The 57,671-nt window shown below is 60.9% G+C and carries 55 protein-coding genes (2 of these 55 running past the window's edge); 28 read left to right on the top strand and 27 right to left on the bottom strand.

Features of this window, described 5'->3' with window-relative positions:
- Both aroE and hemF read right to left on the bottom strand, forming a co-directional pair.
- Nucleotides 1-674 carry the 5' portion of a shikimate dehydrogenase gene (aroE, locus tag PFEN_RS24435; RefSeq protein WP_191489196.1) on the bottom strand. Its footprint begins 148 nt before the window's first position, so 674 of the gene's 822 nt are visible here — the first part of the coding sequence; its start codon is at nt 672-674; its stop codon lies beyond the left edge, outside the window.
- On the bottom strand, nt 674-1,594 hold the full coding sequence (hemF, locus tag PFEN_RS24430; RefSeq protein WP_191489195.1) for an oxygen-dependent coproporphyrinogen oxidase: 921 nt from the start codon (nt 1,592-1,594) through the stop codon (nt 674-676). Before hemF ends, aroE begins: the two co-directional genes overlap by 1 nt.
- Nucleotides 1,595-1,773: 179 nt before the next feature.
- Here hemF and PFEN_RS24425 point away from each other — a divergent pair, with 179 nt between their 5' ends.
- Nucleotides 1,774-2,751: an NADPH:quinone reductase gene (locus tag PFEN_RS24425; RefSeq protein WP_191489194.1), complete on the top strand. Its 978-nt coding sequence runs from the start codon at nt 1,774-1,776 to the stop codon at nt 2,749-2,751.
- 206 nt (nt 2,752-2,957) lie between these two features.
- Here the strand turns inward: PFEN_RS24425 and PFEN_RS24420 are convergent, their stop codons facing one another.
- From PFEN_RS24420 to PFEN_RS24410, 3 genes are all read right to left on the bottom strand, one after another.
- Entirely contained in the window at nt 2,958-3,515 is a 558-nt protein-coding gene (locus PFEN_RS24420) for an L-threonylcarbamoyladenylate synthase (RefSeq protein WP_191489193.1), read from the bottom strand.
- A gap of 47 nt (nt 3,516-3,562) precedes the next feature.
- On the bottom strand, nt 3,563-4,663 hold the full coding sequence (dprA, locus tag PFEN_RS24415; protein WP_191489192.1) for a DNA-processing protein DprA: 1,101 nt from the start codon (nt 4,661-4,663) through the stop codon (nt 3,563-3,565).
- Between the two features lie 99 nt (nt 4,664-4,762).
- Nucleotides 4,763-5,785: a LysM peptidoglycan-binding domain-containing protein gene (locus tag PFEN_RS24410; protein WP_191489191.1), complete on the bottom strand. Its 1,023-nt coding sequence runs from the start codon at nt 5,783-5,785 to the stop codon at nt 4,763-4,765.
- A gap of 152 nt (nt 5,786-5,937) precedes the next feature.
- Here PFEN_RS24410 and def point away from each other — a divergent pair, with 152 nt between their 5' ends.
- The 5 genes from def (at nt 5,938) to PFEN_RS24385 (ending at nt 10,652) form a co-directional block, all read left to right on the top strand.
- Entirely contained in the window at nt 5,938-6,444 is a 507-nt protein-coding gene (def, locus tag PFEN_RS24405) for a peptide deformylase (RefSeq protein WP_191489190.1), read from the top strand.
- Nucleotides 6,445-6,524: 80 nt separating this feature from the next.
- The gene (fmt, locus tag PFEN_RS24400; protein ID WP_191489189.1) at nt 6,525-7,469 is read left to right on the top strand and encodes a methionyl-tRNA formyltransferase; all 945 of its coding nucleotides are present in this window, start codon (nt 6,525-6,527) and stop codon (nt 7,467-7,469) included.
- Entirely contained in the window at nt 7,466-8,776 is a 1,311-nt protein-coding gene (rsmB, locus tag PFEN_RS24395) for a 16S rRNA (cytosine(967)-C(5))-methyltransferase RsmB (protein ID WP_191489188.1), read from the top strand. Before fmt ends, rsmB begins: the two co-directional genes overlap by 4 nt.
- Before the next feature lie 21 nt (nt 8,777-8,797).
- Nucleotides 8,798-10,171, top strand: a complete 1,374-nt coding sequence (trkA, locus tag PFEN_RS24390) for a Trk system potassium transporter TrkA (RefSeq protein ID WP_191489187.1) — start codon at nt 8,798-8,800, stop codon at nt 10,169-10,171.
- A gap of 157 nt (nt 10,172-10,328) precedes the next feature.
- Nucleotides 10,329-10,652, top strand: a complete 324-nt coding sequence (locus PFEN_RS24385; protein ID WP_191489186.1) for a tetratricopeptide repeat protein — start codon at nt 10,329-10,331, stop codon at nt 10,650-10,652.
- Here PFEN_RS24385 and PFEN_RS24380 read toward each other — a convergent pair.
- The 3 genes from PFEN_RS24380 to PFEN_RS24370 all read right to left on the bottom strand — a co-directional run bounded on the left by PFEN_RS24380 (nt 10,639) and on the right by PFEN_RS24370 (nt 12,462).
- Complete coding sequence (locus PFEN_RS24380) at nt 10,639-10,884, bottom strand: PilZ domain-containing protein (RefSeq protein WP_191489185.1); 246 nt, start codon at nt 10,882-10,884, stop codon at nt 10,639-10,641. The genes PFEN_RS24385 and PFEN_RS24380 overlap by 14 nt on opposite strands.
- An 88-nt stretch (nt 10,885-10,972) precedes the next feature.
- The gene (locus PFEN_RS24375; RefSeq protein WP_191489184.1) at nt 10,973-11,860 is read right to left on the bottom strand and encodes a lysophospholipid acyltransferase; all 888 of its coding nucleotides are present in this window, start codon (nt 11,858-11,860) and stop codon (nt 10,973-10,975) included.
- Between the two features lie 38 nt (nt 11,861-11,898).
- Nucleotides 11,899-12,462: a DNA-3-methyladenine glycosylase I gene (locus PFEN_RS24370; protein ID WP_191489183.1), complete on the bottom strand. Its 564-nt coding sequence runs from the start codon at nt 12,460-12,462 to the stop codon at nt 11,899-11,901.
- A gap of 81 nt (nt 12,463-12,543) precedes the next feature.
- Between PFEN_RS24370 and glyQ the strand changes: the two genes are divergently transcribed.
- From glyQ to PFEN_RS24350, 4 genes are read left to right on the top strand one after another with little or no spacing between them, the layout of a single operon-like run.
- Nucleotides 12,544-13,497, top strand: coding sequence for a glycine--tRNA ligase subunit alpha (glyQ, locus tag PFEN_RS24365; protein ID WP_040062988.1), 954 nt, complete (start codon nt 12,544-12,546; stop codon nt 13,495-13,497).
- A complete protein-coding gene (gene glyS / locus PFEN_RS24360; protein WP_191489182.1) occupies nt 13,494-15,548 on the top strand; it encodes a glycine--tRNA ligase subunit beta in 2,055 nt (684 codons plus the stop codon). Before glyQ ends, glyS begins: the two co-directional genes overlap by 4 nt.
- Nucleotides 15,549-15,557: 9 nt before the next feature.
- Complete coding sequence (gmhB, locus tag PFEN_RS24355) at nt 15,558-16,091, top strand: D-glycero-beta-D-manno-heptose 1,7-bisphosphate 7-phosphatase (protein WP_191489181.1); 534 nt, start codon at nt 15,558-15,560, stop codon at nt 16,089-16,091.
- 57 nt (nt 16,092-16,148) lie between these two features.
- Entirely contained in the window at nt 16,149-16,943 is a 795-nt protein-coding gene (locus tag PFEN_RS24350) for a lysophospholipid acyltransferase family protein (protein ID WP_191489180.1), read from the top strand.
- Nucleotides 16,944-17,243: 300 nt separating this feature from the next.
- Here the strand turns inward: PFEN_RS24350 and PFEN_RS24345 are convergent, their stop codons facing one another.
- Nucleotides 17,244-18,866, bottom strand: coding sequence for an MFS transporter (locus PFEN_RS24345; protein WP_191489179.1), 1,623 nt, complete (start codon nt 18,864-18,866; stop codon nt 17,244-17,246).
- 203 nt (nt 18,867-19,069) lie between these two features.
- The gene (locus tag PFEN_RS24340) at nt 19,070-20,719 is read right to left on the bottom strand and encodes a GMC family oxidoreductase (RefSeq protein WP_191489178.1); all 1,650 of its coding nucleotides are present in this window, start codon (nt 20,717-20,719) and stop codon (nt 19,070-19,072) included.
- A gap of 137 nt (nt 20,720-20,856) precedes the next feature.
- Here PFEN_RS24340 and PFEN_RS24335 point away from each other — a divergent pair, with 137 nt between their 5' ends.
- Complete coding sequence (locus PFEN_RS24335) at nt 20,857-21,744, top strand: LysR family transcriptional regulator (RefSeq protein ID WP_191489177.1); 888 nt, start codon at nt 20,857-20,859, stop codon at nt 21,742-21,744.
- A gap of 13 nt (nt 21,745-21,757) precedes the next feature.
- Here PFEN_RS24335 and PFEN_RS24330 read toward each other — a convergent pair whose 3' ends face one another.
- From PFEN_RS24330 to dnaA, 17 genes are all read right to left on the bottom strand, one after another.
- On the bottom strand, nt 21,758-23,029 hold the full coding sequence (locus PFEN_RS24330; protein ID WP_191489176.1) for a TerC family protein: 1,272 nt from the start codon (nt 23,027-23,029) through the stop codon (nt 21,758-21,760).
- A 25-nt stretch (nt 23,030-23,054) separates the two neighbouring features.
- Nucleotides 23,055-24,293: an NRAMP family divalent metal transporter gene (locus PFEN_RS24325; RefSeq protein WP_224771067.1), complete on the bottom strand. Its 1,239-nt coding sequence runs from the start codon at nt 24,291-24,293 to the stop codon at nt 23,055-23,057.
- Nucleotides 24,294-24,359: 66 nt separating this feature from the next.
- The gene (hflC, locus tag PFEN_RS24320; RefSeq protein ID WP_191489175.1) at nt 24,360-25,241 is read right to left on the bottom strand and encodes a protease modulator HflC; all 882 of its coding nucleotides are present in this window, start codon (nt 25,239-25,241) and stop codon (nt 24,360-24,362) included.
- The gene (hflK, locus tag PFEN_RS24315; RefSeq protein WP_191489174.1) at nt 25,238-26,293 is read right to left on the bottom strand and encodes an FtsH protease activity modulator HflK; all 1,056 of its coding nucleotides are present in this window, start codon (nt 26,291-26,293) and stop codon (nt 25,238-25,240) included. Before hflK ends, hflC begins: the two co-directional genes overlap by 4 nt.
- Nucleotides 26,294-26,474: 181 nt before the next feature.
- The gene (locus tag PFEN_RS24310) at nt 26,475-27,542 is read right to left on the bottom strand and encodes a protein-glutamate methylesterase/protein-glutamine glutaminase (protein WP_191489173.1); all 1,068 of its coding nucleotides are present in this window, start codon (nt 27,540-27,542) and stop codon (nt 26,475-26,477) included.
- Nucleotides 27,511-28,047, bottom strand: a complete 537-nt coding sequence (locus PFEN_RS24305; protein WP_191489172.1) for a chemotaxis protein CheD — start codon at nt 28,045-28,047, stop codon at nt 27,511-27,513. The genes PFEN_RS24310 and PFEN_RS24305 overlap by 32 nt, the downstream gene beginning before the upstream one ends.
- On the bottom strand, nt 28,044-28,850 hold the full coding sequence (locus PFEN_RS24300; protein ID WP_191489171.1) for a CheR family methyltransferase: 807 nt from the start codon (nt 28,848-28,850) through the stop codon (nt 28,044-28,046). The genes PFEN_RS24305 and PFEN_RS24300 overlap by 4 nt, the downstream gene beginning before the upstream one ends.
- A 22-nt stretch (nt 28,851-28,872) precedes the next feature.
- Nucleotides 28,873-29,406 (bottom strand): chemotaxis protein CheW, encoded by a 534-nt coding sequence (locus PFEN_RS24295; protein ID WP_191489170.1) that lies wholly within the window; start codon nt 29,404-29,406, stop codon nt 28,873-28,875.
- 41 nt (nt 29,407-29,447) lie between these two features.
- Nucleotides 29,448-31,109 carry a methyl-accepting chemotaxis protein gene (locus PFEN_RS24290; RefSeq protein ID WP_191489169.1) on the bottom strand — a complete coding sequence of 554 codons (1,662 nt, stop codon included), beginning with the start codon at nt 31,107-31,109 and terminating at the stop codon, nt 29,448-29,450.
- Complete coding sequence (locus PFEN_RS24285; protein ID WP_191489168.1) at nt 31,106-33,358, bottom strand: chemotaxis protein CheA; 2,253 nt, start codon at nt 33,356-33,358, stop codon at nt 31,106-31,108. Before PFEN_RS24285 ends, PFEN_RS24290 begins: the two co-directional genes overlap by 4 nt.
- A gap of 59 nt (nt 33,359-33,417) precedes the next feature.
- Nucleotides 33,418-33,717: a lipid asymmetry maintenance protein MlaB gene (locus PFEN_RS24280; RefSeq protein ID WP_191489167.1), complete on the bottom strand. Its 300-nt coding sequence runs from the start codon at nt 33,715-33,717 to the stop codon at nt 33,418-33,420.
- Nucleotides 33,718-33,759: 42 nt separating this feature from the next.
- Nucleotides 33,760-34,128, bottom strand: coding sequence for a response regulator (locus PFEN_RS24275; protein ID WP_191489166.1), 369 nt, complete (start codon nt 34,126-34,128; stop codon nt 33,760-33,762).
- A 9-nt stretch (nt 34,129-34,137) separates the two neighbouring features.
- Nucleotides 34,138-34,809 carry a methyl-accepting chemotaxis protein gene (locus PFEN_RS31655; RefSeq protein ID WP_412071489.1) on the bottom strand — a complete coding sequence of 224 codons (672 nt, stop codon included), beginning with the start codon at nt 34,807-34,809 and terminating at the stop codon, nt 34,138-34,140.
- A 930-nt stretch (nt 34,810-35,739) separates the two neighbouring features.
- The gene (gene gyrB, locus PFEN_RS24265; RefSeq protein WP_191489165.1) at nt 35,740-38,157 is read right to left on the bottom strand and encodes a DNA topoisomerase (ATP-hydrolyzing) subunit B; all 2,418 of its coding nucleotides are present in this window, start codon (nt 38,155-38,157) and stop codon (nt 35,740-35,742) included.
- A 4-nt stretch (nt 38,158-38,161) separates the two neighbouring features.
- Entirely contained in the window at nt 38,162-39,265 is a 1,104-nt protein-coding gene (gene recF, locus PFEN_RS24260; protein ID WP_191489164.1) for a DNA replication/repair protein RecF, read from the bottom strand.
- Nucleotides 39,266-39,300: 35 nt separating this feature from the next.
- The gene (dnaN, locus tag PFEN_RS24255; RefSeq protein WP_191489163.1) at nt 39,301-40,404 is read right to left on the bottom strand and encodes a DNA polymerase III subunit beta; all 1,104 of its coding nucleotides are present in this window, start codon (nt 40,402-40,404) and stop codon (nt 39,301-39,303) included.
- Nucleotides 40,405-40,442: 38 nt separating this feature from the next.
- The gene (gene dnaA, locus PFEN_RS24250; RefSeq protein ID WP_191489162.1) at nt 40,443-41,957 is read right to left on the bottom strand and encodes a chromosomal replication initiator protein DnaA; all 1,515 of its coding nucleotides are present in this window, start codon (nt 41,955-41,957) and stop codon (nt 40,443-40,445) included.
- 566 nt (nt 41,958-42,523) lie between these two features.
- Between dnaA and rpmH the strand changes: the two genes are divergently transcribed.
- The 17 genes from rpmH to atpD all read left to right on the top strand — a co-directional run.
- On the top strand, nt 42,524-42,658 hold the full coding sequence (gene rpmH, locus PFEN_RS24245; protein WP_003213577.1) for a 50S ribosomal protein L34: 135 nt from the start codon (nt 42,524-42,526) through the stop codon (nt 42,656-42,658).
- A gap of 13 nt (nt 42,659-42,671) precedes the next feature.
- Nucleotides 42,672-43,079, top strand: a complete 408-nt coding sequence (gene rnpA / locus PFEN_RS24240; protein WP_191490244.1) for a ribonuclease P protein component — start codon at nt 42,672-42,674, stop codon at nt 43,077-43,079.
- Complete coding sequence (gene yidD, locus PFEN_RS24235) at nt 43,072-43,317, top strand: membrane protein insertion efficiency factor YidD (RefSeq protein ID WP_191489161.1); 246 nt, start codon at nt 43,072-43,074, stop codon at nt 43,315-43,317. Before rnpA ends, yidD begins: the two co-directional genes overlap by 8 nt.
- 2 nt (nt 43,318-43,319) lie before the next feature.
- Nucleotides 43,320-45,002: a membrane protein insertase YidC gene (gene yidC, locus PFEN_RS24230; protein WP_191489160.1), complete on the top strand. Its 1,683-nt coding sequence runs from the start codon at nt 43,320-43,322 to the stop codon at nt 45,000-45,002.
- 81 nt (nt 45,003-45,083) lie between these two features.
- Nucleotides 45,084-46,454 carry a tRNA uridine-5-carboxymethylaminomethyl(34) synthesis GTPase MnmE gene (gene mnmE / locus PFEN_RS24225; protein ID WP_191489159.1) on the top strand — a complete coding sequence of 457 codons (1,371 nt, stop codon included), beginning with the start codon at nt 45,084-45,086 and terminating at the stop codon, nt 46,452-46,454.
- Nucleotides 46,455-47,144: 690 nt separating this feature from the next.
- On the top strand, nt 47,145-49,037 hold the full coding sequence (gene mnmG, locus PFEN_RS24220; protein WP_191489158.1) for a tRNA uridine-5-carboxymethylaminomethyl(34) synthesis enzyme MnmG: 1,893 nt from the start codon (nt 47,145-47,147) through the stop codon (nt 49,035-49,037).
- Nucleotides 49,034-49,678 carry a 16S rRNA (guanine(527)-N(7))-methyltransferase RsmG gene (gene rsmG, locus PFEN_RS24215; protein ID WP_191489157.1) on the top strand — a complete coding sequence of 215 codons (645 nt, stop codon included), beginning with the start codon at nt 49,034-49,036 and terminating at the stop codon, nt 49,676-49,678. The genes mnmG and rsmG overlap by 4 nt, the downstream gene beginning before the upstream one ends.
- Before the next feature lie 18 nt (nt 49,679-49,696).
- Nucleotides 49,697-50,491, top strand: a complete 795-nt coding sequence (locus PFEN_RS24210) for a ParA family protein (protein ID WP_191489156.1) — start codon at nt 49,697-49,699, stop codon at nt 50,489-50,491.
- Nucleotides 50,492-50,500: 9 nt separating this feature from the next.
- Nucleotides 50,501-51,373 carry a ParB/RepB/Spo0J family partition protein gene (locus PFEN_RS24205; protein WP_191489155.1) on the top strand — a complete coding sequence of 291 codons (873 nt, stop codon included), beginning with the start codon at nt 50,501-50,503 and terminating at the stop codon, nt 51,371-51,373.
- A 157-nt stretch (nt 51,374-51,530) separates the two neighbouring features.
- Nucleotides 51,531-51,938, top strand: a complete 408-nt coding sequence (locus PFEN_RS24200) for a F0F1 ATP synthase subunit I (protein ID WP_191489154.1) — start codon at nt 51,531-51,533, stop codon at nt 51,936-51,938.
- A gap of 16 nt (nt 51,939-51,954) precedes the next feature.
- Entirely contained in the window at nt 51,955-52,827 is an 873-nt protein-coding gene (gene atpB / locus PFEN_RS24195; RefSeq protein ID WP_191489153.1) for a F0F1 ATP synthase subunit A, read from the top strand.
- 133 nt (nt 52,828-52,960) lie between these two features.
- On the top strand, nt 52,961-53,218 hold the full coding sequence (gene atpE, locus PFEN_RS24190) for a F0F1 ATP synthase subunit C (RefSeq protein ID WP_019694395.1): 258 nt from the start codon (nt 52,961-52,963) through the stop codon (nt 53,216-53,218).
- Nucleotides 53,219-53,276: 58 nt separating this feature from the next.
- Complete coding sequence (locus tag PFEN_RS24185) at nt 53,277-53,747, top strand: F0F1 ATP synthase subunit B (RefSeq protein WP_191489152.1); 471 nt, start codon at nt 53,277-53,279, stop codon at nt 53,745-53,747.
- A 12-nt stretch (nt 53,748-53,759) separates the two neighbouring features.
- Nucleotides 53,760-54,296, top strand: coding sequence for a F0F1 ATP synthase subunit delta (locus PFEN_RS24180; RefSeq protein ID WP_100939910.1), 537 nt, complete (start codon nt 53,760-53,762; stop codon nt 54,294-54,296).
- Nucleotides 54,297-54,317: 21 nt separating this feature from the next.
- A complete protein-coding gene (gene atpA / locus PFEN_RS24175) occupies nt 54,318-55,862 on the top strand; it encodes a F0F1 ATP synthase subunit alpha (protein WP_191489151.1) in 1,545 nt (514 codons plus the stop codon).
- Nucleotides 55,863-55,912: 50 nt separating this feature from the next.
- A complete protein-coding gene (atpG, locus tag PFEN_RS24170; protein WP_191489150.1) occupies nt 55,913-56,773 on the top strand; it encodes a F0F1 ATP synthase subunit gamma in 861 nt (286 codons plus the stop codon).
- A gap of 27 nt (nt 56,774-56,800) precedes the next feature.
- Nucleotides 56,801-57,671: the 5' portion of a F0F1 ATP synthase subunit beta gene (gene atpD / locus PFEN_RS24165; RefSeq protein ID WP_191489149.1), read on the top strand. It continues 506 nt past the right edge of the window; 871 of the gene's 1,377 nt are visible here — the first part of the coding sequence; the start codon lies at nt 56,801-56,803; its stop codon lies beyond the right edge, outside the window.

Raw genomic sequence — 57,671 nt, 5'->3', positions numbered from 1 at the left:
CGGCAGAACGCCGTCGGTTCCTTGCCGTACATCATGTCGTAGCAGAAGGTCTTGCCGGCTTCGATCAAACTCGGCGCAATCGGCGGCACCTCACCCGACAGGCTCGCCGAGGTGGCATTGATGATCAGATCCACCGGCTCCCGCAACCAGTCAAAGCCGCTGGCGGACACCGGCCCCAGGTCGGCGAACAGTTCGGCCAGCAACTCGGCTTTCTCGACCGTCCGATTGGCGATGATCACCGAAGCCGGCCGCTCCGCCAGCAACGGCTCCAGCACGCCACGTACCGCTCCACCAGCACCGAGCAACAGGATGCGCTGGCCTTGCAGGCCGAACCCGGCATTGACCGTCAGGTCGCGCACCAGTCCAGCGCCGTCGGTGTTATCGCCCAGCAGGCTGCCATCGGCCAGCTTGCTCAGGGTATTCACCGCCCCGGCCCGCCGCGCCCGCGCCGTCAGGCTGTCGGCCAGGCGGTAGGCCTCTTCCTTGAACGGCACCGTCACATTGGCCCCGCGTCCTTCCTGGAAAAAAGCCCTGGCGCAGCTGGAAAAATCATCGAGGGGTGCCAGCAAGGTGCTGTAGTCCAGTTGCTGGGCGGTCTGTTCGGCAAACAGACGATGAATCAGCGGCGATTTGCTGTGGCCGATGGGATTACCGAAAACGACGTAACGGTCCATCAGGCGCGGCCCTCCGCCAGCCAGTCGCGGTCCTGCAGGAAATACTCGGTCAGGCGTGCTTCTTCACTACCCGGCTCGGCCTTCCAGTCATAGCCCCAACGCACTTGCGGCGGCAATGACATCAGGATCGATTCGGTGCGCCCACCCGATTGCAGGCCGAACAGGGTGCCACGGTCGTACACCAGGTTGAATTCCACGTAACGACCGCGACGGAACTCCTGGAACTCACGCTGCTGTGCGGTCCAGGCCTGGGCCTTGCGACGCTGCACGATCGGCAGGTAGGCCTCGATATAGGCATCGCCGATTGCCCGCATGAAGGCGAAACTGGTGTCGAAATCCCACTCGTTCAGATCATCGAAGAACAAGCCGCCGATGCCCCGCGGCTCATTGCGGTGCTTGATATGGAAGTAGCTGTCGCACCAGGCCTTGTAGCGTGGGTAGACCTGGGCGCCGAACGGCGCGCAGGCGCGCTCGGCCACCTGGTGCCAATGCACGCAGTCTTCGATGTTCGCGTAGTAGGGGGTCAGGTCGAAACCGCCGCCGAACCACCAGACAGGCTCCTCACCTTCTTTCTCGGCAATGAAAAAGCGCACGTTGGCATGGGACGTTGGTACGTGGGGGTTGTGCGGGTGAATCACCAGGGACACACCCAGGGCCTCGAAACCACGCCCGGCCAGTTCCGGACGATGGGCGCTGGCGGACGGCGGCAGGCCGCTGCCGAAGACGTGGGAGAAGTTGACACCGCCTTTCTCGATCAGTTGACCGTCGGCGATCACCCGGGTCCGACCGCCGCCACCGGCCGGGCGGGTCCAGGCGTCTTCGACGAAACGCGCGCCACCATCTTCGGTTTCCAGGGCGGCACAGATACGGTCTTGCAGGTCGAGCAGATAGGCTTTCACGGCCTCGGTGCGGGTAGTCATGGCATCACCTTGATCGGGCAAAGCCACACGGCTGATCGGATGGCCGGTGGCAAAGAGGCGCGTAGCATAGCATCGCGTTTGCGCTCGTCACTGTTGACGAAGGTCAAGCGAAGGAGTCCGATAGGGCCCTTGCATCGCGCAGCACAGCGCCCGTTTGTGAAATTTCCAAGGAGAGAAAGATGGCCAAACGTATCCAGTTTCACGCCCATGGCGGCCCCGAAGTCCTCGAGTATGTCGACTACACCCCCGCCGAGCCCGGCCCACAACAGGTGCGGGTACGCAACCACGCGATCGGCCTGAATTTCATCGACACCTATTTCCGTAGCGGCTTGTATGCGCCACCGGCCCTGCCATCGGGCCTGGGGGCCGAAGGCGCGGGCGTGGTCGATGCGGTCGGCAGCGAGGTCAGCCAGTTCAAGGTCGGTGACCGCGTGGCCTACGGCAGCGGCCCGCTGGGCGCCTACAGCGAACTGCATGTGCTACCGGCGGCCAATCTGGTACACCTGCCAGACGGCATCAGTTTCGAACAGGCCGCCGCGGTGATGCTCAAGGGCCTGACGGTGCAATACTTGTTGCGCCAGACCTATGAGTTGAAGGGCGGCGAAACCGTGCTGTTCCACGCCGCCGCCGGCGGTGTCGGCCTGCTCGCCTGCCAGTGGGCCAAGGCCTTGGGCGTGAAGCTGATCGGCACCGTCAGTTCGCCGGAAAAAGCTGCGCTGGCCAAGTCCCTGGGGGCCTGGGAAACCATCGACTACAGCCATGAGGATGTGGTCAAGCGGGTTCTTGAGCTGACCGATGGCAAGAAGGTCCCGGTCGTGTATGACGGCGTGGGCAAGGACACCTGGCTGACCTCGCTGGACTGCCTGGCGCCCCGTGGGCTGATGGTCAGCTTCGGCAATGCTTCCGGCGCGGTGGACGGGGTCAACCTGGGGATTCTGTCGGCCAAGGGCTCGCTGTATGTCACCCGGCCGACACTGGCGACCTACGCCAACAACGCGGAAAACCTGCAGGCCATGGCCAAGGATCTGTTCGGGATGATCACCAGCGGTAAGCTGAAGATCGAGATCGGCGCCCGTTACCGCCTGGCGGACGCGGCCAAGGCCCAGGCCGAACTGGCGGCGCGGCGCACTACCGGGTCGACGGTGCTGTTGCCGTGATCGAGGTGGATGGCCGCTGCTGACGCGGCGGCTTGCCAGCGCTGGACGATGTGGCGAGGGGGCTTGCCCCCGTTGGGGTGCGAAGCGCCCCCAAAACCTGCCATCTCGGTGTATCAGATAGAACCACGACTATGGTTTTACGACTGCTTCGCAACCGAGCGTGGCGGTGTGGTATTCCGACAAGCCCGCTCGCCACAAGACTCCCCCTACGCCGGGCGCACCACCTTGCCGGTCGCCAGGTCGCGAATCAGGCTCGGGTTCTTGCGCCCGCCCAGGTTACCGCCCAGCACCAGGTCGATCTGCCCGCGGAAATACTGCTCCACGCGAATCCGTGTGCGCGCCGCCGGACGCCCCTGCGGATTGGCCGAGGTGGAAATCAGCGGCCCCACCAGCGCGCACAGGTCCCGCACCAACGGATGATCGCTGACTCGCAAGGCCACGGTGTCATGCTGGCCGGTGATCCATTCCGGCAACAGGTCCTGATGCGGCACCAACCAGGTATTGGGCCCTGGCCAAGTACTGGCCATGCGGTCAATCCAGTCTTCGGGGAAATCCTCGAACAAAAAATCGAACTGGCGAATGTTGTCGGCGATCAGGATCAGGCCCTTGTCCACCGAACGATTCTTGATCGCCAGCAGACGGTCCACCGCCTCTTCGTTCCACGGATCGCAACCCAGCCCCCAGACCGCCTCGGTTGGATAGGCAATCACCGCCCCTGCGCGAATTTCTCGTGCGGCTTCTTGCACACGCCAACTGTTGACCATTGCTCACTCTCCGGATTTAAAGCTGCTCGCAGTTTACTCAGGTAAGCCTACCGCGCGCGAGCTAACCAGCGTCCGCTTTCGTTGGCAACCCGGCCTTCGAGCTCCAACTCGCTCAGCGCCGCCAATACCCGCGGCAAGCTCCAGCCACATGCCCGCGCCAGGGCCTCGCTGCTCTGCGGCGCGGCATGCAACAAGCCCAGTAGCGGGTGCTCGGATGCGGCGGGGAGCGGACTGGCCGTTACCCGCTGCCAACCGCGCAGGGGTTCGAGGATATGTTCGACGGTTTCCACCAGCACCGCACCGTCACGGATCAACTGATGACAACCCTTGGCCGCGGGATGATGAATGGAACCGGGAATCGCATACACCTCGCGCCCCTGTTCCGCCGCCAACCGGGCGGTAATCAGCGAGCCGCTGGCGATACTCGCCTCCACCACCAGCACACCCAGGGACAGTCCGCTGATGATTCGATTACGACGGGGGAAGTTACTCGGATGCGGCGGCGCCTCCAGTGGCAACTCGGAAACCACGGCACTGCCCTGGGCGATCATGGCCTGCGCCAGCCGCCGATGACGCTGTGGATAAAAATTTTCCAGACCGGTGCCAAGGACCCCGATAGTCCGCCCGCCGATGTCCAGGGCCGCCTGATGGGCCGCCCCATCGATCCCCAACGCCAGTCCGCTGGTGATGACAAAACCGGCTCCGGCCAGGCTCCGGGAAAAGGCCGCCGCCGTGTCCATTCCGGGTTTGGATGCGCGCCGACTGCCGACCAGCGCCAGCTGTGGTTTTTCCAGAAGGGCAGGGTCGCCGGCCACGAACAACAACGGTGGCGCATCGTCCAGCTCGGCCAGAAGGGCGGGGTAATCGGCCTGGTCCCACATCACCAGATGCTGGGCCGGGCGCTCTAGCCAGCGCAATGCAGCGCTGGCGCCGTCGCGGATTCGAGGACTTCGGCGAGCCTCGGCACAGGCCGCCGGCAACCCCAGTGCTCGCCAGGCAGAGGCGGGTGTGCCGAGGGCGGACGAGGCCGAACCGAAGGCATCGATCAGGGTTCGAAAACGCCGTGGGCCGAGCTCTGGAAGAAGATGCAGGCGCAGGCGTGCTTCCAGCTCCGACGGGGACAGGGCAGTACAGTTGGACAACGACATCGGATCATCCTTGATCTGTGGCGGTCCTGAAACGGCAAGAACAAGCTGTGGATAACTCTGTGGGTAACCTGTTTAGCCTGCTAACGGAATTGATCGGCCCTAAGGGTTGCGCACCTTGTCCAAGACCGCCAGGGATCGCGTGGCGGTAAGTACTAAACCATAGCTGAGCTTTTCGTAGGTGCGGAACACCATCAGCAGGCCCGAACGCTCGTCCGGGACCTTCACGCTCTGGCCAGTGACCCGGTCGCGCACCGTCTCGCCGGTCTTCATCACCGCCAGGACATTGCCTTCGGCCAGGCCATCACGGCGTCCCTTGTCGATCGTGACCACATCCATCAGCCCGATCTGTGTAACACCTCGTGGCACATCTATGATCGTGCCATGGATCGGCACTTGCGGCGCACTGGGCATGAACGTCGAGTTGACCGGCCGTTCCTCGCTGACGAACAAACGGTCGCCCAGGCGGACTTCCTCGGTGGTGCGACGCAGGATCAGCGTGCCGACATCGCCTTCGGTCGCCACCAGTTCGCCGCTGCCGATGTCGTCGGCGTTGATCCCCAGGAACTCGTGTGTCTTCGGGTCGCTATAGACCTTGCCCTGGCGAAACAAGCCGTACATCGAGTGCGCCGGGTCGAACACGCCACGGGCATAGATCCGGTCGCCCATGCCGCTGAGCACCCGCTCATTGCTACCGGCCAGGATATACGGGGCTTTCTGGAAGTTGTCGGCATCATCGACAATGCGGTTGCTCAACAGGAACGCATTGATTTTTTCCAGCGGAATGCTCGGAATCGCCTCGGACACCGGCGAGCGGCGCACCTGCGGCGACAACTTCACGGTCCCCCGCGACACGCCGCGATCCACCACCAACCGTGGCTGACCGTCGACGAACTGCAGGGTCAGGGTATCGCCAGGATAGATCAGGTCCGGATTGGCCACCTGGGGGTTCGCGTGCCAGATCTCCGGCCACTTCCACGGTTCGCGGAGGAACTTCGCGGAAATGTCCCAAAGTGTGTCACCGCGCACTACGGTATAGCGCTGTGGATAACCGTCCTTGAGTTGCACTTGCGCCTGCACGACGCCGCTAACGGCCAGCAACAGGGCGAGTAGTGTTTTCCTCATGCAGTGAATCCCTTTATTATGTGCCTTCGCGTGAAACGCCAGAGCCCCCGCGGCTCGCTCCCAGGGAGAACGTTTTACAACGGTAGCCGATCCCGGTGGGACATTGCGGCAGCCGTCTCTGACTTTACCTCACATGTGCAGCAAATACGCCTATGGCCATTTTAAACATCCTCGAATTTCCAGACCCGCGCCTGCGCACCATTGCCAAATCCGTGGCCGTGGTGGACGACCAGGTGCGGCAGCTGATCGATGACATGTTTGAAACAATGTATGAAGCCCCGGGCATCGGCCTGGCGGCGACTCAGGTCAATGTGCACCAACGCATCGTGGTCATGGACCTGAGCGAAGATCGTAGCGAGCCCCGGGTGTTCATCAACCCCGAGTTCGAAACCCTGACCGAGGAAGTGGACCAGTACCAGGAAGGCTGCCTGTCGGTGCCGGGTTTCTATGAGAACGTCGACCGTCCGACCAGACTGCGGGTCAAGGCCCTGGACCGCGACGGCCAGCCGTTCGAACTGGAGGCCGAGGGGCTGCTGGCAGTGTGCATCCAGCACGAATGCGATCACCTGAACGGCAAACTGTTCGTCGACTACCTGTCCACACTCAAGCGCGACCGGATCAAGAAGAAGCTGGAAAAGCTGCACCGCCAGAACGCCTGATCCGCCCCTTGTAGGAGCGTCGACCGGCTGCTCCTACAAGGGGAGGGCGAGCCCCTCCTCAATTTTAGCGAGCCCTTTTCATGACTGAGCCACTGCGCATCGTCTTTGCCGGCACCCCCGAGTTTGCCGCCGAACACCTCAAGGCGCTGCTCGACAGCCCCTACCAGATCGTCGCGGTCTACACCCAGCCGGATCGCCCGGCGGGCCGCGGGCAGAAACTGATGCCGAGCCCGGTCAAGCAGCTGGCGCAAGAGCACGGCATCACCGTCCTGCAACCGCCAACCCTGCGCAACGCCGAGGCCCAGGCCGAACTGGCGGCGCTCAAGCCGGACCTGCTGGTGGTAGTCGCCTACGGCCTGATCCTGCCGCAGGTCGTACTGGATATCCCGCGCCTGGGCTGCATCAACAGCCACGCCTCGCTGCTGCCGCGCTGGCGCGGCGCGGCGCCGATCCAGCGCGCCGTGGAAGCCGGCGACCGCGAAAGCGGCGTGACCGTGATGCGCATGGAGGCCGGACTCGATACCGGGCCGATGCTGCTCAAGAGCGTCACCCCGATCAGCGCCGAAGACACCGGCGGCACCTTGCACGACCGCCTGGCCAAGCTCGGCCCGCCCGCCGTGCTCGAGGCCATCGCCGGTCTCGCCACCGGGACCCTGGACGGAGAAGTCCAGGACGACAGCCTCGCCACCTACGCCCACAAACTGAACAAGGACGAGGCGCGTATCGACTGGAGTCGTCCGGCGGTCGAGCTGGAGCGGCTGATTCGCGCCTTCAACCCCTGGCCGGTCTGCCACAGCACTCTCAATGGCGAAGCCCTGAAAGTCCTGGCCGCCAGCGTTGCCGAAGGTCAGGGCCAACCGGGTGAAGTCCTCGCCGCGAGCAAGGACGGCCTGATCGTCGCCACCGGCAAGGGAGCCCTGTGCCTGACCCGCCTGCAGCTGCCCGGCGGCAAAGCGCTGAACTTCAGCGACCTGTTCAACAGCCGCCGCGAGAAATTCGCCCTCGGTACGGTGCTTGGCCAATGAACCCGCGTCTGGCCGCCGCCAAGGCACTGACCGCCGTGCTCAACGGCAAGGCGTCGCTCAACAGCTCGCTGCCGTTGCAACTGGACAAGGTCGAAGCTCGCGATCGCGGCCTGACCCAGGACCTGGCGTTCGGGACCGCGCGCTGGCAGCCACGCCTGTCGGCCCTGGCGGCCAAGCTGCTGCAGAAACCCTTCAAGGCCGCCGATGCCGATGTCGAGGCCTTGCTGCTGGTCGGCCTTTATCAACTGCTCTACACCCGCGTGCCGGCCCACGCCGCCATCGGCGAGACCGTCGGTTGCGCCGACAAGCTGAAAAAGCCCTGGGCCAAGGCCCTGCTCAATGCCGTGCTGCGCCGCGCGCAGCGGGAAAGCGAAGCGCTGCTGGCCGAGCTGGAACACGACCCGGTCGTGCGCACCGCACACCCACGCTGGCTGCAGAAATCCCTGAAAGCTTTCTGGCCGCAGCAGTGGGAAGCCATCTGCGCGGCAAACAACGCCCATCCGCCGATGATCCTGCGGGTCAATCGCCGCCATCACCCACGCGATGCCTACCTCAAGCTGCTTGGCGAGGCAGGTGTCGGCGCACACGCCTGCGTCTACAGTCCGGACGGCATCGTCCTGGAAGAAGCCTGCGATGTGCGCAACCTGCCAGGTTTCAATGAAGGCTGGATCAGCGTCCAGGACGAAGCCGCGCAACTGGCCGCCGACCTGCTCGACCTGGCCCCGGGCCAACGAGTGCTCGATGCCTGCTGCGCCCCCGGCGGCAAGACCTGCCATATCCTCGAAGTCCAGCCGCAACTGGCCGGTGTGGTCGCCGTGGACCTGGAAGCCAAGCGCCTGGTGCGGGTGCGCGAGAACCTCGACCGCCTCGGCCTGGACGCCGAACTGATCGCCGCCGACGGCCGTGACACCGCCGCCTGGTGGGACGGCAAGCCGTTCCAGCGGATCCTGCTGGACGCCCCGTGCTCGGCCACCGGCGTGATCCGTCGCCATCCGGACATCAAGCTGACCCGCCAGCCCGACGACATCGCCGCGCTGGCCACCTTGCAAGGCGAACTGCTGGACGCGATGTGGACGACCCTGGAAGTCGGCGGCATCCTGCTCTATGCCACCTGCTCGACCCTGCCGACCGAGAACAGCGAGGTGATCGGCGCGTTCCTGGCCCGCACCTCCGGCGCCCGCGAACTGGATATCGCCGGGACATTCGGCATCAAGCAGCCGCATGGTCGCCAGCTACTGGCCCAGCAAGGCGGGCACGACGGCTTCTACTACGCCAAACTGATCAAGATCGCCGCCGCGCGCGGCTGAGCCGGGTAACGGAGTGAGCCGATGAAAATCATCATCCTCGGCGCCGGGCAGGTCGGCGGTACCCTGGCCGAGCACCTGGCCAGCGAAGCCAACGACATCACCGTGGTCGACACCGACGGCGAGCGCCTGCGCGACCTCGGCGACCGCCTGGACATCCGCACCGTACAGGGCCGCGCCTCGTTTCCGACGATCCTGCGCCAGGCCGGCGCGGACGACGCCGATATGCTGGTGGCGGTGACCAACAGCGACGAGACCAACATGGTCGCCTGCCAGGTTGCCCACACCCTGTTCCACACCCCGACCAAGATAGCCCGGGTGCGCGAGTCGGCCTACCTGACCCGCGCCGGGTTGTTCGACAACGACGCGATTCCGGTGGACGTGCTGATCAGCCCGGAGCAGGTGGTCACCCACTACATCAAGCGCCTGATCGAACACCCGGGCGCCTTGCAGGTGATCGACTTCGCCGAGGGCAAGGCCCTGCTGGTGGCGGTCAAGGCCTACTACGGCGGGCCGCTGGTGGGGCAGCAACTGCGCCAGCTACGCGAGCGCATGCCCAATGTCGACACCCGCGTGGCGGCGATCTTCCGCCGCGACCGGCCGATCATGCCCCGTGGCGACACGGTGATCGAAGCCGACGACGAAGTGTTTTTCATTGCCGCCAAGGCACATATCCGCGCGGTGATGGGCGAAATGCGCCGCCTCGACGAGAGCTACAAGCGCATCGTCATCGCCGGCGGCGGGCAGATCGGCGAGCGACTGGCCGAAGCCATCGAGAGCCGTTACCAGGTCAAGATCATCGAGAAGAACCCGGCGCGTTGCCGCTACCTCTCGGACACCCTGGACAGCACCGTGGTGCTGCAAGGCAGCGCGTCGGACCGCGACCTGCTGCTGGAAGAGAATATCGCCGACACCGATGTGTTCCTGGCCCTGACCAACGACGATGAAGCCAACATCATGTCGTCGCTGCTGGCCAAGCGCCTCGGGGCGAAGAAGGTCATGACCCTGATCAACAACCCGGCCTATGTCGACCTGGTCCAGGGCGGCGAAATCGACATCGCCATCAGCCCGCAACTGGCGACCATCGGCACCTTGCTGGCCCATGTACGGCGGGGCGATATTGTCAGTGTGCATTCCCTCAGACGCGGGGCGGCGGAGGCCATCGAGGCAATTGCCCATGGCGACGCGAAGTCGAGCAAGGTGGTTGGGCGGGCCATCGCCGACATTGCGTTACCGCCGGGGGCGACCATTGGCGCGATCATTCGTGATGAAGAGGTGCTGATCGCCCACGATGTCACAGTGATCCAGGCCGGCGACCATGTCATCCTGTTCCTTGTGGATAAAAAGCAGATCCGCGATGTGGAAAAGCTGTTTCATGTCGGTCTGAGCTTTTTCTGACCCGTGGCGAGGGGGCTTGCCCCCGTCCGGCTGCGAAGCAGTCGTAAATCCACTCACCTCGTTTTCACTGATACACCGGAGTGGCCGATCTTAGGGCCGCTTCGCAGCCCAACGGGGGCAAGCCCCCTCGCCACAATTGCCGTATCGAGGGATCGCCATGCTCGAATCACTGGAAAAAATGCTCGCCAAGGGGGTGGATAACGCACTGCTGCGCTTCGGCCTCGGCAAGGGTTACCTGGATCTGGGGGAAAACACCAAGGCCGCCGAGCACCTGCAACGCTGCGTCGGCTTCGACCCGAAATACTCCGCTGCCTGGAAACTGCTGGGCAAGGCGCATCGGGCCGCGGGTGACGCCGCCGCCGCCCGACAGGCCTGGGAGCAGGGACTGGAAGCCGCTCGTGCCCATGGCGACAAGCAGGCGGAAAAGGAAATGACGGTATTCCTGAAAAAACTGGAAAAAGCCGCGCTCAAAGATCAATGAAGCGCAGGCCAATGCCATCGGCGTCGACCCGGACCACTTCCATCCGAATGCGCGGCGCCACCGCCGGCAGACCCTGCACCTGACCGTAGACCACCGCCCCGGTGGTCAGGCGCGACAAGGTCGGGTGCTTCACATACACCCCCTTGCTGGACAGGTTGCGCGTCTGCCCCAGGCACTCGCCGATGCTGGGGTGCTGGATCTTGATGCGCAGAGAATTATTGTTATCGGACATCTGTTGCGTCCTTGAAAACCATACCTGTGGATAAATCAATGCCACGGTTTTGCCATGAAACTTATCCACAGAGCGTGCCAGTCTCGTTTCAGTACCAGCGCTTCTCGCCCGCCGGGCGCTTCCTGAAGCGCTTCATGCTCCACATGTACTGGTCTGGATAGGCTCGCACATAGCGGGCCACTACCTGGCTCATGGCAGCCACGGAGGTCTCGGTATCGGTGCTGTACATGGCTTCGGGCGCGGCTTCCAGGATCACCTTGAACCCCGAACCGTCCGGCAGGCGCAGCGCATGCAGGAACACGCCGACCGCCTTGCCGCCAGCCAGCATATTGGGTACGAACTTGCTGGTCAGCGCCGTGGTGCCGAGAAAAGGCACGAAAATCCCGGCGGATTCAGCCGGCTCCGGGTCGGCGGGAATGCCCACCGCGCCACCTTTACGCACTTCCTTGATGACACTGAGGATGCCTTCCTTGGTGGAGGCGGCGACCCGGTTGCCCAGTTGCACGCGCTGCTTGCGCAACAACTCGTCCACCGCCTTGAGCTTGGGCGGACGGTAGAAAATAATCGGTTTGCACTGGCTGCAATAGAAGTGATTGAGCACTTCCCAGTTGCCCAGGTGACTGGTGATGCCGACCACGCCCTTGCCCGAGGCCAGGGCTTCCTTGAGGATGTCGAGGCCCTCGACTTCGCGCACCCGCTCCATCGAGCGCTGGGCCGGCCAGATCCAGGCACAGGCGCTTTCGGTAAAGGACTTGCCGATACCCATCAGGCTGCGGCCGACCAACTGCTCGCGGGCCACCGGGTCGAGTTCTGGAAAACATTTCTCCAGGTTGATCCGCACCACCTCGCGGGAGCGGTTGGGCAACTTCCACATCACCCAACCGATGGCCGCGCCCAACCGTTGCACGGCACACCAGGGCAGCAACGCAAACAACCGCAACGCCCCCACCAGCATGGCGCCTTTAAACTTTTCCACAGGCCACTCCTGTCGTGATCGAGCTTGTCATCAGCCGGCTATTGTAACCGTGGCGTGGCCAATGTGGCGTAGCGATCGCAATCGGTGGTGTGGTCCATGACCATGCCCGAGGCCTGCATGAAGGCGTAGCAGATGGTCGGGCCGACGAACTTGAAGCCCAGTTTCTTCAGGGCCTTGCTCATGGCCTCGGCCTCGGGCGTGAGCGCCGGGACCTCGCCGCGCCCGTTGAAGTGATTGACCCTGGGCACCCCGTCGACAAAGGACCAGAGCAGCGCCACCGGGTCTTCCAGCGTCAGCCAGACCTCGGCATTGCGCCGCGCGGCATGCAGTTTCAGGCGATTGCGGATGATCCCGGGATCGAGCATCAACTGTTCGATGTCGGCGTCGCTCATGGCCGCGACTTTGTGCACATCGAAGCCGAACAGCACCTTCCGGTAGTGCTCGCGTTTCTTCAGGATGGTGATCCAGGACAACCCGGCCTGGAACCCTTCGAGCAAAAGCAACTCGAACAGACGCTGCCCATCGCGCAGCGGCACGCCCCACTCCTGATCGTGATAAGCCATGTACAAAGGATCGTCGTTGCACCAAAAGCAGCGTGGCATAAGGCTCCAGGGGGCGTGCGCGTGGCCGAATCGGGTATACTCCCGCCTTTTGAATCGCAGCCCAAGTAACAGGTGAATTTCGTGAGCCAGCCTACGCCAGCCGTGCGTACCTTCCAAGACTTGATCCTCGCCCTGCAACAATACTGGGCCGAGCAAGGTTGTGTGGTACTTCAGCCCTACGATATGGAAGTAGGCGCCGGCACCTTTCATACCGCCACGTTCCTGCGCGCCATCGGCCCGGAAACCTGGAACGCCGCCTACGTACAGCCCAGCCGCCGCCCGACTGACGGCCGCTACGGCGAAAACCCGAACCGCTTGCAGCATTACTACCAGTTCCAGGTGGTCCTCAAGCCCAACCCGGACAACTTCCAGGAGTTGTACCTGGGCTCGCTCAAGCGTGTCGGCCTCGACCCGCTGGTGCACGACATCCGTTTCGTCGAGGACAACTGGGAATCGCCGACCCTCGGCGCCTGGGGCCTGGGCTGGGAAGTCTGGCTCAACGGCATGGAGGTCACCCAGTTCACCTACTTCCAGCAGGCGGGCGGCATCGAGTGCTACCCGGTGACCGGCGAGATCACCTACGGCCTGGAACGCCTGGCGATGTACCTGCAAGGCGTCGACTCGGTCTACGACCTGGTCTGGGCCGATGGCCCGTTCGGCAAGGTGACCTACGGCGACGTGTTCCACCAGAACGAAGTGGAGCAGTCGACCTACAACTTCGAACACGCCAACGTCGAGAAGCTGTTCGAGCTGTTCGATTTCTATGAAAGCGAAGCCAAGCGCCTGATCGAACTGGACCAGCCGCTGCCGTTGCCGAGCTACGAAATGGTTCTCAAGGCCTCGCACACCTTCAACCTGCTGGATGCGCGCCGGGCGATCTCGGTCACCGCGCGCCAGCAGTACATCCTGCGGGTCCGCACCCTGGCCCGTTCCGTGGCGCAGGCCTACCTGATGGCCCGGGCCAAGCTGGGCTTCCCGATGGCGACCCCGGATTTGCGTGACGAAGTGTTGGCTAAGTTGGAGGCAGCACAATGAGTGCTCAAGATTTTCTGGTTGAACTGGGCACGGAAGAGCTGCCACCCAAGGCTCTCAATACCCTGGCCGAGGCCTTTCTCGCCGGTATCGAAAAGGGCCTGCAAAGCGCCGGCCTGAGCTTCGAAAGCAAGCAGGTCTATGCCGCGCCGCGCCGTCTGGCGGTATTGCTGAGCCAACTGCAAACCCAACAGCCGGACCGCAGCATCAACCTCGACGGCCCGCCACGCCAGGCCGCCTTCGATGCCGAAGGCAACCCGACCCAGGCCGCCCTGGGCTTCGCCAAGAAATGTGGCGTGGAACTGAGCGAAATCGACCAGAGCGGGCCGAAACTGCGCTACACCCAGAGCATCCAGGGCAAGCCGACCGCCAGCCTGCTGCCGACCATTGTCGAGGATTCGCTGAACGACCTGCCGATTCCCAAGCGCATGCGCTGGGCCGCGCGCAAGGAAGAGTTCGTGCGCCCGACCCAGTGGCTGGTGATGCTGCTCGGTGACCAGGTCATCGATTGCACCATCCTCGCCCAGAAAGCCGGTCGCGACTCCCGCGGCCACCGCTTCCACCACCCGGACAGCGTGCGCATCACCTCGCCGGCCAACTACCTGAGCGACCTGCGCGCCGCCTATGTGCTGGCCGACGCCAACGAGCGTCGCGAGCTCATCAGCAAACGCACCACCGAGCTGGCGACCCAGCAGGAAGGCACGGCGATCATGCCGGCGGATCTGCTCGACGAAGTCAGCGCCCTGGTCGAATGGCCGGTGCCGCTGGTGTGCTCCTTCGAGGAGCGCTTCCTCGACGTGCCGCAGGAAGCCCTGATCACCACCATGCAGGACAACCAGAAGTACTTCTGCCTGCTGGACGCCGACGGCAAGCTGCTGCCGCGCTTCATCACCGTCGCCAACATCGAGAGCAAGGACCCGCAACAGATCATCGCCGGTAACGAGAAAGTCGTGCGCCCGCGCCTGACCGACGCCGAGTTCTTCTTCAAGCAGGACAAGAAGCAGAAGCTCGAACAGTTCAACCTGCGGCTGCAGAACGTGGTGTTCCAGGAAAAACTGGGCAGCGTCTATGACAAGGCCGAGCGTGTTTCGAAGCTGGCCGCCTTCATCGCCCCGCGCATCGGCGGCGACGCCCAGCGCGCGGCCCGCGCCGGCCTGCTGTCGAAGTGCGACCTGGCCACCGAAATGGTCGGCGAGTTCCCGGAGATGCAAGGTGTCGCCGGTTACTACTACGCCCTCAATGACGGCGAGCCGCAAGATGTCGCCCTGGCCCTGAACGAACAGTACATGCCGCGCGGTGCCGGCGCCGAACTGCCGAGCACCTTGACCGGCGCGGCGGTGGCGATTGCCGACAAGCTCGACACCCTGGTCGGCATCTTCGGCATCGGCATGCTGCCCACTGGCAGCAAGGACCCCTACGCCCTGCGTCGCGCCGCCCTCGGCGTGCTGCGCATCCTGATCGACAAACAGCTGGACCTCGACCTGATCGAAACCGTGGCCTTCGCGGTCAAGGCCTTCGGGACCCGGGTCAAGGCCGCGGGCCTGGACGACCAGGTGCTGGAGTTCATCTTCGATCGTCTGCGCGCCCGTTACGAAGACGAAGGCGTGGACGTGGCGACCTACCTGTCGGTGCGCGCCCTCAAGCCCGGTTCGGCGCTGGACTTCGACCAACGCGTACAGGCCGTGCAGAAATTCCGCCAGTTGCCGGAAGCGGCGGCCCTGGCCGCGGTGAACAAGCGCGTATCGAACCTGCTGAGCAAAGCCGAAGGCAGCATTCCGAGCACCGTGGAACCCAAGTACTTCGACAACGCCAACGAGTTTTCACTGTACTCGGCGATCCAGCAGGCGGACCAGGCGGTCCAGCCAATGGCCGCGGCGCGCCAGTACAACGAGTCGCTGGCACGCCTGGCGGCCCTGCGCGAACCGGTGGACGCGTTCTTCGAGGCGGTAATGGTCAATGCCGAAGACGCCAAGGTCCGCGCCAACCGTTATGCGCTGCTGGCGCGTCTGCGCGGCCTGTTCCTGGGTGTCGCCGATATTTCGCTGCTGGGCTGAGGGCGTGTCTTGAAGCTGCTGATTCTCGATCGGGACGGGGTGATCAACCAGGACTCCGACGCCTACATCAAATCGGTGGAGGAGTGGATTCCACTCCCCGGCGCGATCGAAGCCATTGCGCAGTTGAGCAGGGCCGGCTGGACGGTGGCGGTGGCCACCAACCAGTCCGGCATTGCTCGCGGTTACTACGATATCGCCACCCTGGAAGCCATGCACGAGCGCCTGCGTTCGTTGGTGGCGCAACAGGGCGGCACGCTGGGGCTGGTGGTGTATTGCCCGCATGGGCCGGATGAAGGCTGCGATTGTCGCAAACCCAAGCCCGGCATGTTGCGCACCATCGCCGAACATTACGGTATGCCGTTATCTAGGCTATGGTTTGTCGGCGACAGCCTTGGTGACTTGGAGGCGGCCCGCGCCGTCGACTGTCAGCCCGTTTTGGTAAAAACCGGTAAAGGCGAAAAGACACTGGGTAAAACCCTGCCGGTGGGCACCCTGGTTTTTGACGATCTGGCGGCGGTTGCCGCAGAACTTATCCACAACTGAAGCTCTTCTGACCTCCTGATCAAGGATTGTTCGGGAAGCGCTTTTTATAGGCGGGCAATGCCCGCAACGGTAAATGCCGCTATGTCGATCCTGCAGGCCATCAGAACCTTTTTCTTTTACCTGCTGCTGGGCACCAGTTCGCTGTTGTGGTGCTCCCTGAGCTTTTTTATCGCGCCGTTCCTGCCGTTCAAGGCACGTTATCGCTTTATCAACGTGTACTGGTGCCGCTGTGCCCTATGGCTGAGCAAGGTTTTCCTGGGCATCACGGTGGAAATCAAGGGTGCGGAGAACGTGCCCGAGCGTCCTTGCGTGATTCTGTCGAATCACCAGAGCACCTGGGAAACCTTCTTTCTCTCGGCCTACTTCTCGCCGTTGAGCCAGGTACTCAAGCGCGAGTTGCTGTATGTGCCGTTCTTCGGCTGGGCCATGGCCATGCTGCGGCCGATCGCCATTGACCGGGACAACCCGAAGGCGGCGCTCAAGCATGTGGCGAAGAAGGGCGACGAGTTGCTCAAGGACCATGTCTGGGTCCTGATCTTCCCGGAAGGCACCCGCGTGCCGTACGGCACGGTCGGCAAGTTTTCCCGGGGCGGTACGGCACTGGCGGTGAACGCCGATCTGCCAGTGCTGCCAATTGCCCACAACGCCGGCAAATTCTGGCCGAAAACCGGCTGGATGAAGAAACCTGGCACCATCACCGTGGTGATCGGGGCTCCGATGATGGCCGAGGGCAGTGGACCGCGGGCGATTGCCGAGCTCAATGACCGCGTTCAGGCGTGGAACGAGCAGACTCAGCGGGAGATGGGATCGTTGCCACCAGCACCTGCGGTAGAAACGCCTGTCGCGGTTTGACGCAATTGTGGATAACTTGTGTACAAGATTTGGATTTCTTTCAGAAAATAGATGTAACACTATGATTTTATTACTTATTTCTCTGTATGACTTTCCGCTGTAAATCGTGCATAAGTTTTTTCGAGCGATAAAAAACCGGCTTTAATTGCCGGTTTTTCAAGCTGAAACATGGCCCCTTGTAGGAGCGCCGCCGGTCGACGCTCGATTGCCCGCTCCTCGCGGGCCCCTTCGCTGCGGCGCGGCGTCCCGACAAGCCCGGCTCCTGCAGGGTGTGTGGTGTTCGCAAGAGTGCCGACAGACTCAAACCTTGTCGATATCCACGTCCTTGGTTTCCTTCAGGCAGAACAGCCCCACCACCAGGCTGACCCCGGTAATCAGCACCGGGTACCACAGGCCATAGAAGATATCCCCGGTGTAGACCACCAGCGCAAAGGACACCGTGGGCAGGAACCCGCCGAACCAGCCGTTGCCGATATGGTAGGGCAGCGACATGGAGGTGTAGCGGATCCGCGTCGGAAACAGCTCGACCATCACCGCCGCCAGCGGGCCGTAGGTCATGGTCGCAATCAGGATCAGCAAGACGATCAGCAGTACCACCATCGGCTCGTTCACCGAGGCGCTATCGGCCTTGGCCGGATAACCCGCCGCCGTGACCGCAGCGCGCATCGCCGCCTCGTCGAAACCGCCGATCTTCCGTTCACCCACCGATACCGTCACGTCCGTCCCGGGCGCCGCGGCCTGCGAGCTATACGGCAGGCCCTGCTTGACCAGGAAGGTCTTGACCTTGTCGCACGGGCTGTCGAAACGCGCCTTGCCCACTGGATCGAACTGGAAGGTGCAGCTCGCCGGGTCGGCCAGTACCACGATCGGTGCCTGGCGGCTGGCCGCGTCGATCTGTGGATTGGCGTAATGGCTCAGAGCCTTGAACAGTGGGAAATAGCAGACCGTGGCCAGCAGCAGGCCAAGCATCAGGATCGGCTTGCGCCCGACCTTGTCCGACAGCCAGCCGAACAACACGAAGAATGGCGCACCGATCACTACGCTGATGATCAGCAGGGAATTGGCCTGGGTCGGGTCCATCTTGAGCATCTGGGTCATGAAGAACAGCACATAGAACTGTGCGGTGTAGAAGGTCACCGCCTGCCCGGCATTGATGCTGAACAGGGCGGTCAGGACGATCTTCAGATTCTGCCAGGAACCGAAAGATTCGCGGATCGGCGAGCGACTGACCTTGCCTTGGGCTTTCATTTTCACGAAGGCCGGCGATTCATGCATGCTCAGGCGGATCCAGGTGGAAATCGCCAGCAGGAAGATCGACAACAGGAACGGCAGGCGCCAGCCCCAGACTTCGAACTGGTCACCGCTGATATAGCGGCTGGCGAGCACCACCAGTAGGGACAGAAGCAGGCCCAGGGTAGCCGTGGATTGAATCCAGCCGGTGTGCGAGCCGCGCTTGCCCACCGGAGCGTGCTCCGCCACGTAAGTCGCGGCACCGCCGTATTCACCGCCCAGCGCCAGCCCCTGGAGCATACGCAGCAGGACCAGGATGATCGGCGCGGCAATGCCAATGCTGGTATAGGTTGGCAACAGGCCGACAGCGAAGGTGGAAAGGCCCATCAGGATGATGGTCATGAGGAAGGTGTACTTGCGCCCGATCATATCCCCCAGGCGCCCGAACACCAGGGCGCCGAAGGGTCGGACCAGAAAGCCCGCGGCGAAGGCCATGAGGGCGAAGATAAACGCCGTGGTGTCGTTGACCCCAGCAAAGAACTGCTTGCTGATCACCGCCGCCAGGGCGCCATAAAGAAAAAAGTCATACCACTCGAAAACCGTCCCGAGGGATGACGCAAAAATGATCTTTCGTTCTGCCTTGCCCACGCTCGCGGTTGCGCTCATGGTCCGTTGCTCGATGTAGTCCGACATTTGCCATGTCCTCGGCCCTGAGGGCCACAGTGATTATTGTTGTTGTTCCACTGTGGATTCCGGCTGACCGCCACCGGAATCCGCTCTTGCACTATTGACACCCTCTACCGGCCTGACACGCTCCTTGCTGGCAATGGCGTCAGCTTGGACGACGCATGACTCAAGGACCTCAGCCTCGGCAATCGAGCGTCGACCGGCAACTCCTACAAAGAAGCCGGAGTCTCCTCTGTTCGTATGTCGTGAATCGCCGCGACATCCGCCAGCATCATCTGCGCCGCCTTCTCGGCAATCATCACCGTCGGCGAACAGGTATTGCCGGAGACGATGTCCGGCATGATCGACGCATCGGCCACCCGCAACCCCGGCACGCCGTGCACCCGCAGCCGGGCATCCACCACATCCAGCGCGCCGCCGCCCATCCGGCAGGTGCCCACCGGATGAAAGATCGTCGTGCCGATCCGCGCGGCCGCCTCATGTAACTGCTCTTCGGTTTGCAACGCCGCTCCAGGCAGATATTCCTCGGGTTTGAAGATCCGCAGGGCAGGAGAGTCGACGATGCGCCGGGTCAGCCGAATGGCCTGGGCCGCGACTTTCAGATCCTCAGGATGACTCAGGTAGTTCGGATCGATCAGCGGCGCCACCTGCGGATCGGCCGAGCGAATATCGATCCGTCCCCGACTCATCGGCCGCAGGTTGCACACCGAAGCGGTAAAAGCCGGGAACCGATGCAACGGCTCGCCGAAGCGCTCCAGCGACAAGGGCTGCACGTGGTACTGCAAATTGGCCGAGGCCTGCTGCGCCGAGGACTTCACGAACGCCCCCAACTGGCTGGGCGCCATGGCCAACGGACCACTGCGGTCGTAGAGATAGCGCAAGCCCATGCCGACTTTGCCCCACAGGCTGTTGGCGACCTGGTTGAGGGTGCGGGCATTGCTGAGCTTGTAGATCAGCCGCAGTTGCAGATGATCCTGCAGATTGCCGCCGACCCCGGGCAGTTCGTGACGCACCGCGATCCCGAGGTTCTCCAGCAGGGGCCGCGGGCCGATGCCCGAACGCTGGAGAATCCCGGGAGAGCCGACCGAGCCGGCACACAGAACGATCTCACGGCGCACGTTGAACACATGCTCCTCACCCTGCCAGCGAGCCACGACGGCGCAGGCGCGAGCATTTTCCAGGTTCACCCGGTCGACTTGGACGCCCGTCAGGACGGCCAGGTTGGGGCGCTTGAGAATCGGCCGCAGAAAGGCTTTCGACGAGTTCCAGCGCACGCCGGAACGCTGGTTGACCTGAAAGTATCCACAGCCCTGGTTATCGCCGGCGTTGAAATCGCTGACGCTGGCAATGCCGTTTTCCGCGGCGGCGGCGCGGAAGGCATCGAGGATCGGCCAGGAGTAACGCTGCTGCTCGACCCGCCACTCGCCCTGGTCGCCGTGGAATTCGCCAGCACCGCCAAAATGCTTTTCGCTGCGTTTGAACAACGGCAGGACATCGTTCCAGGCCCAACCCGGATTGCCCTGCGCGGCCCAGCGATCATAGTCGCCGGCCTGACCACGCATGTAGATCATGCCATTGATCGAAGAGCTGCCGCCCAACACCTTGCCGCGCGGGTAGCCAAGGCTGCGACCTTGCAGGCCGGGCTGCGCTTCGGTCTTGAAACACCAGTCGGTACGCGGATTGCCGATGCAGTACAGATACCCCACCGGTACGTGGATCCACGGGTAGTTATCCTGGCCGCCGGCTTCGAGCAGCAGGACATGATTCCGCGGATCGGCGGACAACCGATTGGCCAGCACGCAGCCGGCGGGCCCGGCACCGACTATCACATAGTCATAGGGCAAGTGAGCAGATGGCATAGGCAACCTCGCCTTTTTTATTGTTCTTGTCTGTCTTCATGTTATTGATTAGTTTCGAGATGAAAACCTTCGTTTTTGCGCAAGTGCTGTGCGTTTTCAAACAAGGCCGGCGAACCCGTGATTTACAAGGAGGCCCCATGTTCGACTGGAACGATCTGCGTTTTTTTCTCGAGCTGCAGCGTAGCGGACGCCTGCTGACCGCGGCCAAGCGTCTTAACACCACCCACAGCACCGTGGCCCGGCATATCGAAACCATCGAGCAGAGCCTGGGCACGGCGCTGTTTGTCCAGCACGCCCAGGGCTACGAACTGACCCCCTCGGGCCACGCACTGCTCAAACATGCCGAGGCCATGGAGAACGTCGCCTTGCTGGCCCAGGAGGAAATCACCCAGGCCATCGCGCCCCTGGGCAAGATTCGCCTGGGGGTGACCGAAGGGATCGGCATCATGTTTCTAACCCCCCGGATGAGCAGCCTGTACGAGCGTTATCCAGGTCTGGAGGTGGAGCTGGTGGCGGTGCCACGCTTCGTCAGCATCCTCAACCGCGAGGCGGAAATCAGCATCCACCTCGACCGGCCGAATGCCGACCTGTTGATCACCCGCAAGCTGACCGACTATCGCCTGGCGCTCTATGCCAGCCCGGATTATCTCGCCCGGGCGCCGGCCTTGCGGCACCGTGATGAGCTGTCGCACCACAACTGGATCGGCTACGTCGACGACCTGCTGTTCAGCGAGGAACTGCTGTTCCTCAACAACTTCTGCCGCACACCGAATGTGATTTTTCGCAGCACCAGCGTCATTGCCCAGCAACAGGCGGCGCGGGCGGGGCTAGGGATTGCCGTGTTGCCCAACTACATGGCCAAGGGCGACCCGCGGTTGGTGCGCGTATTGCCAGAGGAAACCATCCAGCGCAGCTACTGGATCAGTACCCGGCGCGAGTTGCATAAATCAGTGCGGTTGCGAGTGGTATGGGATTTTCTGCTGGCATTGTGTGCGAGCGAGCAGGATATCTTGCTGGCGCAATAAGAAGAGTGACCTTCTAACCTTTCCTGTAACAGTCCATTTGCGAAAAGCTCCCCCCATTGATGCGGATGGACGTGGCGTCATCATTGGTAATTTCCTCGGGCGGGGTAAAGCCGAGCACTGATGGCGCCTTGGTCGCATTGATCCACTCCAGTCGCCCCTTGATCAGCGCACCGTCGAGCGAACCGGCACTGCCACGAATGCGCACGGTGTCCTTGCCATGCTGGTAGAAGAAGACGAACGGCCCGTTGAAGCCGGGGCATTCGTAGCTGCTCAACAACCTGGGCGTCGGCATGTAGCCTGCGTTGATGATGCCGACATAGATCACCGAATAACCGATATACACCAGCACCGGCATCGCCAGCAGCGCCCCCGCCCAGTACCAGCGGCGCTTGCGACTCGGCTCGTCCGGCAAAGGCTCGGCGGGCGGGTTATCCACAATGTGCAAGGGCGCCTCGGGCGCCAGCAACTCGCTGGACAGGGGGTCCCGGATCGCGGAGATCTCCTCTGCCGCCGCGACCAGTCGAACCACGCTGGCCGGCGGCGGCTCGACGATCACTGGCTCATCCATACGAACATGGCGCAGCACCGGCTCAGGCCTGGGCAGCAGACTCAGGTTGCGCTGGATGATCCGACTCTCCACCAGCACGAAAATCGCACAGGCCAGTGGCATCGCCAGCGTCAGGCCCGGTGCCTGGGTCGCCACCCAATCGGCGATCAGCGGGTCGGACATGCCGATATCCCCGGCCACCCAGCCCAACAAGGCACCACCCGCCGGGACCAGCCACGGGTAACGCTTGAACAGTCCGCTCACGAACAAACTGCCATACATCAGCATCGGGATACTCAGGAGCAGCCCCAGTACCAGAATCGCCAGGTTGTCCTGGGCCACGGCGGCCAGGGCCACCACATTGTCCAGGCTCATGGTCAGGTCGGCGAACACAATCAGCCCGATCACCGACCACAGCGTGCTGGCCGAACGCTGCGGCAGGTGTTCGGCGTCTTCATCGGCCACCAGCAACTTGATGGCAATTACCACCAATGCCCCCATGCCCAGCAGTTTCAGGCAGGGCACCTTGAGCAACAGGCTGATCACCGAAGTGAACAGAATCCGCAGGCCGACCGCCACGCCCATCCCGGCGAAAATCGCCTGGCGCATCTGCCGGGCCGGCAGGTGCCGGCAGGCCAGGGCGATGACCACGGCGTTGTCGCCACTCAGCAGCAGGTCCAGCAGGAATACCTGTAACGTCAGATTGATCCCCTGCATCCCGCTATCCAACCCGATCATCTTGCCGCTCCCGCAACCATCGTCATCAATTCAGCAAACCTCCCACACCACAGAACAGGCCGGTAAGGGAGGCAACCCCGAACACCAGGCCTACCACCCGCGCATACCAACCCTGCAACCGGAAAGCCCCGCTCAACTGCGTGCGCGCCAACCCATAGAGAAGCCCCAGCACAGCCGGTAGCAATAGCGCGTTGACCACCCCGGTGAAGATCGACAGCTCGACCAGATTGACCCCGGACCCCACCAGCACGCCGGCCGCCAGCAACATGCCAGCGAATGCCGCGTAGAACCAGGGTGCCTCGGTGGGACGCTGCTCCAGCGAATGCCGCCGGCCAGTGGCCTCACCGACGCCCCAGGCCACGGTCAGGCAAACCACGATAGTGGCCACCAACGCTCCTCCCGCCAGGCCCATGGCAAAGACCCCGCGCCCGACCGTCTGGCCCAGGGAAGCGGTAAAGGCATCGGCCAGTTGCGGCACGCTGGTCAAGGTGAAGGAAGCGTCGGAGCGGTTGAAACACGCCGCCGCGGCAATCACCACGGCAGCCGTGAGCACCTGGCAGAGGGTAGCGCCGAGCAAGGTTTCGATACGCGCCGCTTTCAGGTGCCTGACCCCCAGGCCTTTGTCGATCAACGCCGACTGTTGGTAGAACACCGTCCACGGCATGACGCTGGTGCCCAGATTGGCGGCCAGCAGATAAAGATAGGAACTGTCGTGCAGCGGCATCTGGTACCACTGCGCCGCGATCTGCCGGATATCGGGATGAGCGTTCCAGGCCACAGCGATAAAGGCCACGCCGAATATGCCCAGGCAAATCGCGACGCGTTCGACGCCATGGTAGGAACCCGTGCAGACCATGGCGAAAATCAGCGCCACCAGCACACTGATGGTTTCCCACAGAGGCACGCCGAAGAGCTGGCCGACCCCGGCCAAACCGCTCAACTCGGTCACCAGGGCGCCGAAGCAACTGAGAACCAGGGTCCCCAGGGACAGTAACGCAATGCCCCGGCCAAACCGCTGGCGCACCAGCTCACCGAAGCCCTTGCCCGTTCCCAGCCCCAGGCGGATCGAGAGTTCCTGCGCGGTATACAGCAGGGGAATGATGAGGAACTGCAGCAACAGCAACCGATAGCCCCATTGCGCGCCACTCTGCGCGGCGGTGATCACACTGCCGGCCTCGGTATCCGCCAGCATCACCACCAGCCCCGGACCCACGGCGGCGGCCATCAGGCGCAGCCGGCTGGAGCGGATTGAAACGCTTGCCATCATGTCTGTTCCCGGCTCATGGAGAGTATCTGAATGTGGCGAAGACCCTGTTCACCCTGGCGGGCGTCAGGGTCGGCTATTCACCACCGGGCCGCTTTTGAAATCCTTGAGGAACGCCGTATCCGGTGACAGCACCAGCGTCGGCGCGGATTCGGACAAGGACTGCCGATAGGTCTGCAGGCTGCGGTACAACTTGTAGAACTCGGGGTCCTTGTCGAACGCCTGGGAGGAGATCCGGTTCGCCAGGGCATCGGCTTCGCCACGGGTGATGCGGCTTTGCCGTTGCGCTTCGGAGATCAGCACGGCCCGTTCGCGCTCGGCATTGGCCTGAATCTGTTGCGCCCATTCGAAGCCCTGGGCCCGCAGTTCCTTGGCCTCACGCTGACGCTCGGACTTCATCCGATCATAGATCGCCTGGCTGGTTTCGAACGGCAGGTCGGCCCGATGAAAACGTACTTCGGTGACTTCAATACCCAGGGGCCGAGCCTTCTCCACCACCTCGGTCTGGATATGCTCGACAATCTTCGGCCGCTCGGCGGACAACAGCGACTTGAGCATGACCTGCCCCAATTCCCGGCGCAGCGAAGAGCTGACCAATTGGGTCAATTGCGCATTGGCCTGGTCAACCGTGCGCAGGGCCTGATAGAAACGCAGCGGGTCAACGATGCGATAACGCGCATAGGTTTCCACCTCCAGGCGTTTCTGGTCACCGAGAATCACCTGCTCGGAAGGCGGTGCCAGGGTCAGGATGCGGGTGTCGTAATAGATGACGGTATCGATCAGCGGTACCTTGAGTTTCAGCCCGGGGGTACGCACCGGTTCGGTGGGTGCCCCCAGCCTCACCACCAGCGCCTGCTGGGATTCGTCGACGGTATACAGCGACGAGCCCAGTCCCCACAGGGCAAGCAGCGAAAGGATCACCAGGGCAACACGAATGCGCGATTTCATCGGGTCTGCTCCTTGGCCGCACGCTTGTCCTGTTCCGACAGCGGCATATAGGGCACTACACCCGAGACCCCCTTGCCGGACGTATCGATAATCACCTTGGAGGCTTTTTTCAGCACTTCATCAGTGCTTTCCATATACAAGCGCCAGCTGGTCACATCCTTGGCCTGTGCATAACTTTCGTACACCGCCAGGAAGCTTTTCGCGTCGCCTTCAGCCAGGTTCACCGCCTGGGCCTTATAGGCTTCGGCTTCCTGATTGATATGGGACGCTTCGCCTCGGGCCCGTGGAAGAATGTCGTTGGCGTAGGACTCGGCCTCGTTGCGCTCGCGCTCCTGGTCGGCCCGGGCCCGCTGCACATCGTTGAAAGCATCGATCACCGCTGGTGGGGGATCGACGCGCTGCAACTGGATCTGAGTGATCAAAACGCCGGCTTTTTCCGCATCGAGCAAGTCTTGCAACAGCGCCTTGGTTTCCTCGGCGATCTGCTGGCGCTTGTCGGACAGGGCCGCCTGGATCGGCGTGCGCCCGATGACTTCGCGCAGCGCACTCTCGGCGGCCAGCTTGATGGCGAATTCGGGCTTGTCCATGCTGAACAGAAACTGCCCGGCATCCTTGATCCGCCAGAACACCGCGCAATCGGCTTCGACGATATTCTCGTCGCCGGTGAGCATCTGCTTGTCGCGGGACAGACTGCTGTCATTCAGGCCAAGCGCGGGGCCGTGGCCCAATTGCAATTGGTTGACCGTGGTGACCTTGGGCAGCAGGACGGTTTCGATGGGGAAGGGCAGGTGGTAGTGCAAACCGGCCTCGGTGGTATCGACCCATTTACCGAAACGCAGGACGATACCTTGCTCGTCGGGCTGGACCTTGTAGATACCGCCGACGATCCAGACAAAAGCCAGCAACCCGACGAGCAGCGCAAGGCCTTTGCCTTGCAGGCCCGTGAGCGCGACGAAGCGATTGGCGCGCAGGCCCATCGAGCGGGCTTGTTCGCCCAGCGAGGCGGAAGGTTTTTCCGGTTCCAGGGGGGTCAAGGGCTGCGGGTCGGGCATGGGTCTTATCCTGGAGAACGGCTTACCGGTTGGCACTGATCGGATTTTTTATTACCGCATATTTCTAAACATCATACAGCCGAGTCCTGAACCCCTCCTGACTTGGCGCAATGATTGAGGCGTCGGTAGCGCAAATGTGCTGACTGGGAAACGTTCCCGGGGAGAGGGTGGGGGATTAGCACTACTTGCCCAGTACCGCCAGATGCATATCCTGCAAGGACAGGACGCGTTTGGCGGCGCCCAGCTTGATGGCTTCCCTGGGCATGCCGAACACCACGCAGCTGGCCTCGTCCTGGGCCACCGTCGCGGCACCGGCATCAGCCATTTCCTTGAGGCCACGCGCACCATCGTCCCCCATGCCGGTCATGATGATACCGGTGGCGTTCTTGCCAGCGAACTTGGCCACCGAGCGAAAGAGCACATCCACCGACGGACGATGGCGATTGACCAGCGGACCGTCCGCCACCTGCACATGGTAGTAGGCACCGTTACGCACCAGCATCATGTGCTTGCCGCCCGGGGCGATCAGTGCCAGGCCAGGCAGTACCCGATCATTGTTTTGCGCCTCACGGACTTCAATCTGCGACAAGCCGTTGAGGCGCTGGGCAAAGGAGGCGGTGAATTTCTCCGGCATATGCTGAACGATGACAATCCCCGGGCAGACTCTCGGCAATGCGGTGAGCAGCGCCTCCAGCGCCTGGGTCCCGCCCGTGGAAGTGCCGATGGCGACGATGCGCTCGGTGGTCTGGGCCATCGCCTGGCTGCCGGCCGCCGATAACATCGCATCGGCGCTCAGCTTGGCGGCGACCTCAAGGCGTGGCGTGGCGGCACGCGGGGTGAGGTTCTTGACATTGGCGCCGGCCGCGCCACGCACGGCCGCGAGCAGATGAGCGGCGGACTCGAGCAGGAAGTGCTTAACGCCGCCCTGTGGCTTGGTGATGATATCCACCGCCCCGGCCGCGAGCGCCTGCAAGGTGGTCTCGGCGCCACGCTCAGTCAGCGAGGAACAGATGACCACCGGGGTGGGACGCTCGGCCATGATTTTTTTCAGGAAGGTAATGCCGTCCATGCGTGGCATTTCCACGTCGAGCACAATCACATCCGGCCAGGCCTTGGCCATTTTGTCCATGGCGAAGATCGGGTCGGCGGCTACCGTCACCTCGATATCCGGTGCCTGGTCGAGAATCGCCATCAGCACCTGGCGGACCACGGCGGAGTCATCGACTAGCAGTACGCTTATTTTTTTCATAGCAGCCCTCCGCCGTATGCAAAGAGAGATGCCGGACCCAGACATCACCGTTGCGGGTGTCGAAGATCAGGCTGCGATGCCCGGTTCCCCCCAGGTCCATGGCACACGGCGACAACCGCAGACGCGCCGCGATGGTGGTGACGGCCGCGCGGTTCAGACCGGCAACATCCCCCGCGGGATAATCGCGCGATTGTTCGGGAAACATCTCACCACCGCCGAACAACTTCAGTTGATACTCGCTGGCCTCGCTCTGATAGGCCTGAATGTTGCGCATCAGCCACTCGAAGGCTTCGTCGATATAGCTGCCGTCCAGCGCCACGCCACGCTGTCGACGGCCTGGCAGCAGGCAATGGGATATCCCGCCCAGCTTGCGTACCGGATGCCAGACAACCATGGAAACACAAGACCCCAACAGCGTATGGATCCGGGTGGGACTGTTGCGAAAGCACAGGCTTCCGGGAGCCAGGTAGATTTCCTCGACGTCCATGGCAATGGTGACCTTCATGGCTTTTGATAGATGGAAGGAGCCACCAGCTTGAACGCGTCGCTGACGCCGTGCAGGCTTTCCGAGTGGCTGATGATGAAGTAGCCGCCGCGCCGGAGAAACGGCATGAGACGGTTGACCACTTTGCGCTTGGTCTCCTGATCGAAGTAGATCATCACGTTGCGCAGGAAAATGATTTCGAACTCGCCCAATTGCGGCAGGTTGTCGTTCAGGTTGACCTGGATGAAGCTCACCCGCTGGCGCAGGGCCTTGTCGATCAGAAAAGTGCCGGCCTGCTGGCCAATGCCCTTGAGGCAATAGCGATTCAACAAAGCGGGTGGCAGGTTGCTCGCCCGCTCCATCGGGTAGTGCCCGCTGCGGGCCTTGGCCAGTACCTGGGTGCTGATATCCGAGCCGACGACCTCCCAGGGTGTGCTGCCCAAGCCCTCGGCCAGGGTCATGGCCAGGCTGTAGGGCTCTTCGCCCGACGAACTGGCCGCGCTCCAGACCCGGAAGGTCTTGCCTGGCGCCGCGCGGGGTAACACCTGTTGACGCAGAAAGTCGAAATGCTTGGGTTCGCGGAAGAAGTACGTCTCGTTGGTGGTCAACAGGTCGAGGGCCACCTGCAGCTCGCCAGTGTTCTCCCTGTCCATGATCAGTTTGAAATAGGCACCATAGCTCTCCAACTCGTGGTACTTGAGGCGCTTGAACAGACGCCCGGCAACCAGGGCCTTTTTCGCGGGCGACAGGCTGATGCCCGACACACCGTAGAGCCAGCCCTGGAACTGGGTGAATTCGCGATCCTCGAGCTTGATGCCGTTCAACCTGAAGCTCCTTGTTGGTCACTCACTGGACCTGCCGTGGGTGGCTGTCACCGACCTCCGCCAGTTGCGACATCTCGTCCACGGACAACACCCGATCGACCTGCAGGACAATGACAAATTTGCCCTCGACCTTGGCCATGCCACTGATGAAATCGGCGCGAATACGCGCACCGAAACTCGGCGGTGGTTCAATCTCGGCCGCCGGGATTTCCAGCACCTCGGACACGGTGTCGACCAGTAAACCGATATCCTGGGCCTGGCGGTCATCAGCGTTGGCTTCGATGATCACCACGCAGCTGCGCCGGGTCACCGTCGAACACTGCTGCCCGAAACGCGCTCCCAGGTCCACCACCGGCACCACGGCACCGCGCAGATTGATCACGCCACGCACGAAGGCGGGCATCATCGGCACTGGCGTGACATGGCCGTACTCGATGATTTCCTTGATCCCCAGGATACCGATGGCGAACATTTCACCGGCCAGCAGGAACGTCAGATACTGCGCCTCCTGCATATGAACCGCGGCCGCCTGTCGGGTAGTCGTTAATGCGCCCATGTTGCTCTCCTGCATGAAAAGGGCCCGCGTCCAGGCGTCGATCAGAACCGAGTGAACTCGCTTTCGTCAGGCCCGATAGCCTGGGCGAAGCTCTTGTTCAGCACCGGTTGCGGTGTCCGCACCAGCGTCCGCGCCGCGCCGCCGGCCGAGCGTGATTTGCCTTGTGGCGCATTGACGGTCGCGCTGTTCGCCGCCTCCAGCGTGAAAAAGCTCATCGCCTGCTGCAACTGTTCGGCCTGGCTGCTCATCTCTTCGGCAGTGGCGGCCAACTCCTCGCTGCTCGAGGCGTTTTGCTGGGTAACCTGGTTGAGCTGATTCATCGCGGTGTTGATCTGCGCCACGCCAGCCGCCTGTTCTTCGGAGGCCGCGGTGATTTCCTGAACCAGATCGGAGGTCTTGTTGATCGAGGGCACCATCTCGTCCAGCAAGCGCCCGGCCCGTTCGGCCATTTCGACGCTGCTGGTGGACAGCTCACCGATCTCCTGCGCGGCCACTTGGCTGCGCTCGGCCAGTTTGCGTACTTCCGCCGCGACCACCGCGAAGCCCTTGCCGTGCTCGCCGGCCCGCGCCGCTTCAATGGCCGCGTTCAAGGCCAGCAGGTTGGTCTGGTAGGCAATGTCATCGATGATGCTGATGCGCTGGGCGATTTTTTTCATGGCCTGGACGGTCTGCTGCACGGAGTCGCCACCATCGGTGGCTTCCTTGGCCGCCTTGCTCGCCATGCCATCGGTGATCTTGGCGTTTTCGGTATTCTGGTTGATGCTGGCGCTCATCTGCTCGATGGAGGCACTGGTCTCTTCGACACTGGCCGCCTGCTCGCTGGTGGCCTGGCTCATGGACTGGGCCGTGGCGCTGACCTCCTCGGAAGCGCTGGCCAGGCTGTCGGCGGCCGTGCGGACTTCACCGATGATCTGCGAGAGCTTGCCGACCATGGCCTGCATCGCCGTGAGCACCTGACCGGTCTCGTCCTTGGAGCCCGACTCGATGCTGACCGCCAGATTGCCCTCCGCTAACTGAGTGGCAACCCCGGCCGCTATTTTCAGCGGATTGGCGATAGCCCGAGAAATGAACAACGCCAGGGCAATGCCCACGAGCAGGGCGACGATGATCGCGGCCATGATCGACATCCGTCCGTTGGCGTAGATCTCGTTACCACGTTGATTGGCGGCCGTCGCACCGGCATCGTTGAGTTCGATCAGCTTCAGCAGATCGTCAGCAATACCGTCAAAGGTTCGCTTCGAGTCCCCCTTGAGGATGACCATCGCTTGTTCCCTTGTCCCTTGCCGGGATTCGGAGAGCAGCTTCTTGCTGATAACGAGGTAGCTCTCCCAGTCGCTCTTGAAGGTATCGAACAGCGCTTGTTCCTTGGGGCTGGAGATCAAGCCCTCCTTTTCATAGCGGACAATGCGGCTGTCGACATCCTTGCGCGCATCGGCAACTTCCTGTTCATACTGAGCCTGTTCCTTCGTGTCTTCAGACAACAGATAGCGGATCTCCTTGACCCGGTAGTTGGCGACAAAAAAACGAATGCCCGAGGACAGGCGCACGGAGGGCAACCAGTTCTCGCGCATGTCGGTGGCCGTCTGGTTGACCTGGCCCAGCTGAATGACGGCGAATACGCCCATCACCGCCGTCAGCGCCAACACCAGCAGAAACGAAGTGATGAGCTTGGTTGCTATTCTCAGATCGTAGAACCATTTCATTGAAGAGCCCCTCCATGTGCGGTGTGGTTGGCTGAGTTGCCAGATTTGCTATCGGTCAAGGAATAAACAGCGGCCTGCCGGGTTTCACGCTGGACCAGCTCCATCAGCAACGACGGAACATCGAGAATCAGCGCAACCTCGCCGCTACCCAGGATGGTAGAACCACTGATGCCACGCAGTGCATTGAACAGCTTGCCAAGGGGTTTGATGACGGTCTGGAATTCGCCCAGCAGGTCATCGACCACCAGCCCGGCCTTTTGCTCGGCACACCGGACCACCACCACGTTCTCACGGCGAACGCTGCGCCCCGCATGACCGAAGTGGTCGCGCAAACGCACCAACGGCAGGATCTCGCCACGCAGGTCCAGGTAGTTGTCTCCCGACATGTCCTGACGCTGCAAGGCATTCAACTCAATGCATTCCTGGACCATTTCCAGTGGTATCACGTAGTGGATCTGGCCGATGCCCACCAGGAACCCGTTGATGATCGCCAGGGTCAACGGCAGGCGGATACGGATGATCGTACCTTGGCCGGGTTGGCTATCCAGATCGACGGTGCCCCGCAACAGCGTGATATTGCGCTTGACCACATCCATGCCCACGCCGCGTCCGGACAGGTTGGTCACCGCCTCGGCGGTGGAAAACCCCGGTTCGAAAATCAGGTTGTAGATTTCCTGGTCGGTCAGGTTCGATGCCGCGGGAACCAGGCCGCGCTCGATGGCTTTTTGCAGAATCCGATCACGATTGAGGCCGGCACCATCGTCGGCAATCTCCAGCACGATGCTGCCCGAGTCATGAAAGGCATTGAGTTGCAGTCGGCCTTTGGCGGACTTGCCGGCAGCCTCGCGTACCGACGGGGACTCGATGCCGTGATCCATCGCGTTGCGCAGCAGGTGCATCAGCGGGTCGCCGATTTTCTCCACCACGGTCTTGTCCAGTTCGGTGTCGGCACCGCTGATCAGCAGCTCGATATCCTTGCCCAGTTCCTGGCTGACATCCCGCACCACACGGCGAAAGCGGTTGAACGTATCGCCGATGGGGATCATGCGCAGGTGCAGCGCACCGTCGAGGATTTCCTCCACCAGTCCCGACACCACCGAGGTGGACTCCTGCAACGGCCCGCTCGGGCTGCTGCGCGCGAGCAGATTGGCCCCGGCGCTGGCGATGACCAACTCGCCCACCAGGTTGATCAATTCGTCCAGCTTGTCGGCATTGACCCGGACGAAGCGGGCTTCGACAGCCGTCGCCTGGGGCTCGCGTTGACGACCCTGTTTTTCCAATGCGGATTGCACCACAACCGGTTCGACCACGCGTTGTTCAATCAGGATTTCGCCCAGTGGCATGGCCGGTGTCCCGGCCGACTCGGCGCTCTCGCGCTGGGTGCGCAGACCGTCCTCCAACTCCTGGGCCGTCAGCGCCCCACATCGGGTAAGGATTTCCCCCAATCGCGCAGGTTCTTCGGGCAACGCCTCGATCAGTCGCAGGTACTCTTCCAGGCGACTGTGGGGCGCCAGGATATGAATCTGGCAGTCGTCACGCACGAAATCGAATGCTTCGGCAATGGTTTCACGGCTGGCGTCGGAATCCAGATCGATCTCGAACCCCAGGTGGCAGCTCTCGGCGTCGAACTGCTCCAGAGCGGGCAGGGTATCGGCGAGGGTGACCACATGGACGATCTCGCCCAGGGTATTGAGGTAGCGAAGAAAGGACAGCGGATCCATGCCATTGCGAAACACGTCCGGCCCGAAACGCAGGGAAATATGCCAATAACCGGAACCGCCCGAGTTCTGCCCGGCCACCGGTTGGGCCATGGGGATATCGAGCAGCGCGGGCACGACGGATGCGGCCCGCGCGGCTTGATAGTTGAGCAATCCCCGACGCAGCCCCGCTTCACGCTCCAGGGCGAGGTCGCTCAACGCTTCGCCGGCACCGGCCACGACTTCAACCAGCTCCAACATATGGTCGGCGCTTTTGAGCAGCAGGGCGATCAATTCGCCATCGACTTGTATGGCGCCATCGCGTAACCGGTCCAGCACATCCTCGACAATGTGGGTGAAACCGACGATAGGGCTGAGCCCAAACAGTCCAGCAGAGCCCTTGATGGTGTGCGCGGCACGAAAAATCGCTCCGATGGCGTCGGCGTCATCGGGTACGGACTCCAGATGCAGCAACGACGACTCCATATCCTGGAGCAGCTCGCGCGCTTCCACGATAAAGGTTTGCTGTGCCTGGTCGAGATTGATACTCACGATAGAGTCCCTTTCATCGCTCCACGGTCAAAGAACCGCGGGAAGCTTGCAACTATGGATCACGGGTGCCCCAGCGTACCGGCCAGGTCGCACAGTTCGAACACCTCGAGCACCGCCTGGCTGTGCCCACTCAGTTGCAGCGCAACGCCTGTGCGCAAGGTTTCGCGCTTGGCAAGCATCAACAGCTGCAGGCCCGCGCCATCGATTTCAGTGACCTGCGAGAGGTCGATGTCCAGCGGGCTGGCCAACGCCAGAAACGGGACCAATTCGGCATACAACTGCGCGGCGGTGTAGATGGTCATCTCGCCTTCAATCCCCAGGTGCGGGGTCGAAGTGTCTGCTTGGCAAATGATCGGCATGCTCGAATCTCCCTGTTCGTCCGGTCTTGGTGATACCCGGACTCAGGGCAGGATCAGCTTGGATACGGCCGCGAGCATTTGCGCCGGCTGGAATGGCTTGACCACCCAGGCTCGCGCCCCCGCGGCTTGTCCTTCCTGCTTCTTGGCTTCCTGGGACTCGGTGGTCAGCATGATGATTGGAGTGAACTTGTAGCTGGGCAGCTTTTTCACTTCCTTGACGAAGGTGATGCCGTCCATGTTCGGCATGTTCACATCGCTGATGATCAGGTGAATTTTCTGCCCGGTCAGCTTGCCCAGCGCATCCTTGCCATCACTGGCTTCGATCACGTCATATCCGGCGCTTTTGAGCGCAATGCTGACTACCTGACGAACACTGCTTGAATCGTCGACCACCATTACGTTCTTCGCCATGACCGGCTCCTAAAAGAAGGTGATTTCCTGGATGTTAGCGGGTTGATTGACATTGACCTTACCCGAGTGGTGATTACGGCGTTGCTCATCGGTGGCGTAACTCAGCTCCATTTCCGCCAACCAGGCGGGCGCGTCGACCACCACCGTGGCTCCCGGCTTCTGGGCTTCGCGCAAGTGACGGAGCAGCGCTTCCATGTTGTTGCGCACCTGCGCGAGGATCTGGCTGACCCGATCCTGGAATTGCAGGTTGATCAGCACTTCGGTGACCTCGTCGCGAATCCCCAGGCCCTCGCGTTGCAACAGGGCGGCGGAGTCGGAGAGCTGGCCAGTGATGCTCTTGAAACGGACGAGTACGCCCTGGATGCTGGCTTCCGAGTTGGCGACTGAATCCTTGTCGAGGTCGGTGCTGCTGGCTGCGGCCTCCACCAACTGGTTGATGGCGCCGTTGATGATGTCGACCTTGGCGGACATCTTCTGCCCGGTCTCGCTGGATTGGCTGGAGAGGGTGCGTACCGCGTCGGCGACCACCGCGAAACCGCGTCCCGCTTCGCCGGCACGGGCGGCCTCGATGGCGGCGTTGAGCGCCAGCAGGTTGGTCTGCTGGGCGATGGCGGCCACTTCACCGGCCATGGCCCGTAGTTCGCCGGTATAGCCGGTGAGGTTGCGCACCTGCACCAGCATCTCGTCACGGCTTTGCTGAATGGTCTTGAGCGACTCAATCACGTGTAGCAATTCGGCATCACTCTTGGCCAGCACCTCCAGCGCGCCACCCTGGCTGCCCTCGGCCAGATCGCCTGCCGTGGCCTGGGAGGCATCGACGGTCTGTTGCAAACGTTGGGAGATAGCGCTGAAGCGGCTGGTCAGTTCAATGATGGCGGTTTCGGTCTCGGTGCGAGAGCTTTCGATTTGCCGGGACCAGATGGGAATCGCCTCCAGGCAGACCGCCTCCAGTCCACCGGTTGGTGCGGCATCGACCGGGACCTGGGCGGCTTGTGCGTCACTCAGGATCCGGGCTGACAGTTGCCGATACTGACGCAGGTTCAGGAGTCCGACGAGGCCACCCACCAGCAACAAACCCGCCGACCAAGCCAGGTTGGCCGGACCCCAGTTGCTCAAGAGCAACACGCAAGCACCACAGGCAGCGGGGACGAGGGGCATCCAGAAAAAAGCACGAGCCGGGGGGATGGGCTGCGAACCCTGCGGGTTATCGAATGACGACATCGGTTCCTCCCTGAATCAGTTGAACAAAGCTCCACTGTACAACCAGGTTATCCGCCGAGACTCCAGGCTACTTGAGCGCGGAGCGGGGTCAGTCGTCGGATAGTGGTAAAGCCATTCGATCCACAGTATGGCACATTGCCATACTGTGTTACCAATTCTTGAGTGTAGACCGGCTTACTGAATACATGAAGGGAATTTGATTTTAAATCTTGGGGGGAGTGAGCCCAGACGAGGCCTGGGTAAGTCTGGAAAGGCTTTGGGGCCAACAACTTCCATGTCTCCAGAAATAAGAAGGCCCGAACATAATGCCGGACTAAGCCAGCACCAGAGGATCGGGCGCGATTACATATAACACCGCCGAATGCATCATCTAACCAAGCGACAACAGCATCAGAAATCCAGGTTCGACACCGCCAACGCATTGCTCTCGATAAAGTCACGGCGCGGTTCAACCGCATCGCCCATCAGCGTGTTGAAGATCTGATCCGCGCCGACGGCGTCTTCGATCGTCACTTTCAGCATCCGGCGAACCGCAGGGTCCATGGTGGTTTCCCACAATTGATCCGGGTTCATCTCACCCAACCCTTTGTAGCGCTGGATGGTGTGGCGCTTGGTGCTTTCGGCCATCAACCAGTCCAGGGCTTCCTTGAACTCGGTCACGGCTTTCTTGCGTTCGCCACGCTGAATGTAAGCGCCTTCGTCGAGCAAGGTGCTCAACTGCGCGCCCAGGGTCACGACGGTCTTGTAGTCGTTGCTGCCGAAGAAATCGCGGTTGAAGGTGACGTAGTTGGATAGACCATGGGAGATCAGTTCGACCTCCGGCAGCCAGACGTTACGCTCACGGTCTTCACGCAGGCTGGCTTTGTAGACCAGGCCGGACTTCTCGTTCAGACGCAGGCGGACTTCATACTTGGCCAACCATTCCTGCATTGCCAAGTGATCGCCCAACTGCTCAAGGCTCACCGCTGGCAGGTAGATGAAGTGCTCGGTCAATTCCTGCGGATACAGGCGCGACAGACGCTTGAGGGTCTTCATCACCATGCGGAAGTCATTCACCAGACGTTCCAGCGCTTCCCCGGAAATCCCCGGTGCATCCTCGTTCAAGTGCAAGCTCGCGTCTTCCAGGGCCGACTGCGTCATGTACTCTTCCATGGCGTCGTCGTCTTTGATGTATTGCTCTTGCTTGCCTTTCTTCACCTTGTACAACGGTGGCTGGGCGATGTAGATGTAGCCACGCTCGATCAGCTCCGGCAACTGACGGAAGAAGAAGGTCAGCAGCAGGGTACGGATGTGCGAACCGTCGACGTCAGCATCGGTCATGATGATGATGTTGTGGTAACGCAGCTTCTCGATGTTGTACTCGTCACGGCCGATACCGCAGCCCAACGCGGTGATCAGCGTGCCCACTTCCTGGGACGAGATCATCTTGTCGAAACGGGCTTTTTCCACGTTGAGGATCTTGCCCTTCAACGGCAGGATCGCCTGGGTGCGACGGTTACGACCCTGCTTGGCGGAACCGCCAGCAGAGTCACCTTCCACCAGGTACAGTTCGGAAAGGGCAGGGTCCTTTTCCTGGCAATCCGCCAGTTTACCCGGCAGGCCGGCAATATCCAGCGCACCTTTACGGCGGGTCATCTCACGGGCTTTACGCGCCGCTTCACGGGCACGGGCGGCGTCGATCATCTTGCCGACCACCAGCTTGGCTTCGTTCGGGTTTTCCAACAGGAAGTCGGAGAAGTACTTGCCCATTTCCTGTTCGACGGCGGTCTTCACTTCGGAAGAGACCAGCTTGTCCTTGGTCTGGGAGCTGAACTTCGGATCCGGGACCTTGACCGAAATGATCGCGGTCAAACCTTCACGGGCATCGTCACCGGTGGTGGCGACCTTGTGCTTCTTCGCCAAACCTTCCGCTTCGATGTAGGTGTTCAGGTTACGCGTCAGCGCGGAACGGAAACCCACCAGGTGAGTACCGCCGTCACGCTGAGGAATGTTGTTGGTGAAGCACAACAGGTTCTCGTTGAAGCTGTCGTTCCACTGCAGGGCGATTTCCACGCCGATGCCGTCTTCGCGCTGGACGTTGAAGTGGAACACCTGGTTGACCGGGGTCTTGTTGGTGTTCAGGTATTCAACGAACGCACGCAGGCCGCCTTCGTATTTGAACAGCTCTTCCTTGCCGCTGCGCTCGTCCTTGAGGACGATACCGACACCGGAGTTGAGGAAGGACAGCTCACGAATCCGCTTGGCCAGAATGTCCCAGCTGAAGTGGATGTTCTTGAACGTGTCGCCGGAGGCTTTGAAGTGAATCTCGGTACCGGTGGTTTCACTGTCGCCGACGGTTCTCATCGGTTCCTGTGGAACACCGTGAACGTAGGTCTGCTCCCAGATCTTGCCGCTGCGACGCACCGTCAGTACCAGCAACTCGGACAGGGCGTTCACCACCGACACACCCACACCGTGCAAACCGCCGGAGACTTTATAGGAGTTGTCGTCGAACTTACCGCCGGCGTGCAGCACGGTCATGATGACCTCGGCGGCAGATACGCCTTCCTCCTTGTGCACGTCCACCGGAATGCCGCGACCGTTGTCACGCACGGTAATGGATTCATCCGTGTGGATGATGATGCTGATCTCGTCGCAATGGCCGGCGAGTGCTTCGTCGATGGAGTTGTCGACCACCTCGAACACCATGTGGTGCAGACCGCTACCATCATCGGTGTCGCCAATGTACATACCGGGACGTTTGCGTACGGCATCCAAACCTTTCAGCACCTTGATGCTGGTCGAGTCGTACGTATTTTCTTCGCTCATGCCTTCACTCCCGATGGTCGTGGGTCTGGGTGATACAGCCTTGTTCCACGTGGAACAAAGCAACTGGCGTTTCCGTCTGCCAGCCTTCCCTCAATAATTCGTGGTCTACACAGGTGATAAACACCTGGCAGCGTAAGTCTTCCAGCAAGCGACAGAGTGCACGACGGTGTTGCTCGTCCAACTCGGACGGCAGGTCATCCACCAGATAAATACACTGACCGCGTCGTGCCTGACTGACCAGGTGCCCCTGAGCAATGCGCAAGGCACAGACCACCAGCTTCTGCTGACCCCTGGACAAGATGTCCGCGGCATTGTGCGCGCCCAATCGAAGACGCAAATCAGCTCGCTGTGGTCCGGCTTGGGTGTGACCCATTTGCTGGTCCCGGTGCAGGGAAGAAGCGAGCACGGCGCTCAATTCCTTCTCTTTGTCCCAACCACGGTAATAGCTCAGCGTTAAGCCCTCGAGTTCGACTAGCTCGCTCAAGGTCTGCTCAAAGACTGGTTTCAAGGCTTTGATGTAAGCGCGGCGGTATTCATCGATTTCGGCGCTGGCCAGGCACAGTTCCCGGTCCCAGGCCGCTTGCGAAGCGGCGTCAAGTGTACCATGCCGCAGCCATGAGTTCCGCTGCCGCAAGGCCTTCTGCAAGCGCTGCCAAGTCGACATGAAACGAGGTTCCACGTGGAACACACCCCAGTCGAGGAACTGGCGGCGGATCTTCGGGGCGCCCTCCAGCAAACGAAAACTGTCCGGGTTGATCAACTGCAACGGCAGGATTTCCGCCAATTGCGCCGCGCTCTTGGCATTCTGGCCGTCGATGCGGATCTGAAATTCACCCTGACGATCCCGCGATATTCCCAACGCGCTGTGTCCACCCTCAGCCAATTCCACCTGACCAAAGACCGTGCAGGCGAGTTGCTCGTATTGGATCACCGGTAACAGGCGGGTACTGCGAAACGAGCGCGCGAGCCCGAGCAGATGCAGCGCTTCGAGCACGCTGGTTTTTCCGCTGCCGTTGGCGCCGTAAAGGATATTGATACGCGGGGAGGGGGAGAAGGTCACCGGCTGCAGGTTACGCACCGCGGTGACCGAAACACGACTGAGGGACATCTAGCGTTGGCTGGACATGGGCAGGCGCGACACCGTTACAGGCGCATCGGCATGACGACGTAGGCGGAGTCGTCGTTGTCGGACTCCTGCACCAGTGCGCTGCTGTTGGAGTCCGACAGGATCAGGCGCACCTGCTCGGTGGTCATCACACCCAGCACATCCAGCAGATAGCTGACGTTGAAGCCGATTTCCAGCGAGCCGCCGTTGTACTCGACGCCGACTTCCTCCTCCGCTTCTTCCTGCTCGGGGTTGTTGGCCTGGATCTTCAGTTGACCATTGGCCAGTTGCAAGCGGATGCCGCGGTACTTCTCGTTGGAGAGGATCGCGGTACGGCTGAAGGCCTCGCGCAGCGCCTGGCGATCGCCCAGGACCAGCTTGTCACCGCCTTTTGGCAGTACCCGCTCGTAGTCCGGGAACTTGCCATCCACCAGCTTGGAGGTGAAGGTGAACTCACCGGTGGTCGCACGAATATGGTGCTGACCGAGGACGATGCTGACGTTGCCTTCCGGCTCGGTCAGCAGGCGGGCCAATTCCAGGATGCCCTTGCGCGGCACGATCACCTGGTGACGATCCGGTTGACCGATATCGGCCTGCATCGAGCACATGGCCAGACGGTGACCGTCGGTGGCCACGGCGCGGATCACCCCGGCGGACACTTCCAACAGCATACCGTTGAGGTAGTAACGCACATCCTGCTGAGCCATGGCGAAGCTGGTGCGTTCGATCAAGCGACGCAGCTTGCTCTGGTCGAGTTGGCAGGTCAGCGACCCCGGACCTTCTTCCACTGTCGGGAAGTCGTTCGCCGGCAGAGTGGACAAGGTGAACCGGCTACGACCGGCTTTCACCACCAGCTTCTGCTCATCGACCTTGATATCGATCAGGGCGTCGTTGGGCAGGCTCTTGCAGATGTCCATGAGCTTGCGTGCCGGTACGGTGATTTCACCTGGCTCCGCCGGCTCTTCGAGTTGGACACGACCAACCAGTTCGACTTCCAGGTCGGTACCGGTCAGCGACAGTTGCTGGCCTTCGACGACCAGCAGCACATTGGAGAGCACCGGCAAGGTCTGGCGGCGCTCAACGACGCCTGCGACCAGTTGCAGGGGTTTCAACAGGGCTTCGCGTTGAATAGTGAAATGCATGGTCTAGTCCCTTGCCTTAATAAGCTGCGCTGGTGTCATCAAGTGGTCAGTGTACGCAGCAGGTTCTTGTAGTCCTCGCGGATGTCCGCGTCGGATTCCTTAAGTTCGTTGATCTTGCGGCACGCATGCAAGACCGTAGTATGGTCGCGCCCGCCAAAGACATCACCAATTTCAGGCAAGCTGTGGTTGGTGAGTTCCTTGGACAAGGCCATGGCAACCTGACGTGGACGCGCTACCGAGCGCGAACGGCGCTTGGACAGCAGGTCGGAAATCTTGATCTTGTAGTACTCGGCCACCGTGCGCTGAATGTTATCCACAGACACCAGCTTGTCTTGCAGCGCCAGCAGGTCTTTCAGCGACTCACGGATCAGCTCGATGGTGATATCGCGGCCCATGAAGTGCGAGTGAGCGATCACCCGTTTCAGCGCGCCCTCGAGTTCACGGACGTTGGAACGAATACGTTGGGCAATGAAGAACGCGGCATCATGGGGCAGTTCGACTTTCGCCTGGTCGGCCTTTTTCATCAGGATCGCGACCCGGGTTTCCAACTCCGGCGGTTCGACCGCAACGGTCAGGCCCCAGCCGAAGCGCGACTTCAAGCGCTCCTCCAGGCCCTCGATCTCTTTCGGATAACGGTCGCTGGTCAGGATCACTTGCTGACCGCCTTCAAGCAAGGCGTTGAAGGTGTGGAAAAACTCTTCCTGGGAACGTTCCTTGCGGGCGAAGAACTGAATGTCATCGATCAGCAGGGCGTCCACCGAACGGTAGAAGCGCTTGAATTCGTTGATGGCGTTCAGCTGCAAAGCCTTGACCATATCCGCGACGAAACGCTCCGAATGCAGGTAGACCACCTTGGCATTCGGATTCTTCTTTAACAGGTGGTTACCCACGGCGTGCATCAAGTGGGTCTTACCCAGGCCGACGCCACCATAAAGGAAGAGCGGGTTGTAGCCATGCTTGGGGTTGTCCGCCACCTGCCAGGCAGCGGCCCGGGCCAGTTGGTTGGACTTGCCTTCAACGAAGTTCTCGAAGGTAAAGGTCCGGTTCAGGTAGCTGGTGTGCTTGAGCGCGCCTTCTACCTGGACGGTGCGCTGTTCAGCGCGCACGGGAGCCTGTTGCGAACTGGCGCCGGCCATCGGATCGAAGCTGTCGCGCGACGGTTCCACGCTGACCTCGACCGTCGTCTTCGGGGTCGGTGCCGATGGCACGGGCGAGGAAACCGCGGCAGGTGTTGGCGCGTTGTTGACCATGGCCTGGGAAGCGGCGGCGGCCAACGGGGCATTCGGCGCGGCGCGCGGAGCGGAACTGCGCTTGCTGCCTATTAACAAGGAAAGCGCCGGGGCCAGACCATTGCCATGTTCGTTCAACAGTTCGAGCAAACGTCCCAGGTACTTTTCATTCACCCAGTCGAGCACAAAACGGTTCGGTGCATAGACACGCAACTCGTCGCCTTCGGCTTCGACCTGTAGTGGACGGATCCAGGTGTTGAATTGCTGGGCAGGCAGCTCATCACGCAGAAGCTCCACGCACTGCTGCCAAAGTTCCACTGACACGGATATCCCCTAAGTTGAAAGCCGGTGAGGCAAAAACAAGCGGCCATTGTACCCGACAGGTCGAGCACTTATCCACATGTAGGTTGCAGGGACAACCTGAAGAATCAACCGCTTATCGGTGGACAATGCGACCAATGGTATGTGCATAAGCTCTGTGGATAACCGCCCTTGAGGCCATTGCACAAGTGGGGGCGAAAGTCTGTGGGTAACCTGCCTGTGGATAACATGGCATTCCACGCACAGCTTATCCGACAGCGCGGCACAGGCGGAGCACCGCTTACCCACCCAGTTGTCATCCTCTGTACAGTACGTGTTTTATGGCCTCAAGCCACTTATCCACAGATAATCGCTTACTAAGCTTCTATAAGCTTTACAGAAAAGCTTTAAATAATTCCCTTCTTTATTTTTATATCTAGGTGACGAGGCTGGCAGACGGATCGGCCCGAATATCCGTATGAAGTAAAAGCTGGTTGGAAATTGACCTGCGGGCTTGCTTTCTCTAGAATCCCCGGTCTCTTAAAACGGGGGCCATTCCGGCCCGTTGTGACGAACCAGGTAGCAACGCCATGAAACGTACTTTCCAACCCAGCACTATCAAACGCGCCCGCACCCACGGCTTCCGTGCTCGCATGGCCACCAAGAACGGTCGTGCCGTCCTGTCGCGTCGCCGCGCCAAAGGCCGTGCTCGTCTGGCAGTTTGATAATCCGGCGCGGGTGGTGAGTCAGGACTTCAGTCGGGAAAAGCGTCTGCTTACTCCTCGGCATTTCAAGGCAGTCTTTGACTCCCCTACCGGCAAGGTTCCGGGGAAAAATCTCCTGCTCCTTGCGCGCAACAACGACCTGGATCATCCCCGTCTGGGGCTGGTTATCGGTAAAAAGAGCGTCAAGCTCTCCGTTGAGCGCAATCGCCTCAAACGTCTGATGCGCGAGTCGTTCCGACTGCACCAGGATTCACTGGTCGGCTGGGACATCGTTATCGTCGCGCGCAAAGGTCTGGGCGATATCGAAAACCCTGAATTGATCCAGCATTTCGGCAAACTCTGGAAACGCTTGGCCCGTACGGCGCCAGCGGTACCCGCAGTCAAAACCGAAACTGTGGGGGTAGACAGCCCAGATGCGTAAACTGGCCCTCGTTCCGATCCAGTTTTATCGCTATGCCATCAGTCCCTTGATGGCCAATCACTGTCGTTTCTACCCCAGCTGTTCTTGCTACGCGTATGAAGCCATCGACACTCATGGACTCCTGCGCGGTGGCTGGCTGACCGTTCGTCGCTTAGGTCGCTGTCATCCGTGGAATGCCGGTGGTTATGACCCGGTTCCACCAATCCCTACCTCCCGTTCTTCTTCGATGGCCGAGTAATCATGGATATCAAACGCACGATCCTGATCGTCGCCCTGGCAATCGTGACCTATGTCGGGGTTCTGAAATGGAACCAGGACTACGGTCAAGCTGCCCTTCCGACCCAGAATGTTGCCAGCACCACCACCGTTCCTGGCTTGCCGGATTCGGTATCTGGCAACAAAGCAAGCGCCAGTGATGACATTCCACGTGCAGCCAACGACACCAGTGCGCCTGTTGAAGCACCGGTGGCCGCCAGCAGCGACCTCATCCATGTAAAAACGGATGTGCTTGACCTGGCTATCGATCCAAAAGGCGGGGATGTTGCCCAGCTGAAGCTGCCACTCTATCCACGTCGTCAGGACCATCCGGAAATTCCTTTCCAGTTGTTCGACAACGGCGGCGAGCGTACTTACCTGGCCCAAAGCGGCCTGATCGGTACCAATGGCCCGGATGCGAGTTCGACCGGCCGCCCGCTGTATGTTTCCGCGCAAAAAAGTTATCAACTGGCCGATGGTCAGGACCAACTGGTCGTGGACCTGAAATTCAGCGAGAACGGCGTCAACTACATCAAGCGTTTCAGCCTGAAACGCGGCCTGTATGACGTCACCGTGTCTTATCTGATCGACAACCAGAGTGCCCAACCCTGGTCGGGTGCGATGTTCGCCCAGCTGAAACGCGATGCCAGCGCCGATCCATCCTCCAGCACCGCCACCGGTACCGCGACTTATCTGGGCGCCGCCCTGTGGACAAGTTCCGAGCCGTACAAGAAAGTGTCGATGAAAGATATCGACAAGGGCCAGCTGAAGGAAACCGTTCAGGGGGGCTGGGTTGCCTGGTTGCAACACTACTTCGTCACCGCGTGGATTCCGGCCAAGGGCGACAGCAATGTCGTGAGCACCCGCAAGGACAGCCAGGGCAACTACATCATTGGCTACACCGGTCCTTCGCTGACCCTGGCCCCCGGCCAGAAAACCGAGACCAGCGCCATTCTGTATGCCGGTCCGAAGAGCCAGGCTGTACTGAAGCAGTTATCCCCAGGCCTGGAACTGACGGTCGACTACGGCATCCTGTGGTTTATCGCCCAACCGATCTTCTGGTTGCTGCAACATATCCACAGCCTGGTTGGTAACTGGGGCTTCTCGATCATCTTCCTGACCATGCTGATCAAGGGACTCTTCTTCCCATTGTCGGCGGCCAGCTACAAGTCGATGGCGCGCATGCGTGCCGTGGCGCCGAAACTGGCGGCACTGAAAGAGCAGCATGGCGACGACCGGCAGAAAATGTCGCAGGCCATGATGGAGCTGTACAAGAAAGAGAAGATCAATCCACTGGGCGGCTGCCTGCCGATCCTGGTGCAAATGCCGGTATTCCTTTCGCTGTACTGGGTGTTGCTGGAAAGCGTGGAAATGCGCCAGTCGCCGTTCATCCTGTGGATTACCGACCTGTCGATCAAGGATCCGTTCTTCATCCTGCCGATCATCATGGGTGCGACCATGTTCATCCAGCAGCGTCTGAACCCGACACCGCCGGATCCGATGCAGGCCAAGGTGATGAAGCTGATGCCAATCATCTTCACCTTCTTCTTCCTGTGGTTCCCTGCGGGCCTGGTGCTGTACTGGGTGGTGAACAACTGCCTGTCGATCACTCAACAGTGGTACATCACACGGAAGATCGAAGCGGCTACCAAGAAAGCCACTGCGTAACCTACTCTGTGGATAACCACTCAAGACGCCCCCTAGTGGGGCGTTTTGCTATCTGCCATTTTTAGCGTCGAGACCCGCTTCATGAACCTTCCTCGGGAAACCATCGCCGCCGTTGCCACCGCCCAGGGCCGTGGTGGCGTCGGTATCGTGCGAATTTCCGGTCCTTTGGCGCACGCCGCGGCGCTGGCGATCAGCGGTCGCGAGCTGAAACCGCGCTACGCCCACTACGGCCCGTTCCTGGATGATAGTGGCGAGGTGCTCGATGAAGGGCTCGCGCTGTATTTCCCGGGGCCGAACTCCTTCACCGGTGAAGATGTACTTGAGCTGCAGGGCCATGGCGGGCCGGTGGTTCTCGACATGCTCCTGCAACGTTGTCTGCAACTGGGCTGCCGACTGGCTCGGCCGGGGGAGTTCAGCGAGCGTGCGTTTCTCAACGACAAGCTCGACCTGGCCCAGGCCGAGGCGATTGCCGATCTGATCGAAGCCAGTTCCGCCCAGGCGGCGCGTAATGCCCTGCGTTCGTTGCAAGGCGCGTTTTCCCAGCGTGTGCATAACCTTACCGAGCAGTTGATTGGCTTGCGGATCTATGTGGAAGCGGCCATCGACTTTCCCGAGGAAGAAATCGACTTTCTCGCCGATGGTCATGTGCTGGCCCTGCTCGACACGGTGCGCAGCGAGTTATCCACAGTGATGCGCGAAGCCGGGCAGGGGGCGTTGCTGCGCGACGGCATGACGGTGGTAATTGCCGGGCGGCCGAATGCCGGCAAGTCCAGCTTGCTCAATGCCCTGGCCGGACGTGAGGCGGCGATCGTCACCGAGATCGCCGGTACCACCCGCGATGTCCTGCGTGAACATATCCACATCGACGGCATGCCCCTGCACGTGGTGGATACCGCCGGCTTGCGCGATACCGACGATCAGGTGGAAAAGATTGGGGTAGAGCGCGCGCTCAAGGCTATTGGCGAAGCTGATCGGGTGTTGCTGGTGGTGGATGCAACCGCACCGGAGGCGCTGGATCCTTTTGCCTTGTGGCCGGAATTCCTCGAGCAGCGGCCAGACCCGGCCAAAGTCACCTTGATTCGCAACAAAGCTGACTTGAGCGGCGAGGCCATGGCGCTGGAAGTCAGCGAGGATGGCCATGTCACCATCAGCCTGAGTGCCAAGGTTGGTGGCATGGGGCTGGAGTTGTTGCGCGAGCACCTCAAGGCCTGCATGGGTTATGAACAGACCGCCGAGAGCAGCTTCAGCGCCCGTCGGCGCCATCTGGAAGCCCTGCGGCATGCCAGCGCGGCCCTGGAACATGGTCATGCACAGCTGACCCTGGCCGGCGCCGGCGAGTTGCTGGCGGAGGATCTGCGTCACGCTCAGCAGTTCCTCGGCGAGATTACCGGCGCGTTCAGCTCCGATGACCTGCTGGGGCGGATCTTTTCCAGCTTCTGCATCGGTAAATAACCTTCCTGGTATCAACTGCATACCTGTAGGAGCCAGCTTGCTGGCGATAGCGTCCCCTGGATCGCTAAAAGCTTCGCCGGCAATCGAGCGTCGACCGGCCGCTCCTACAGGTTTTGCTGTGTTTTCAAGATCGAATGCCGCTACGTCAGGTATCGCGGTGCCCTAAGATCGCCATCGCGAGTAAGCCCGCTCCTACATTTCTTTGCCGGTCGGATGATTTGAGATCGTTCCGGCGGCTTTCGGCTGCCTACGATTTGCCCTGGCAGGCATTTTTCTGTGGATTAAGCCCTGTGAATAACCACGCCTCAGCTCGGTTGATAACAGGGCCTGAAAACTGAGGATGAACCCACTTGTGGATAACCACCTGTTTAATCCACAGGCTTACACCGGTTATCCCAACCCCTCGTGACCACATGACCACAGACTTTTGAATCTCTGTACATATTGATATATAAGGGCTGTAGCACCTTATCCACAGAAAGGGTGCTCACTAAGAATAAACATAAAAACAAAGATCTTATAAATTTCTTTCTTTTTAATTTCTATTGTCCGTGATTCATCCACAGCTGGTTAAATTTTGTGCAAAGGGTTCTTTAGGAGGGGGGAAGTCCCTATACTTGACGACCTGGCTCAAAAAAGTGGGCCGACCCTATTCCTAATTACCTACTTGAAGCAGGCACGAGGTGCGTGGTGGATTTCCCTTCCCGTTTTGAAGTGATCGTCATCGGCGGCGGTCATGCCGGTACCGAGGCAGCACTGGCGTCCGCACGCATGGGGGCAAAAACCCTGCTGTTGACGCATAACGTGGAAACCCTCGGCGCCATGAGCTGCAACCCCGCCATCGGTGGGATCGGCAAAAGCCATCTGGTCAAGGAAATCGATGCCCTCGGCGGCGCGATGGCCATGGCCACCGACAAAGGCGGCATTCAGTTCCGCGTCCTGAACAGCCGCAAAGGCCCAGCCGTGCGCGCTACCCGCGCCCAGGCCGACCGCGTGCTGTACAAGGCCGCGGTACGCGAGATCCTGGAAAACCAGCCGAACCTGTGGATATTTCAACAAGCCGCCGACGACCTGATCGTCGAGCAGGACCAGGTTCGCGGTGTCGTGACTCAGATGGGCCTGCGTTTCTTCGCCGAATCCGTGGTCCTGACCACCGGGACCTTCCTTGGTGGACTTATCCACATCGGAATGCAGAACTATTCCGGCGGACGCGCCGGTGATCCACCGTCAATTGCCCTGGCCCAGCGTCTACGCGAGCTGCCGTTGCGTGTCGGTCGCCTGAAAACCGGTACACCGCCACGTATTGACGGTCGCTCCGTGGATTTCTCGGTGATGTCCGAACAACCGGGCGATACGCCGATTCCGGTGATGTCGTTCATGGGTTCCAAGGAGCAGCATCCACGGCAAGTCAGTTGCTGGATTACCCATACCAACGCCCGCACCCACGAAATCATTGCCGCGAACCTCGATCGCTCGCCGATGTATTCCGGTGTGATCGAAGGCATCGGCCCGCGTTATTGCCCGTCCATCGAAGACAAGATCCACCGCTTTGCCGACAAGGAAAGCCATCAGGTCTTTATCGAGCCCGAAGGCCTGACCACCCACGAGCTGTACCCGAACGGGATATCCACCTCCTTGCCGTTCGACGTGCAGTTGCAGATCGTCCAGTCGATCCGCGGCATGGAAAACGCCCATATCGTGCGTCCCGGCTATGCCATCGAATACGACTACTTCGATCCGCGTGACCTGAAGTACAGCCTGGAAACCAAAGTCATTGGCGGCTTGTTCTTCGCCGGGCAAATCAACGGCACCACCGGCTACGAAGAAGCCGGCGCACAAGGTTTGCTGGCTGGCGCGAACGCCGCGTTGCGTGCCCAGGGCAAGGACAGTTGGTGCCCGCGTCGCGACGAGGCATACATCGGTGTGCTGGTTGACGACCTGATTACCCTGGGGACCCAGGAACCGTATCGGATGTTCACGTCCCGCGCCGAATACCGGCTGATCCTGCGCGAAGACAATGCCGACCTGCGCCTGACCGAAAAAGGTCGTGAGCTGGGTCTGGTGGACGACGTGCGCTGGGCGGCCTTCTGCCAGAAACGCGAAAGCATCGATCTGGAAGAACAGCGGCTGAAAAGCACTTGGGTTCGCCCGGGTACCGAGCAAGGCGACGCCATTGCCGAAAAATTCGGCACGCCGCTGACTCACGAATACAACTTGCTGAATCTGCTGAGCCGTCCGGAAATCGACTACGCTGGTCTGGTCGCGGTGACCGGGCAGGGGGCCGAGGATCCGCAAGTCGCCGAGCAGGTCGAGATCAAGACCAAATACGCCGGTTATATCGACCGTCAGCAGGACGAGATTGCTCGTCTGCGCGCCAGCGAAGACACCAAACTGCCTGTGGATATCGATTACACCAACATCTCCGGGCTGTCCAAGGAGATCCAGAGCAAGCTCGGCGTGACGCGTCCGGAGACACTGGGCCAGGCTTCGCGGATCCCGGGTGTGACACCCGCGGCGATTTCCCTGTTGATGATTCACCTGAAAAAACGCGGCGCCGGCCGTCAGTTGGAGCAAAGCGCTTGAGTTCGTCGGTTACTTCGCAACATGCGGAAGAGTTATCCACAGGTGCCCGTCAGCTCGGCGTGAATCTGAGTGAAGCCCAGCACGCCTTGCTACTGGGTTACCTGGCCTTGTTGATCAAATGGAACCAGGCCTACAACCTCACCGCCGTTCGCGACCCCGACGAAATGGTCTCGCGCCATCTGCTCGACAGCCTGAGCGTGATGTCCTTCGTCGAAAACGGCCGCTGGCTCGATGTCGGCAGCGGCGGTGGGATGCCGGGGATCCCCCTGGCAATCCTGTTTCCCGATTCGCAAGTGACCTGTCTGGACAGCAACGGCAAGAAAACCCGCTTTCTGACCCAGGTCAAGCTCGAGCTGAAACTGGATAACCTGCAAGTTATCCACAGTCGGGTCGAAGCCTTCCAGCCGCCGCAGCCCTTCAACGGGATCATTTCCCGGGCCTTCAGCAGCATGGAGAACTTCACCGGCTGGACTCGCCACCTCGGCGACGCTGAGACACGCTGGTTGGCAATGAAGGGCGTCCATCCCGCCGATGAGCTGGTAGCATTGCCGGCAGACTTCCACCTCGATAGCGAACATGCCTTGGCCGTACCCGGTTGCCAAGGCCAACGCCATCTGCTGATACTGCGCCGCACGGCATGATTGGGAACACAAGCAAGAATGGCTAAGGTATTCGCGATAGCGAACCAGAAGGGTGGCGTGGGCAAGACCACCACCTGCATCAACCTCGCAGCATCCCTGGTCGCGACCAAGCGCCGGGTGCTGCTGATCGACCTCGATCCACAGGGCAACGCCACCATGGGTAGCGGTGTGGATAAACACGCTCTGGAATACTCCATCTACGATGTGCTGATCGGCGAATGCGACCTGGCCCAGGCCATGCACTTCTCCGAGCACGGCGGTTACCAGCTGCTGCCGGCCAACCGCGACCTGACGGCGGCCGAAGTGGTGCTGCTGGAAATGCAGATGAAGGAAAGCCGCCTGCGCGGCGCCCTGGCGCCGATCCGAGAGAATTACGACTACATCCTCATCGACTGTCCGCCGTCGCTGTCGATGCTGACCCTCAACGCGCTGGTGGCCGCCGATGGGGTGATTATCCCCATGCAGTGCGAATACTTTGCCCTGGAAGGACTCAGCGACCTTGTGGATAACATCAAGCGGATCGCCGAGTTGCTCAACCCGGAGCTGAAAGTCGAAGGCCTGTTGCGGACTATGTACGACCCGCGTCTGAGTTTGATGAACGACGTTTCCGCACAGCTCAAGGAACATTTCGGTGACCAGTTGTACGACACCGTGATCCCACGCAACATTCGCCTGGCCGAAGCCCCGAGCTACGGCATGCCCGCGCTGGCATACGACAAACAATCCCGTGGCGCCGTGGCCTACCTGGCCCTGGCCGGCGAGATGGTTCGTCGGCAACGCCGCACTTCACGCACCGCAGCCCCGGCAACTTAAGGAATCCCCATGGCCGTCAAGAAACGAGGTCTCGGACGTGGACTGGATGCACTGCTGAGTGGTCCGACTGTCAGTTCGCTGGAAGAACAGGCTGTCCAGGCCGACCAACGCGAATTGCAGCACCTGCCGCTGGACCTGATCCAGCGCGGCAAGTACCAGCCGCGCCGCGACATGGACCCGCAGGCACTGGAGGAACTGGCGCAATCGATCAAGGCCCAGGGCGTGATGCAGCCGATCGTGGTGCGCCCGATCGGCAGCGGTCGTTTTGAAATCATTGCCGGCGAACGCCGCTGGCGCGCCAGCCAGCAGGCCGGCTTGGAAACCATTCCGGCCATGGTCCGCGATGTGCCGGACGAAACCGCCATCGCCATGGCGCTGATCGAGAACATCCAGCGCGAAGACCTCAACCCGATCGAGGAAGCCGTGGCCCTGCAGCGTTTGCAGCAGGAGTTCCAGCTGACCCAGCAACAGGTCGCCGAAGCGGTGGGCAAATCCCGGGTGACCGTGGCCAACCTGCTGCGCCTGATCGCGTTGCCGGAAGTGATCAAGACCATGTTGTCCCATGGCGACCTGGAAATGGGTCATGCCCGGGCCTTGCTCGGTTTGCCGGAAGAACGGCAGGTCGAAGGGGCGCGACACGTTGTCGCACGCGGGCTCACGGTGCGTCAGACCGAGGCCCTGGTTCGCCAGTGGCTCAGTGGCAAACAGGAGCCCGCCGAGCCTGCCAAGGTCGATCCGGACATCAGTCGCCTTGAACAGCGCCTGGCAGAGCGGCTGGGCTCCGCGGTGCAGATCCGCCACGGCCAGAAAGGAAAAGGTCAGTTGGTAATTCGCTATAACTCCCTGGATGAACTACAAGGGGTACTCGCACATATCCGCTGAATCTGCTGAAACATTTCCTCATGTAGCGGGCAGTCGGAAATCACTACCTGGCAGTTGAATAGGGGCTGAACCGCCCCTATACTCTGCGCGCATTTTGTCGGCACAATTTATGCCAAGTTATTGATTTGTGGCAGCCGACCCTTGAGGAGCTTCAGTGATGGAAACCCGCACGCCAAACAGGTTGCCGTTCCATCGCCTGGCGGTATTTCCGGTGTTGTTGGCCCAGTTTGTCGTTTTGCTGGTGGCTGCATTGGCGCTTTGGCAATGGCGTGGAGTCGTTGCCGGGTACTCAGGACTCTGCGGAGGCCTGATAGCCTTGCTCCCCAATGTGTATTTTGCTCACAGGGCCTTTCGGTTTTCCGGCGCCCGGGCAGCCCAGTCCATCGTCCGGTCTTTTTATGCCGGCGAGGCGGGTAAATTGATTTTGACGGCAGTGCTGTTTGCACTGACGTTCGCAGGTGTGAAGCCATTGGCGCCGATTGCAGTCTTCGGTGCCTTCGTGCTGACCCAGTCGGTCAGCTGGTTCGCACCTGTGCTAATGAGAACAAGACTTTCGAGACCTTAGGGCGTTTGAGGCAACCATGTCAGCAGAAACAACCGCTTCGGGCTATATCCAGCACCACCTGCAGAACCTGACCTTCGGTCAGCTACCTAACGGCGGCTGGGGCTTTGCCCATTCCGCAGCAGAGGCCAAGGCCATGGGCTTCTGGGCATTCCACCTGGATACTCTGGGCTGGTCTGTCGCACTGGGCCTGATCTTTGTCTTTCTTTTCCGCATGGCGGCGAAGAAAGCCACTTCCGGTCAACCCGGCGCCTTGCAGAACTTCGTTGAAGTCCTGGTCGAGTTCGTCGATGGCAGCGTGAAGGACAGCTTCCACGGTCGCAGCCCGGTAATTGCACCGTTGGCCCTGACCATCTTCGTCTGGGTGTTCCTGATGAACGCCATCGACCTGATCCCGGTCGACTGGATTCCGCACCTGGCGATGCTGATCTCCGGCGATGAGCACATCCCGTTCCGTGCCGTGTCGACCACCGACCCGAACGCGACCCTGGGCATGGCCTTCTCGGTCTTCGCACTGATCATTTTCTACAGCATCAAGATCAAGGGCCTCGGCGGCTTCATCGGCGAGCTGACCCTGCATCCGTTCGGCAGCAAGAACATTTTCGTTCAGGCCCTGCTGATTCCGGTGAACTTCCTGCTGGAATTCGTCACCCTGATCGCCAAGCCGATCTCGCTGGCCCTGCGACTGTTCGGCAACATGTATGCCGGCGAGCTGGTGTTCATCCTGATCGCCGTGATGTTCGGCAGCGGTCTGCTCTGGCTCAGCGGCCTGGGCGTGGTGCTGCAATGGGCGTGGGCGGTGTTCCACATCCTGATCATCACCCTGCAGGCGTTCATCTTCATGATGCTGACCATCGTCTATCTGTCGATGGCGCACGAAGAAAACCATTAAGAGCCGTCTCGGCGGTTCTGATGTCCCCGATGCCTCGGCGCGGGGTGGCCCCGCAAGGGGCCGCGAAACGATTTGTTTTACCGCTTTAAATTAAAAAAACCTAAACCATACGACGTAAAAGTCGGGAGGAAAGATGGAAACTGTAGTTGGTCTAACCGCTATCGCTGTTGCACTGTTGATCGGCCTGGGCGCACTGGGTACCGCAATTGGTTTCGGCCTGCTGGGCGGCAAGTTCCTGGAAGGCGCCGCGCGTCAGCCAGAAATGGTCCCAATGCTGCAAGTCAAAATGTTCATCGTCGCCGGTCTGCTCGACGCCGTGACCATGATCGGTGTTGGTATCGCTCTGTTCTTCACCTTCGCGAACCCCTTCGTCGGTCAACTCGCTCACTAATCACTCGAATGTTTCGAGTAGATTGGTGTGATGGACAACGAACGAGCGAGGTGTTGGCGTGAACATTAATGCGACCCTGATTGGCCAGTCCGTTGCGTTCCTCATTTTTGTACTGTTTTGCATGAAGTTCGTGTGGCCTCCGGTCATCGCGGCACTGCACGAACGTCAGAAGAAGATCGCGGATGGACTGGACGCTGCCAGCCGAGCAGCTCGCGACCTGGAGTTGGCCCAAGAGAAAGCGGGTCATCAACTGCGCGATGCGAAAGCTCAGGCAGCCGAAATCATTGAGCAAGCCAAGAAACGCGGTAACCAGATCGTCGACGAGGCCCGTGAACAGGCTCGCGTCGAAGCTGACCGTGTGAAGGCTCAGGCTCTGGCCGAGATCGAACAGGAACTCAACAGTGTCAAAGACGCACTGCGCGCCCAATTGGGTAGCCTGGTGGTCGACGGCGCCGGGAAGATCCTGGGCAAGGCAATCGATAAAGACGCGCACGCAGAGCTGGTTAACCAACTGGCTACTGAAATCTAAGCGAGGGCGACCATGGCAGAACTGACCACGTTGGCCCGACCTTACGCTAAGGCGGCCTTCGAGCACGCTCAGGCCCACCAGCAACTGGCCAATTGGTCAGCCATGCTCGGCCTGGCAGCAGCGGTGTCGGAAGACGACACCATGCAGCGCGTGCTCAAGGCCCCGCGACTGACGAGCGCAGAAAAGGCCACCACGTTCATTGACGTGTGTGGCGACAAGTTCGATGTCAAGGCACAGAATTTCATCCACGTCGTTGCTGAAAACGACCGTCTCCTGCTGTTGCCGGAGATCGCCGCTCTGTTCGACCTGTACAAGGCCGAACAAGAGAAATCGGTAGACGTGGAAGTCACCAGTGCTTTTGCATTGAACCAAGAACAGCAAGACAAACTCGCCAAGGTTCTCAGTGCACGACTCAATCGGGAAGTGCGCCTGCAAGTTGCGGAGGATGCCGCCCTGATTGGTGGTGTCGTGATCCGCGCCGGCGACCTGGTTATCGATGGCTCGGTTCGCGGCAAACTCGCGAGCCTGGCCGAAGCATTGAAATCTTGAGTTTGAAGGGGCAGCAGAGCAATGCAGCAACTCAATCCTTCCGAAATAAGTGAAATTATCAAGGGCCGCATCGACAAGCTCGATGTGACCTCCCAAGCCCGTAACGAAGGCACTGTCGTCAGCGTGTCTGACGGTATCGTGCGGATTCACGGTCTGGCCGACGTCATGTACGGCGAGATGATCGAGTTTCCGGGCGGCGTCTACGGTATGGCCCTCAACCTCGAGCAAGACTCCGTAGGTGCCGTGGTACTCGGCGCTTACACCAGTCTGGCTGAAGGCATGAGCGCCAAGTGCACCGGCCGCATCCTCGAAGTTCCGGTCGGTAAGGAACTGCTGGGTCGCGTTGTCGACGCACTGGGTAACCCGGTTGACGGCAAAGGTCCACTGAACAACACCGAGACCGACGCGGTCGAGAAAGTTGCTCCAGGCGTGATCTGGCGTAAGTCGGTAGACCAGCCTGTACAGACTGGCTACAAGGCTGTCGATGCCATGATCCCGGTCGGCCGTGGCCAGCGTGAGCTGATCATCGGTGACCGTCAGATCGGTAAGACCGCTCTGGCGATCGACGCGATCATCAACCAGAAAGACAGCGGCATTTTCTGCGTCTACGTGGCCATCGGTCAGAAGCAATCGACCATCGCCAACGTGGTTCGCAAGCTGGAAGAAAACGGTGCCCTGGCCAACACCATCATCGTGGCCGCCAGTGCTTCCGAATCTCCTGCGCTGCAGTTCCTGGCACCGTACTCCGGTTGCACCATGGGCGAGTTCTTCCGTGACCGCGGCGAAGACGCGCTGATCGTTTATGACGATCTGTCCAAGCAAGCAGTGGCTTACCGCCAGATTTCCCTGCTGCTGCGCCGTCCGCCAGGCCGTGAAGCCTACCCAGGTGACGTGTTCTATCTCCACTCCCGTCTGCTGGAGCGCGCATCCCGCGTTTCGGAAGAGTACGTCGAGAAGTTCACCAAGGGCGCAGTGACTGGCAAGACCGGTTCCCTGACCGCGCTGCCGATCATCGAAACCCAGGCTGGCGACGTTTCCGCGTTCGTTCCGACCAACGTGATTTCCATCACCGACGGTCAGATCTTCCTGGAATCGGCGATGTTCAACTCCGGGATCCGTCCTGCTGTGAACGCCGGTGTTTCGGTATCCCGCGTAGGTGGTGCCGCTCAGACCAAGATCATCAAGAAGCTGTCCGGTGGTATCCGTACCGCCCTGGCTCAGTACCGTGAACTGGCGGCATTCGCCCAGTTCGCTTCTGACCTGGACGAAGCGACCCGCAAGCAACTTGAACACGGTCAGCGCGTTACCGAGCTGATGAAGCAGAAGCAATATGCGCCGATGTCGATTGCCGACATGTCGCTGTCGCTGTATGCCGCTGAGCGTGGGTTCCTGACTGACGTCGAAATCGCCAAGGTCGGTAGCTTCGAACAAGCGCTGATTGCTTACTTCAACCGCGATCACGCCGACTTGTTGGCCAAGATCAACGTGAAGGGTGACTTCAATGACGAAATCGACGCTGGCCTCAAGGCTGGTATCGAGAAGTTCAAGGCCACCCAAACCTGGTAAGCCGCAGCGGGAGCCGCAAGGCTCCCGCTTGCTAACCTGATAGGTGTTACATGGCAGGCGCAAAAGAGATTCGCAGTAAGATTGCGAGCATCAAAAGCACGCAAAAGATTACCAGCGCCATGGAAAAAGTGGCGGTCAGCAAAATGCGCAAGGCACAAATGCGCATGGCTGCGAGCCGTCCTTATGCGGAACGTATCCGCCAGGTAATTGGGCATCTGGCCAACGCCAACCCGGAATACCGCCACCCGTTCATGATCGATCACGCCGTCAAGCGCGTCGGCTATGTCGTGGTGAGCAGTGACCGTGGTCTGTGCGGTGGCTTGAACACCAACCTGTTCAAGGCCCTGGTCAAGGACATGGCGGTAAACCGCGAAAACGGCGTCGAGATTGACCTGTGTGTAGTCGGTAGCAAAGGTGCGGCGTTTTTCCGCAACTTCGGCGGTAACGTCGTTGCAGCTATCAGCCACCTGGGTGAAGAGCCGTCGATCAACGATCTGATCGGCAGCGTCAAGGTGATGCTGGATGCCTACCTGGACGGCCGTATTGACCGCCTGTCCGTGGTGTCCAACAAGTTCATCAACACCATGACTCAACAGCCCACCGTAGAGCAGTTGATTCCATTGGTTGCGACCCCGGATCAAGAACTCAAGCACCACTGGGACTATCTCTACGAACCGGACGCCAAAGAGCTGCTTGACGGCTTGATGGTGCGCTACGTGGAGTCGCAGGTGTACCAGGCGGTGGTCGAGAACAACGCGGCCGAACAAGCTGCGCGGATGATCGCGATGAAGAACGCTACCGACAACGCCGGTGATTTGATCAGCGATTTGCAGCTGATCTACAACAAGGCGCGTCAGGCTGCGATCACCCAAGAGATCTCGGAAATCGTCGGCGGCGCTGCCGCGGTTTAACGGTTCAAATATTCAGAGGATCCAGCTATGAGTAGCGGACGTATCGTTCAAATCATCGGCGCCGTTATCGACGTGGAATTCCCACGCGACAGCGTACCGAGCATCTACAACGCGCTGAAAGTACAAGGCGCGGAAACCACCCTGGAAGTTCAGCAGCAGCTGGGCGACGGCGTGGTGCGTACCATTGCGATGGGTTCCACCGAAGGCTTGAAGCGCGGTCTGGACGTTGTCGACACCAAAGCCGCCATCTCCGTACCGGTCGGTAAAGCGACCCTGGGCCGGATCATGGACGTCCTCGGCAACCCGATCGACGAAGCTGGCCCGATCGACACCGAAGAGCGTTGGGGCATTCACCGTCCCGCGCCATCCTTCGCGGAACAAGCGGGCGGCAACGACCTGCTGGAAACCGGCATCAAGGTTATCGACCTGGTCTGCCCGTTCGCCAAGGGCGGTAAAGTCGGTCTGTTCGGTGGTGCCGGTGTCGGCAAGACCGTAAACATGATGGAACTGATCCGTAACATCGCCATCGAGCACAGCGGTTATTCCGTGTTCGCCGGTGTGGGTGAGCGTACTCGTGAGGGTAACGACTTCTACCACGAGATGAAGGACTCCAACGTTCTGGACAAAGTGGCACTGGTTTACGGTCAGATGAACGAGCCGCCGGGAAACCGTCTGCGCGTCGCCCTGACCGGTCTGACCATGGCCGAAAAGTTCCGTGACGAAGGTAACGACGTTCTGCTGTTCGTCGACAACATCTACCGTTACACCCTGGCCGGTACCGAAGTATCCGCACTGCTGGGCCGTATGCCTTCGGCAGTAGGTTACCAGCCGACCCTGGCTGAAGAGATGGGCGTGCTGCAAGAGCGCATCACTTCGACCAAGAACGGTTCGATTACCT

Origin of the sequence: Pseudomonas sp. FEN, assembly GCF_904067045.1 — a bacterium.
Classification (GTDB): Bacteria; Pseudomonadota; Gammaproteobacteria; order Pseudomonadales; family Pseudomonadaceae; genus Aquipseudomonas.
The sequence above is the reverse complement of the archived record's forward strand: the minus strand, read 5'-3'. Positions and strand labels throughout refer to the sequence as shown.

Bases quoted from the DNA above. Each gene is read 5' to 3' on its own strand.
- gyrB (WP_191489165.1), bottom strand. From the start codon at position 38,157: ATGAGCGAAGAAAATACGTACGACTCGACCAGCATCAAGGTGCTGAAA.
- PFEN_RS24410 (WP_191489191.1), bottom strand. From the start codon at position 5,785: ATGAGGAAAACACTACTCGCCCTGTTGCTGGCCGTTAGCGGCGTCGTG.
- PFEN_RS24370 (WP_191489183.1), bottom strand. From the start codon at position 12,462: ATGCCACGCTGCTTTTGGTGCAACGACGATCCTTTGTACATGGCTTAT.
- PFEN_RS24340 (WP_191489178.1), bottom strand. From the start codon at position 20,719: ATGCCATCTGCTCACTTGCCCTATGACTATGTGATAGTCGGTGCCGGG.
- trkA (WP_191489187.1), top strand. From the start codon at position 8,798: ATGAAAATCATCATCCTCGGCGCCGGGCAGGTCGGCGGTACCCTGGCC.
- hemF (WP_191489195.1), bottom strand. From the start codon at position 1,594: ATGACTACCCGCACCGAGGCCGTGAAAGCCTATCTGCTCGACCTGCAA.
- PFEN_RS24305 (WP_191489172.1), bottom strand. From the start codon at position 28,047: ATGAAGGTCACCATTGCCATGGACGTCGAGGAAATCTACCTGGCTCCC.
- PFEN_RS24310 (WP_191489173.1), bottom strand. From the start codon at position 27,542: ATGAAAAAAATAAGCGTACTGCTAGTCGATGACTCCGCCGTGGTCCGC.
- recF (WP_191489164.1), bottom strand. From the start codon at position 39,265: ATGTCCCTCAGTCGTGTTTCGGTCACCGCGGTGCGTAACCTGCAGCCG.
- atpG (WP_191489150.1), top strand. From the start codon at position 55,913: ATGGCAGGCGCAAAAGAGATTCGCAGTAAGATTGCGAGCATCAAAAGC.
- PFEN_RS24385 (WP_191489186.1), top strand. From the start codon at position 10,329: ATGCTCGAATCACTGGAAAAAATGCTCGCCAAGGGGGTGGATAACGCA.
- PFEN_RS24345 (WP_191489179.1), bottom strand. From the start codon at position 18,866: ATGTCGGACTACATCGAGCAACGGACCATGAGCGCAACCGCGAGCGTG.
- PFEN_RS24350 (WP_191489180.1), top strand. From the start codon at position 16,149: ATGCCCGCAACGGTAAATGCCGCTATGTCGATCCTGCAGGCCATCAGA.
- yidC (WP_191489160.1), top strand. From the start codon at position 43,320: ATGGATATCAAACGCACGATCCTGATCGTCGCCCTGGCAATCGTGACC.
- fmt (WP_191489189.1), top strand. From the start codon at position 6,525: ATGACTGAGCCACTGCGCATCGTCTTTGCCGGCACCCCCGAGTTTGCC.
- PFEN_RS24275 (WP_191489166.1), bottom strand. From the start codon at position 34,128: ATGGCGAAGAACGTAATGGTGGTCGACGATTCAAGCAGTGTTCGTCAG.
- atpE (WP_019694395.1), top strand. From the start codon at position 52,961: ATGGAAACTGTAGTTGGTCTAACCGCTATCGCTGTTGCACTGTTGATC.
- hflK (WP_191489174.1), bottom strand. From the start codon at position 26,293: ATGCCCGACCCGCAGCCCTTGACCCCCCTGGAACCGGAAAAACCTTCC.
- PFEN_RS24330 (WP_191489176.1), bottom strand. From the start codon at position 23,029: ATGATCGGGTTGGATAGCGGGATGCAGGGGATCAATCTGACGTTACAG.
- PFEN_RS24290 (WP_191489169.1), bottom strand. From the start codon at position 31,109: ATGAAATGGTTCTACGATCTGAGAATAGCAACCAAGCTCATCACTTCG.
- PFEN_RS24280 (WP_191489167.1), bottom strand. From the start codon at position 33,717: ATGCCGATCATTTGCCAAGCAGACACTTCGACCCCGCACCTGGGGATT.
- rsmB (WP_191489188.1), top strand. From the start codon at position 7,466: ATGAACCCGCGTCTGGCCGCCGCCAAGGCACTGACCGCCGTGCTCAAC.
- PFEN_RS24325 (WP_224771067.1), bottom strand. From the start codon at position 24,293: ATGGCAAGCGTTTCAATCCGCTCCAGCCGGCTGCGCCTGATGGCCGCC.
- PFEN_RS24200 (WP_191489154.1), top strand. From the start codon at position 51,531: ATGGAAACCCGCACGCCAAACAGGTTGCCGTTCCATCGCCTGGCGGTA.
- atpB (WP_191489153.1), top strand. From the start codon at position 51,955: ATGTCAGCAGAAACAACCGCTTCGGGCTATATCCAGCACCACCTGCAG.
- yidD (WP_191489161.1), top strand. From the start codon at position 43,072: ATGCGTAAACTGGCCCTCGTTCCGATCCAGTTTTATCGCTATGCCATC.
- PFEN_RS24295 (WP_191489170.1), bottom strand. From the start codon at position 29,406: ATGGGCGCATTAACGACTACCCGACAGGCGGCCGCGGTTCATATGCAG.
- hflC (WP_191489175.1), bottom strand. From the start codon at position 25,241: ATGAAATCGCGCATTCGTGTTGCCCTGGTGATCCTTTCGCTGCTTGCC.
- PFEN_RS24335 (WP_191489177.1), top strand. From the start codon at position 20,857: ATGTTCGACTGGAACGATCTGCGTTTTTTTCTCGAGCTGCAGCGTAGC.
- PFEN_RS24425 (WP_191489194.1), top strand. From the start codon at position 1,774: ATGGCCAAACGTATCCAGTTTCACGCCCATGGCGGCCCCGAAGTCCTC.
- atpA (WP_191489151.1), top strand. From the start codon at position 54,318: ATGCAGCAACTCAATCCTTCCGAAATAAGTGAAATTATCAAGGGCCGC.
- PFEN_RS24180 (WP_100939910.1), top strand. From the start codon at position 53,760: ATGGCAGAACTGACCACGTTGGCCCGACCTTACGCTAAGGCGGCCTTC.
- PFEN_RS24210 (WP_191489156.1), top strand. From the start codon at position 49,697: ATGGCTAAGGTATTCGCGATAGCGAACCAGAAGGGTGGCGTGGGCAAG.
- dnaN (WP_191489163.1), bottom strand. From the start codon at position 40,404: ATGCATTTCACTATTCAACGCGAAGCCCTGTTGAAACCCCTGCAACTG.
- PFEN_RS31655 (WP_412071489.1), bottom strand. From the start codon at position 34,809: ATGCTGGTGCAGGTGCGCAACCTCACCGGCTATACCGGCGAACTACGG.
- PFEN_RS24205 (WP_191489155.1), top strand. From the start codon at position 50,501: ATGGCCGTCAAGAAACGAGGTCTCGGACGTGGACTGGATGCACTGCTG.
- glyS (WP_191489182.1), top strand. From the start codon at position 13,494: ATGAGTGCTCAAGATTTTCTGGTTGAACTGGGCACGGAAGAGCTGCCA.
- PFEN_RS24420 (WP_191489193.1), bottom strand. From the start codon at position 3,515: ATGGTCAACAGTTGGCGTGTGCAAGAAGCCGCACGAGAAATTCGCGCA.
- def (WP_191489190.1), top strand. From the start codon at position 5,938: ATGGCCATTTTAAACATCCTCGAATTTCCAGACCCGCGCCTGCGCACC.
- PFEN_RS24380 (WP_191489185.1), bottom strand. From the start codon at position 10,884: ATGTCCGATAACAATAATTCTCTGCGCATCAAGATCCAGCACCCCAGC.
- dprA (WP_191489192.1), bottom strand. From the start codon at position 4,663: ATGTCGTTGTCCAACTGTACTGCCCTGTCCCCGTCGGAGCTGGAAGCA.
- rpmH (WP_003213577.1), top strand. From the start codon at position 42,524: ATGAAACGTACTTTCCAACCCAGCACTATCAAACGCGCCCGCACCCAC.
- mnmE (WP_191489159.1), top strand. From the start codon at position 45,084: ATGAACCTTCCTCGGGAAACCATCGCCGCCGTTGCCACCGCCCAGGGC.